55 protein-coding genes (1 of these 55 cut by a window edge) are annotated in these 56096 nt (G+C 63.5%); 38 read left to right on the forward strand and 17 right to left on the reverse strand.

Features of this window, described 5'->3' with window-relative positions; genetic code table 11:
- Positions 1–63 precede the first annotated feature (63 nt).
- From OX462_RS08755 to OX462_RS08855, 21 genes are all read left to right on the forward strand, one after another.
- Positions 64–423, forward strand: a complete 360-nt coding sequence (locus OX462_RS08755; protein ID WP_010399734.1) for an NADH-quinone oxidoreductase subunit A — start codon at positions 64–66, stop codon at positions 421–423.
- 3 nt (positions 424–426) lie between these two features.
- Complete coding sequence (locus OX462_RS08760) at positions 427–903, forward strand: NuoB/complex I 20 kDa subunit family protein (RefSeq protein WP_010399733.1); 477 nt, start codon at positions 427–429, stop codon at positions 901–903.
- A gap of 17 nt (positions 904–920) precedes the next feature.
- Entirely contained in the window at positions 921–1514 is a 594-nt protein-coding gene (locus OX462_RS08765; protein ID WP_070224111.1) for an NADH-quinone oxidoreductase subunit C, read from the forward strand.
- Positions 1514–2767, forward strand: a complete 1254-nt coding sequence (locus OX462_RS08770; protein ID WP_034749992.1) for an NADH-quinone oxidoreductase subunit D — start codon at positions 1514–1516, stop codon at positions 2765–2767. Before OX462_RS08765 ends, OX462_RS08770 begins: the two co-directional genes overlap by 1 nt.
- A 12-nt stretch (positions 2768–2779) precedes the next feature.
- Positions 2780–3259, forward strand: a complete 480-nt coding sequence (nuoE, locus tag OX462_RS08775) for an NADH-quinone oxidoreductase subunit NuoE (RefSeq protein WP_035820520.1) — start codon at positions 2780–2782, stop codon at positions 3257–3259.
- Positions 3256–4551, forward strand: a complete 1296-nt coding sequence (nuoF, locus tag OX462_RS08780) for an NADH-quinone oxidoreductase subunit NuoF (RefSeq protein ID WP_010399729.1) — start codon at positions 3256–3258, stop codon at positions 4549–4551. Before nuoE ends, nuoF begins: the two co-directional genes overlap by 4 nt.
- Before the next feature lie 22 nt (positions 4552–4573).
- Entirely contained in the window at positions 4574–6907 is a 2334-nt protein-coding gene (gene nuoG / locus OX462_RS08785; RefSeq protein ID WP_121670067.1) for an NADH-quinone oxidoreductase subunit NuoG, read from the forward strand.
- Positions 6907–7989: an NADH-quinone oxidoreductase subunit NuoH gene (gene nuoH / locus OX462_RS08790; RefSeq protein WP_070224109.1), complete on the forward strand. Its 1083-nt coding sequence runs from the start codon at positions 6907–6909 to the stop codon at positions 7987–7989. Before nuoG ends, nuoH begins: the two co-directional genes overlap by 1 nt.
- Before the next feature lie 14 nt (positions 7990–8003).
- Entirely contained in the window at positions 8004–8492 is a 489-nt protein-coding gene (gene nuoI, locus OX462_RS08795) for an NADH-quinone oxidoreductase subunit NuoI (protein ID WP_010399726.1), read from the forward strand.
- A gap of 66 nt (positions 8493–8558) precedes the next feature.
- Positions 8559–9191 (forward strand): NADH-quinone oxidoreductase subunit J, encoded by a 633-nt coding sequence (locus tag OX462_RS08800; RefSeq protein ID WP_070224108.1) that lies wholly within the window; start codon positions 8559–8561, stop codon positions 9189–9191.
- Positions 9188–9496, forward strand: a complete 309-nt coding sequence (nuoK, locus tag OX462_RS08805; RefSeq protein WP_010399724.1) for an NADH-quinone oxidoreductase subunit NuoK — start codon at positions 9188–9190, stop codon at positions 9494–9496. The genes OX462_RS08800 and nuoK overlap by 4 nt, the downstream gene beginning before the upstream one ends.
- A gap of 46 nt (positions 9497–9542) precedes the next feature.
- The gene (nuoL, locus tag OX462_RS08810) at positions 9543–11627 is read left to right on the forward strand and encodes an NADH-quinone oxidoreductase subunit L (RefSeq protein WP_070224107.1); all 2085 of its coding nucleotides are present in this window, start codon (positions 9543–9545) and stop codon (positions 11625–11627) included.
- A gap of 29 nt (positions 11628–11656) precedes the next feature.
- Entirely contained in the window at positions 11657–13156 is a 1500-nt protein-coding gene (locus OX462_RS08815) for an NADH-quinone oxidoreductase subunit M (RefSeq protein ID WP_070288755.1), read from the forward strand.
- Positions 13157–13172: 16 nt separating this feature from the next.
- Complete coding sequence (gene nuoN / locus OX462_RS08820) at positions 13173–14675, forward strand: NADH-quinone oxidoreductase subunit NuoN (RefSeq protein ID WP_070311353.1); 1503 nt, start codon at positions 13173–13175, stop codon at positions 14673–14675.
- A 3-nt stretch (positions 14676–14678) separates the two neighbouring features.
- Positions 14679–15002 carry a DUF2818 family protein gene (locus OX462_RS08825; RefSeq protein WP_070288753.1) on the forward strand — a complete coding sequence of 108 codons (324 nt, stop codon included), beginning with the start codon at positions 14679–14681 and terminating at the stop codon, positions 15000–15002.
- 58 nt (positions 15003–15060) lie between these two features.
- On the forward strand, positions 15061–15618 hold the full coding sequence (locus OX462_RS08830; protein ID WP_409028197.1) for an NUDIX domain-containing protein: 558 nt from the start codon (positions 15061–15063) through the stop codon (positions 15616–15618).
- Between the two features lie 8 nt (positions 15619–15626).
- On the forward strand, positions 15627–16322 hold the full coding sequence (locus OX462_RS08835) for a hypothetical protein (RefSeq protein WP_409028198.1): 696 nt from the start codon (positions 15627–15629) through the stop codon (positions 16320–16322).
- A gap of 12 nt (positions 16323–16334) precedes the next feature.
- Positions 16335–17048, forward strand: a complete 714-nt coding sequence (gene ispD, locus OX462_RS08840) for a 2-C-methyl-D-erythritol 4-phosphate cytidylyltransferase (RefSeq protein WP_409028199.1) — start codon at positions 16335–16337, stop codon at positions 17046–17048.
- Between the two features lie 16 nt (positions 17049–17064).
- Positions 17065–17565: a 2-C-methyl-D-erythritol 2,4-cyclodiphosphate synthase gene (gene ispF / locus OX462_RS08845; RefSeq protein WP_409028200.1), complete on the forward strand. Its 501-nt coding sequence runs from the start codon at positions 17065–17067 to the stop codon at positions 17563–17565.
- A gap of 37 nt (positions 17566–17602) precedes the next feature.
- Positions 17603–18766: a PQQ-dependent sugar dehydrogenase gene (locus OX462_RS08850; RefSeq protein ID WP_409028201.1), complete on the forward strand. Its 1164-nt coding sequence runs from the start codon at positions 17603–17605 to the stop codon at positions 18764–18766.
- Between the two features lie 57 nt (positions 18767–18823).
- Positions 18824–19126 carry a hypothetical protein gene (locus OX462_RS08855; protein WP_070288747.1) on the forward strand — a complete coding sequence of 101 codons (303 nt, stop codon included), beginning with the start codon at positions 18824–18826 and terminating at the stop codon, positions 19124–19126.
- Positions 19127–19136: 10 nt separating this feature from the next.
- Here OX462_RS08855 and OX462_RS08860 read toward each other — a convergent pair whose 3' ends face one another.
- Complete coding sequence (locus OX462_RS08860) at positions 19137–20351, reverse strand: MFS transporter (protein ID WP_409028202.1); 1215 nt, start codon at positions 20349–20351, stop codon at positions 19137–19139.
- 90 nt (positions 20352–20441) lie between these two features.
- On the opposite strand from OX462_RS08860, the gene OX462_RS08865 reads away from it, so the two are divergent.
- Positions 20442–21062, forward strand: coding sequence for a TetR/AcrR family transcriptional regulator (locus tag OX462_RS08865; RefSeq protein WP_070224096.1), 621 nt, complete (start codon positions 20442–20444; stop codon positions 21060–21062).
- A gap of 173 nt (positions 21063–21235) precedes the next feature.
- Here OX462_RS08865 and OX462_RS08870 read toward each other — a convergent pair whose 3' ends face one another.
- Positions 21236–21574, reverse strand: a complete 339-nt coding sequence (locus OX462_RS08870) for an MmcQ/YjbR family DNA-binding protein (protein WP_046683867.1) — start codon at positions 21572–21574, stop codon at positions 21236–21238.
- Positions 21575–22089: 515 nt separating this feature from the next.
- Between OX462_RS08870 and OX462_RS08875 the strand changes: the two genes are divergently transcribed.
- Positions 22090–22746: a CCXG family PEP-CTERM protein gene (locus tag OX462_RS08875; RefSeq protein ID WP_070224184.1), complete on the forward strand. Its 657-nt coding sequence runs from the start codon at positions 22090–22092 to the stop codon at positions 22744–22746.
- 58 nt (positions 22747–22804) lie between these two features.
- On the opposite strand, the gene OX462_RS08880 is transcribed toward OX462_RS08875, so the two are convergent.
- The 7 genes from OX462_RS08880 to OX462_RS08910 all read right to left on the reverse strand — a co-directional run bounded on the left by OX462_RS08880 (position 22805) and on the right by OX462_RS08910 (position 30974).
- A protein-coding gene (locus OX462_RS08880; RefSeq protein WP_409028203.1) for an IS3 family transposase occupies positions 22805–24036 on the reverse strand; the annotation gives its coding sequence in 2 pieces (ribosomal slippage) (positions 22805–23668 and positions 23671–24036; 1230 coding nt in all).
- Between the two features lie 114 nt (positions 24037–24150).
- Entirely contained in the window at positions 24151–25131 is a 981-nt protein-coding gene (locus OX462_RS08885) for an FHA domain-containing protein (RefSeq protein WP_409028204.1), read from the reverse strand.
- A complete protein-coding gene (locus OX462_RS08890) occupies positions 25128–26522 on the reverse strand; it encodes a S1 family peptidase (RefSeq protein ID WP_409028205.1) in 1395 nt (464 codons plus the stop codon). The genes OX462_RS08885 and OX462_RS08890 overlap by 4 nt, the downstream gene beginning before the upstream one ends.
- Positions 26523–26590: 68 nt before the next feature.
- Positions 26591–27244, reverse strand: a complete 654-nt coding sequence (gene ribA, locus OX462_RS08895; protein ID WP_070224093.1) for a GTP cyclohydrolase II — start codon at positions 27242–27244, stop codon at positions 26591–26593.
- A gap of 220 nt (positions 27245–27464) precedes the next feature.
- The gene (locus OX462_RS08900; RefSeq protein ID WP_409028206.1) at positions 27465–29702 is read right to left on the reverse strand and encodes a PhoX family protein; all 2238 of its coding nucleotides are present in this window, start codon (positions 29700–29702) and stop codon (positions 27465–27467) included.
- A 156-nt stretch (positions 29703–29858) separates the two neighbouring features.
- On the reverse strand, positions 29859–30245 hold the full coding sequence (locus OX462_RS08905) for a DoxX family protein (protein WP_070224091.1): 387 nt from the start codon (positions 30243–30245) through the stop codon (positions 29859–29861).
- A gap of 27 nt (positions 30246–30272) precedes the next feature.
- The gene (locus tag OX462_RS08910) at positions 30273–30974 is read right to left on the reverse strand and encodes a pirin family protein (protein ID WP_409028207.1); all 702 of its coding nucleotides are present in this window, start codon (positions 30972–30974) and stop codon (positions 30273–30275) included.
- Positions 30975–31140: 166 nt separating this feature from the next.
- Here OX462_RS08910 and OX462_RS08915 point away from each other — a divergent pair, with 166 nt between their 5' ends.
- Complete coding sequence (locus OX462_RS08915; RefSeq protein ID WP_070224088.1) at positions 31141–32067, forward strand: LysR family transcriptional regulator; 927 nt, start codon at positions 31141–31143, stop codon at positions 32065–32067.
- A gap of 154 nt (positions 32068–32221) precedes the next feature.
- Positions 32222–34378, forward strand: a complete 2157-nt coding sequence (locus OX462_RS08920; protein ID WP_070288739.1) for a putative bifunctional diguanylate cyclase/phosphodiesterase — start codon at positions 32222–32224, stop codon at positions 34376–34378.
- A gap of 11 nt (positions 34379–34389) precedes the next feature.
- Here the strand turns inward: OX462_RS08920 and OX462_RS08925 are convergent, their stop codons facing one another.
- Both OX462_RS08925 and OX462_RS08930 read right to left on the reverse strand, forming a co-directional pair.
- On the reverse strand, positions 34390–34923 hold the full coding sequence (locus OX462_RS08925; protein ID WP_121670060.1) for a DUF4256 domain-containing protein: 534 nt from the start codon (positions 34921–34923) through the stop codon (positions 34390–34392).
- 64 nt (positions 34924–34987) lie between these two features.
- Entirely contained in the window at positions 34988–35908 is a 921-nt protein-coding gene (locus tag OX462_RS08930) for a LysR family transcriptional regulator (RefSeq protein ID WP_240453416.1), read from the reverse strand.
- Between the two features lie 86 nt (positions 35909–35994).
- On the opposite strand from OX462_RS08930, the gene OX462_RS08935 reads away from it, so the two are divergent.
- The gene (locus OX462_RS08935) at positions 35995–37218 is read left to right on the forward strand and encodes an MFS transporter (protein ID WP_409028208.1); all 1224 of its coding nucleotides are present in this window, start codon (positions 35995–35997) and stop codon (positions 37216–37218) included.
- Between the two features lie 12 nt (positions 37219–37230).
- Here the strand turns inward: OX462_RS08935 and OX462_RS08940 are convergent, their stop codons facing one another.
- From OX462_RS08940 to OX462_RS08950, 3 genes are read right to left on the reverse strand one after another with little or no spacing between them, the layout of a single operon-like run.
- Positions 37231–37911: a hypothetical protein gene (locus OX462_RS08940; protein ID WP_409028209.1), complete on the reverse strand. Its 681-nt coding sequence runs from the start codon at positions 37909–37911 to the stop codon at positions 37231–37233.
- A gap of 5 nt (positions 37912–37916) precedes the next feature.
- A complete protein-coding gene (locus OX462_RS08945; RefSeq protein ID WP_409028210.1) occupies positions 37917–38696 on the reverse strand; it encodes a MipA/OmpV family protein in 780 nt (259 codons plus the stop codon).
- Positions 38697–38704: 8 nt separating this feature from the next.
- Positions 38705–39283, reverse strand: coding sequence for a porin family protein (locus OX462_RS08950; protein ID WP_070224074.1), 579 nt, complete (start codon positions 39281–39283; stop codon positions 38705–38707).
- Between the two features lie 203 nt (positions 39284–39486).
- Here OX462_RS08950 and OX462_RS08955 point away from each other — a divergent pair, with 203 nt between their 5' ends.
- Together OX462_RS08955 and OX462_RS08960 are read left to right on the forward strand one after the other, a co-directional pair.
- On the forward strand, positions 39487–40164 hold the full coding sequence (locus tag OX462_RS08955) for a response regulator (protein WP_070224073.1): 678 nt from the start codon (positions 39487–39489) through the stop codon (positions 40162–40164).
- A complete protein-coding gene (locus OX462_RS08960) occupies positions 40161–41462 on the forward strand; it encodes an ATP-binding protein (RefSeq protein ID WP_409028211.1) in 1302 nt (433 codons plus the stop codon). The genes OX462_RS08955 and OX462_RS08960 overlap by 4 nt, the downstream gene beginning before the upstream one ends.
- Here the strand turns inward: OX462_RS08960 and OX462_RS08965 are convergent.
- On the reverse strand, positions 41440–42336 hold the full coding sequence (locus tag OX462_RS08965; RefSeq protein WP_409028212.1) for an EamA family transporter: 897 nt from the start codon (positions 42334–42336) through the stop codon (positions 41440–41442). The genes OX462_RS08960 and OX462_RS08965 overlap by 23 nt on opposite strands.
- A gap of 77 nt (positions 42337–42413) precedes the next feature.
- Between OX462_RS08965 and OX462_RS08970 the strand changes: the two genes are divergently transcribed.
- Positions 42414–42902: an Lrp/AsnC family transcriptional regulator gene (locus OX462_RS08970; protein WP_070288813.1), complete on the forward strand. Its 489-nt coding sequence runs from the start codon at positions 42414–42416 to the stop codon at positions 42900–42902.
- 10 nt (positions 42903–42912) lie between these two features.
- Positions 42913–43734: an APH(3') family aminoglycoside O-phosphotransferase gene (locus tag OX462_RS08975; RefSeq protein WP_409028213.1), complete on the forward strand. Its 822-nt coding sequence runs from the start codon at positions 42913–42915 to the stop codon at positions 43732–43734.
- Positions 43735–43747: 13 nt separating this feature from the next.
- Here OX462_RS08975 and OX462_RS08980 read toward each other — a convergent pair whose 3' ends face one another.
- Positions 43748–44275 (reverse strand): hypothetical protein, encoded by a 528-nt coding sequence (locus OX462_RS08980; RefSeq protein ID WP_409028214.1) that lies wholly within the window; start codon positions 44273–44275, stop codon positions 43748–43750.
- Between the two features lie 123 nt (positions 44276–44398).
- On the opposite strand from OX462_RS08980, the gene OX462_RS08985 reads away from it, so the two are divergent.
- Complete coding sequence (locus OX462_RS08985; RefSeq protein ID WP_409028215.1) at positions 44399–44782, forward strand: glutaredoxin; 384 nt, start codon at positions 44399–44401, stop codon at positions 44780–44782.
- Positions 44783–44790: 8 nt separating this feature from the next.
- On the opposite strand, the gene OX462_RS08990 is transcribed toward OX462_RS08985, so the two are convergent.
- A complete protein-coding gene (locus OX462_RS08990; RefSeq protein WP_034749909.1) occupies positions 44791–45027 on the reverse strand; it encodes a DUF3820 family protein in 237 nt (78 codons plus the stop codon).
- A gap of 144 nt (positions 45028–45171) precedes the next feature.
- Between OX462_RS08990 and OX462_RS08995 the strand changes: the two genes are divergently transcribed.
- The 7 genes from OX462_RS08995 to OX462_RS09025 all read left to right on the forward strand — a co-directional run.
- The gene (locus OX462_RS08995; protein WP_409028216.1) at positions 45172–46383 is read left to right on the forward strand and encodes an MFS transporter; all 1212 of its coding nucleotides are present in this window, start codon (positions 45172–45174) and stop codon (positions 46381–46383) included.
- 85 nt (positions 46384–46468) lie between these two features.
- Positions 46469–47686: a YeeE/YedE family protein gene (locus tag OX462_RS09000; RefSeq protein WP_409028217.1), complete on the forward strand. Its 1218-nt coding sequence runs from the start codon at positions 46469–46471 to the stop codon at positions 47684–47686.
- Positions 47687–47754: 68 nt separating this feature from the next.
- Positions 47755–49233, forward strand: coding sequence for a sodium:solute symporter (locus OX462_RS09005; protein WP_409028218.1), 1479 nt, complete (start codon positions 47755–47757; stop codon positions 49231–49233).
- Positions 49234–49308: 75 nt separating this feature from the next.
- The gene (gene sppA, locus OX462_RS09010) at positions 49309–51183 is read left to right on the forward strand and encodes a signal peptide peptidase SppA (protein ID WP_070224056.1); all 1875 of its coding nucleotides are present in this window, start codon (positions 49309–49311) and stop codon (positions 51181–51183) included.
- Positions 51184–51272: 89 nt separating this feature from the next.
- Positions 51273–51806: a GNAT family N-acetyltransferase gene (locus OX462_RS09015; protein WP_409028219.1), complete on the forward strand. Its 534-nt coding sequence runs from the start codon at positions 51273–51275 to the stop codon at positions 51804–51806.
- A gap of 436 nt (positions 51807–52242) precedes the next feature.
- Complete coding sequence (locus tag OX462_RS09020) at positions 52243–53604, forward strand: efflux RND transporter periplasmic adaptor subunit (protein ID WP_070224052.1); 1362 nt, start codon at positions 52243–52245, stop codon at positions 53602–53604.
- Positions 53601–56096, forward strand: partial view of an efflux RND transporter permease subunit gene (locus tag OX462_RS09025; protein WP_409028220.1) — the 5' portion only. It continues 624 nt past the right edge of the window; the window shows 2496 of its 3120 coding nt (coding positions 1–2496); its start codon is at positions 53601–53603; the stop codon falls past the right edge of the window. Before OX462_RS09020 ends, OX462_RS09025 begins: the two co-directional genes overlap by 4 nt.

Here is a 56096-nt window from a genome sequence, read left to right on the forward strand (position 1 = left end):
GATACGCTGCAAATGATCGCAGCGTCCTCATTTAACCGATCGTTCAATATAAGCTTATCAATCGTGAACCTCGAAAATTACTTCCCCGTCCTGCTGTTCATTATTATCGGCCTCGGTGTCGGTATCGCTCCCCAGCTCCTGGGGCGCCTGTTAGGTCCTAACAAGCCTGACGCAGCAAAACTCTCCCCGTACGAATGTGGTTTTGAAGCATTCGAAGACGCGCGCATGAAATTCGATGTGCGCTACTATCTGGTCGCAATCCTGTTTATTTTGTTCGATCTGGAAACGGCATTCTTTTTCCCATGGGGCGTTGCAATGCGCGACCTGGGCTGGGCCGGTTTCGTCACGATGATGGTGTTCATCGCTGAATTCGTGGTCGGATTTTGGTACATTTGGAAGAAAGGTGCCCTTGACTGGGAATAAGCCATGGCTATTGAAGGCGTATTAAGCGAAGGTTTCATCACCACCTCGGCCGACAAGCTGATCAACTGGGCGCGCACCGGGTCTATGTTCCCGATGACGTTCGGTCTGGCCTGCTGTGCGGTCGAAATGATGCATGTGGGCGCAGCCCGCTACGATATGGACCGTTTCGGCGTCGTGTTTCGTCCGTCGCCGCGTCAGTCCGACGTCATGATCGTTGCCGGCACCCTGTGCAACAAGATGGCGCCGGCCCTGCGCAAGGTCTACGACCAGATGGCAGAGCCACGCTGGGTCATCTCGATGGGTTCCTGCGCCAATGGCGGCGGGTACTACCATTACTCCTATTCCGTGGTGCGCGGTTGCGACCGCATCGTGCCCGTCGACGTGTATGTGCCTGGCTGTCCGCCGACCGCTGAAGCCTTGCTGTACGGCATCATGCAGTTGCAGAACAAGATCAAGCGTACCAGCACGATCGCACGCTAACCGGGCCGCTTCAGATTATGACAACACATTTAGAAGTATTGCAAAACGCCCTCGGCACTGCCCTGGGCGATCGCGTTAGCACGACGGTTGCACTGGGCGAAGTCACCTTGCAGGTCAAGGCCGAGGACTACCTCGCCGTGATGCAGACCTTGCGCGATGATCCGAGCCTGCATTTCGAGCAATTGCTCGACCTGTGCGGCGTCGACTACTCGACCTATGGCGACGGCAGCTGGGACGGCCTGCGTTTCGCGGCCGTTTCGCACTTGCTGTCGGTCAAGCACAACTGGCGCGTGCGCGTGCGCGTGTTCGCGCCCGACGACGACATGCCGCTGCTGCCCTCCGTGGTCGGCATCTGGCGCGCCGTCAACTGGTACGAGCGCGAAGCGTTCGACCTGCTGGGCATCCTCTTCGAAGGCCACAACGACTTGCGCCGCCTGCTGACCGACTACGGTTTCATCGGCCATCCGTTCCGCAAGGATTTCCCCGTCTCCGGCTATGTCGAGATGCGTTACGATCCGGAACAAAAGCGCGTGATTTACCAGCCCGTGACGATCGAGCCGCGGGAAAACGTGCCGCGCGTGATCCGCGAAGAACATTACGGGATGAAATAATGGCTGAGATTAAGAACTACACCCTGAACTTTGGGCCGCAGCATCCGGCCGCGCACGGTGTGCTGCGCCTGGTGCTGGAGATGGATGGCGAAGTCATCCAGCGCGCCGACCCGCATATCGGCCTGCTGCACCGCGCCACCGAAAAGCTGGCCGAACAGAAGACCTATCTGCAATCCGTGCCGTACATGGACCGTCTCGACTATGTGTCGATGATGTGCAATGAACATGCGTACGTGATGGCCATCGAAAAGATGCTGGGTCTGGAAGTGCCGCTGCGCGCGCAATACATCCGCGTCATGTTCGACGAGATGACGCGCATCCTGAATCACCTGATGTGGCTCGGCACCCACGCGCTGGACGTTGGCGCCATGGGCCCGTTCCTGTATTGCTTCCGCGACCGCGAAGACTTGTTCGACGCCTACGAGGCAGTCTCGGGCGCGCGCATGCACGCGGCCTACTACCGCCCGGGCGGCGTGTACCGCGACCTGCCGGACGCGATGCCGCAGCACAAGGCGTCGATCATCCGCAACGCCAAGGCCATCGGCAAGCTCAACGAAAACCGCCAGGGTTCGCTGCTGGACTTCATCGAAGACTTCGCGCGCCGCTTCCCGAACTCGGTGGACGAGTACGAAACCCTGCTGACCGACAACCGTATCTGGAAACAGCGTACCGTCGGCATCGGCGTGGTCTCGCCGGAAGATGCGCTGGCCATGGGCTTTACGGGCGCCATGCTGCGCGGCTCGGGCGTGCAGTGGGATTTGCGCAAGAAACAGCCGTACGAAGTGTACGACCTGATGGATTTCGACATTCCTATCGGCACCAACGGCGATTGCTACGACCGCTACCTGGTCCGCGTGGAAGAGCTGCGCCAGTCGAACCGCATCATCAAGCAATGCGTGGAGTGGCTGCGCAACAATGAAGGTCCTGTCATGACCAGCAACCGCAAGGTGGCGCCTCCGGGCCGCGTCGACATGAAGACCAACATGGAATCGCTGATTCACCACTTCAAGCTGTTCACGGAAGGTTTCCACGTGCCGCCGGGCGAGGCCTACAGCGCCGTGGAACATCCGAAGGGCGAGTTCGGCGTGTACCTGGTGTCCGATGGCGCCAACAAGCCGTACCGCATGAAACTGCGCGCGCCAGACTACGCCCACTTGCAGTCGCTCGACGAGATGGCGCGTGGGCACATGCTTGCCGACGCCGTGACCATCATCGGGACGCAAGATATCGTGTTCGGCAGTATTGACCGCTAAGAGGCAAAAAGTATGTTGTTATCAGAGCAATGCTATAAGAAAATTGACCGCGAGCTGGCCAAGTACCCGGCCGACCAGCGTCAGTCGGCCGTCATGGCCGCGCTGGCCCATGCCCAGGATGAACTGGGCTGGCTGGCGCCGGAAACCATGAAGGAACTGGCCGACTACATCGGCATGCCGGCGATTGCCGTGCAGGAAGTGGCCACGTTCTACAATATGTACAACGTCAAGCCCGTGGGCAAGCACAAGATCACCGTGTGCACCAACCTGCCATGCGCCCTGTCGGGCGGCGTGCGCGCTGCAGAGTACCTGAAGCAGAAACTCGGTATCGATTTCCGCGAAACCACCGCAGACGGCCAGTTCACCCTGGTTGAGGGCGAGTGCATGGGTGCTTGCGGCGATGCGCCGGTCTTGCTGGTCAGTAATAAAACCATGTGCAGCTGGATGTCGAACGAGAAAATCGACGCCATGCTGGAGGAACTCAAGAAATGACGTCACTCCACAACCGCCATATCGATCCATTGATCCTGAAGGATCTGGATGGCAAGAACTGGCATTTGCAAGATTATGTGAACCGCGGCGGCTATTCGGCCCTGCGGCGTATCCTGGAAGAGAAAATCACGCCGGAACAGATCATCGCCGACCTCAAGGCCTCGTCCTTGCGCGGCCGTGGCGGCGCGGGTTTCCCTACCGGCTTGAAGTGGAGCTTCATGCCGCGCCAGTTCCCGGGCCAGAAATACCTCGTCTGCAATACAGATGAAGGCGAACCGGGCACTTTCAAGGACCGCGACATCATTCGTTACAATCCCCATGCGCTGATCGAAGGCATGGCCATTGGCGCTTATGCGATGGGCATCACCGTTGGCTACAACTATATCCACGGTGAAATCTTCCAGGAATACCTGCGTTTCGAGGAAGCGCTGGAAGAGGCGCGCGCCGCCGGTTTCCTCGGTGACAAGATCATGGGCAGCGAGTTCTCGTTCCAGTTGCATGCGCACCATGGTTATGGCGCCTACATCTGCGGCGAAGAAACGGCCCTGCTCGAATCGCTGGAAGGCAAGAAAGGCCAGCCGCGCTTCAAGCCGCCTTTCCCCGCCTCGTTCGGCCTGTACGGCAAGCCGACGACGATCAACAACACGGAAACCTTCGCGGCCGTGCCTTTCGTGCTGAACATCGGTCCAGAGAAATACCTGGCCATGGGCAAGCCGAACAATGGCGGTTCGAAGATCTTCTCGATCTCGGGCGACGTGGAAAAACCGGGCAACTACGAAGTACCGCTCGGCACCCCGTTTGCGACCCTGCTGGAACTGGCAGGCGGCATGCGCGGTGGCAAAAAGATCAAGGCCGTGATTCCTGGCGGCTCGTCCGCGCCGGTGATCCGCGGCGACATCATGATGCAGACCGACCTGGACTATGACTCGATCGCGAAAGCCGGTTCGATGTTGGGTTCGGGCGCCGTCATCGTGATGGACGAAACACGCTGCATGGTGAAGGCGCTGGAACGCCTGTCCTACTTCTACTTTGAAGAATCGTGCGGCCAGTGTACGCCTTGCCGTGAAGGCACAGGCTGGATGTACCGCATGGTGCACCGCATCGAGCAGGGGCAGGGTCGTCCAGACGACCTGGACATGCTCAACTCGATCGCCGACAACATCCAGGGCCGCACCATTTGCGCGCTGGGCGATGCGGCTGCCATGCCGGTACGGGCCTTCATTAAGAATTTCCGTGAAGAATTTGAATATCATATCGAGCACAAGCATTGCTTAGTGCCCGCATATATCTAAGCTGCGTCAGGTAACGATCACCATGGTTGAAATCGAAATAGACGGCAAAAAAGTCGAAGTCCCTGCTGGTAGCATGGTGATGGACGCCGCCAACAAATTGGGAACCTACATTCCGCACTTCTGCTATCACAAGAAATTGTCGATCGCAGCGAACTGCCGCATGTGCCTGGTCGAAGTGGAAAAGGCGCCGAAGCCTTTGCCCGCTTGTGCGACCCCGGTCAGTGCCGGCATGATCGTGCGCTCCGCCAGCGATAAAGCTGTGCAGGCGCAAAAGTCGGTCATGGAATTCTTGCTGATTAACCACCCGCTCGATTGCCCTATCTGCGATCAGGGCGGCGAATGCCAGTTGCAAGACTTGGCCGTCGGTTACGGCAAGAGCGAATCGCGCTACAAGGAAGACAAGCGCGTCGTCACGCCGAAGGAAGCCGGTCCGCTGGTTTCCATGCAAGAGATGTCGCGCTGCATCCAGTGCACCCGCTGCGTACGCTTTGGCCAGGAAGTGGCCGGCGTGATGGAGCTGGGCATGATCGGCCGCGGCGAGCACTCGGAAATCGTGTCGTTTGTCGGCCAGACGGTCGACTCCGAACTGTCGGGCAATATGATCGACCTGTGCCCGGTCGGCGCACTGACCTCGAAGCCGTTCCGCTACAGCGCCCGTACGTGGGAACTGTCGCGCCGCAAATCGGTCAGCCCGCATGACGGCCTCGGCTCGAACCTGATCGTGCAAGTGAAAGCTGGCAAGGTCAAGCGCGTACTGCCGCTGGAAAACGAAGCCGTCAACGAGTGCTGGATCTCGGACAAGGACCGTTTCTCGTACGAAGCGCTGGACAGCGCCGAACGCCTGACGTCCCCGATGCTGAAACAAGGCAACGAGTGGAAAGAAGTCGATTGGCAGACCGCGCTGGAATACGTGGCGCACGGTTTGAAAAATATCAAGCACGAGCATGGCGCTGACGCCATCGCCGCGCTGGCCACCCCGCATTCGACCGTCGAAGAGCTGGTCCTGCTGCAAAAAGTCGTCCACGGCCTCGGTTCCGAGCACGTCGACTTCCGCCTGCGCCAGACCGACTTCGCGCTCGACGCCGGCGTGAAACCTTGGCTGGGCATGCCGATCAACGAATTTGGCCAGATCAAGCGCGCCTTCGTCATCGGCTCGTTCCTGCGCAAGGATCACCCATTGCTGGCCACGCGTTTGCGCGCGTCCGTCAAGGGCGGCGCCAAGCTGTCGATCCTGCACGCCTCCGACGATGATCAACTGATCACCATCGCCAACAAGATGATCGTCGCGCCAAGCGATTGGCTGGCGGCCTTGTCGGAAGTGGTCGTCGCTGTTGCTAAAGCGAAAGAAATCACCGCGCCAGCCGGTTTTGAAGCAGTTGTTGCTTCGGACGTGGCCGTCGCCATCGCCGCCAGCCTGATGGCCGGCGACCACGGTGCCGTGCTGCTGGGTAACGCGGCAACGCAACACCCCCAAGCGTCGCAACTGCATGCTGCCGCGCAATGGATCGCCGAACAGACGGGCGCCAAGCTCGGTTACCTGACGGAAGCGGCCAACACGGTAGGCGCGCACCTGGTCGCCAAGCCGCGCGCCAACGTGCAAGCCGCCTTTGCTGCTCCGAAAAAAGCCTACGTGCTGCTGCACGCCGAGCCGGAACTCGATGCCGCCAATCCGCAAGCGGCCCGCGCCGCCCTCGATGGCGCCGACATGGTCGTGGCGATGTCTGCCTTCAAGCACGGCATGGATTACGCCGACGTGCTGCTGCCGATTTCCCCGTTCGCTGAAACCTCGGGCACCTTCGTCAACTGCGAAGGCCGCGCGCAAAGCTTCAACGGCACCGTCAAGCCGCTGGCGGAAACCCGTCCAGCCTGGAAAGTGCTGCGCGTCCTGGGCAACATCCTGGGCCTGGCCGGTTTCGACTATGACACCTCCGAAGCGATCCGCGACGAAGCGTTCGGCGCCGGCGTGACCGATCTGTCGGCACAGCTGAACAATATCGCCAAGAACGCACCGGAAGCGGCAAGCTACGCACCGGCTTCGCCAGCGCTGCAACGCATCGCCGACGTGCCGATCTACTTCGCCGACGCGCTGGTCCGCCGTTCCGAACCGCTGCTGCGCACGGTCGACGGCGCCGCGCCGCAAGCCCATCTGTCGCCGGCATTGGCCGAGAAGCTGGGCATCAAGGCGGGCGACAAGGTCAAAGTGGCGCAAGGCTCCGGCAGCGCCATCCTGGTGGCGGCACTTCATGCCGGCCTGCCAGCCAATGTGGTCAAAGTGTCGGCGGCGCATGCCTCGACGGCCAGCCTGGGCGGCATGTTCGGTGACATCACAGTTGAAACAGCAGAGGGGAAAATCTGATGGCTCTGCCTGAATTTGTAAACGTCATCAACAGCAGCGGCCAGGATCTGCTGGGCGGCTCGTGGCCGTTCTTCTGGACCCTGATCAAGATCCTGTGCGTGCTGTTGCCGCTGATGGGCCTGGTTGCCTACCTGACCTTGTGGGAACGCAAGCTGATCGGCTGGATCCAGATCCGCGTCGGCCCGAACCGCGTCGGCCCCTTGGGCTTGCTGCAGCCGATCGCCGATGCGCTGAAACTCTTGTTCAAAGAGATCATCATCCCGTCCAAGGCCGCCAAAGGCCTGTTCGTGATCGGCCCGATCATGACCATCATGCCGGCCCTGGCCGCTTGGTCGGTCGTGCCCTTCGGCCCGCAAGCCGTGCTGGCCAACGTCAACGCCGGCTTGCTGATGCTGCTGGCGATTACCTCGATGGAAGTCTACGGCATCATCATCGCCGGCTGGGCTTCGAACTCGAAGTACTCGTTCATGGGCGCCATGCGCGCTTCGGCACAGATGATTTCGTATGAAATCCCGATGGGCTTCGTGATGGTCATCGTGCTGATGGTCTCGGGCAGCCTGAACTTCATCGACATCGTCGGCGGCCAGCAGATAGGCTTCTTCGCCGACAAGGGCGTCAATTTCATGTCGTGGAACTGGCTGCCGCTGCTGCCGATGTTCGTCATCTACCTGGTGTCTGGCCTGGCTGAAGCCAACCGTCACCCGTTCGACGTCGTCGAAGGCGAGTCGGAAATCGTGGCCGGCCACATGGTCGAGTACTCGGGCATGGCCTACGCCATGTTCATGCTGGCCGAATACGCCAACATGATCCTGATCGGCGCCCTGGCTTCGATCATGTTCCTCGGTGGCTGGTCCGCACCATTTGCTTTCCTTGAGTTCTGGGGTGGTTTCGGCGGCTTCTTCTGGCTGTTCGCCAAGACCTTCTTCATCGTGTCGGTGTTCATCTGGGTACGCGGTACGTTCCCACGCTACCGTTATGACCAGATCATGCGCCTCGGCTGGAAAGTGTTTATCCCGTTGACGCTGGTCTACCTGGTCTTCGTCGCTGCCTGGATGCAGACATCCTGGAATATTTGGAAGTAAGAGAGTGCATACGAATGGATAAGGTAAAAGATTTCTTCAGCAGCCTCTTGTTAGGCGAGCTGATCAAGGGCATGGCGCTGACAGGCAAGTACATGTTTTCGCGCAAGATCACGGTGCAATTCCCGGAAGAGAAGACACCGATCTCGCCGCGTTTCCGTGGTTTGCACGCGCTGCGCCGCTACCCGAACGGCGAGGAACGTTGCATCGCCTGCAAACTGTGCGAAGCGGTTTGCCCGGCGATGGCCATCACGATCGAATCGGAACAGCGTGACGACGGTTCGCGCCGTACCACGCGTTACGATATCGACTTGACCAAGTGCATCTTCTGCGGTTTCTGCGAAGAGTCCTGCCCGGTCGATTCGATCGTCGAGACGCAAATCCTGGAATACCACGGCGAGAAACGCGGGGATTTGTATTACACGAAAGAGATGTTGCTGGCCGTAGGTGATCGTTATGAAAATGACATTGCCGCTGCGCGCGCCGCCGACGCACCTTATCGCTGATGGATGCGCCGCAGCCCCAAAGCTGCGGCGCGCCCCTCGTTCATCTGTACGTCTATTGGGTTTTTTATGGACTTTAAAACAATTTTGTTTTACGCCTTCGCGCTGATCTTGATTCTGGCAGCGACGCGCGTCATCACGGCCCGTAATCCGGTCCACGCAGTACTGTTCCTGGTACTGTCCTTCTTCTCGGCAGCGGGCATCTGGATGCTGCTGCAAGCTGAATTCCTGGCCATCGTGCTGGTGTTGGTGTATGTCGGCGCCGTGATGGTGCTGTTCCTGTTCGTGGTCATGATGCTCGATATCAATATCGACCGCATGCGCGAAGGCTTCTGGGGCTACTTGCCACTGTCGGTGACGGTGGGCGTGATCATCGTGCTGGAAATGGCCGCCGTCCTGTGGCACGGTTTCCGCAACTTTGCGCCTAGCGTCGCACCGGTGAACGTCAACCTGGGCGGCACCAAGGAACTGGGCCTGCTGATCTACACGAAATACGTGTTCGCCTTCGAGATCGCCGCCGTCGTGCTGCTGGTGGCCATCGTTGCCGCAGTCGCACTGACCCTGCGCAAACGCAAGGACACCAAGCATTTTGCTCCAGGCGATGCCGTGCGCGTCAAGCGCAACGACCGCCTGAAGATCATCAAGATGGACGCGGTCGTCGAGCGTCCTGCGGCTGAGCCGGAAGTTAAGGAGGCACCATGACATTATCGCTCACACATTTTCTGGTCCTGGGCGCGATCCTGTTCGCAATCTCGATCGTCGGTATTTTCCTGAACCGCAAGAACATCATCGTATTGCTGATGGCAATCGAATTGATGCTGCTGGCGGTGAATATGAATTTCATCGCGTTTTCCCATTTCATGGGCGACGCGGCCGGTCAGATCTTCGTTTTCTTCATCCTGACGGTTGCCGCCGCTGAGTCGGCTATCGGTCTGGCTATTCTGGTGGTGATGTTCCGTAATCTGGATACCATCAACGTCGAAGACCTGGACAGCCTCAAAGGCTGATGTTTTTCAGACTCGATCTCTCGAATAATAACGATTAAGGTTCATCATGGCGGGGCAACTCCTCAACCCTAACCTCCTTCTTGCCGTACCGCTGGCGCCGCTGGCCGGTGCCGCGATTGCAGGCTTGCTTGGCACCCAGTTCCTGGGTAATTTGGTCGGACGCAAGACGTCGCATACCGCGACGATCCTGGGCGTACTGATTGCGTTCATCCTGTCCGTGCAGACACTGCTGGCAGTGATGGATGGCGCGACATTCAATGGCACGATCTATAACTGGATGACGATCGGCACCCTGAAGATGGAAGTGGGCTTCCAGATCGATTCGCTGTCGGCGATGATGATGTGCGTGGTCACCTTCGTTTCCCTGATGGTGCATATCTACACGATCGGCTACATGAAGGACGACGAAGGCTACAACCGCTTCTTCGCCTACATCTCGCTGTTCACGTTCTCGATGTTGATGCTGGTCATGGCCAACAACTTCCTGCAGCTGTTCTTCGGTTGGGAAGCCGTGGGCCTGGTCTCTTATCTGCTGATCGGTTTCTGGTACCAGCGTCCGACGGCCATCGTGGCCAACATGAAGGCTTTCCTCGTCAACCGCGTGGGCGACTTCGGCTTCATCCTCGGTATCGGCCTGCTGCTGGCATTCGCCGGCACCATGAACTACCAGGAAGTGTTCGCCAAGAAAGACGAACTGGCACTGCTGACGATGCCGGGCACCGACTGGGCCCTGCTGACCGTGGCCTGCATCTGCCTGTTCATCGGCGCGATGGGCAAGTCGGCGCAGTTCCCGCTGCACGTGTGGCTGCCTGACTCGATGGAAGGTCCTACCCCGATCTCGGCACTGATTCACGCCGCGACGATGGTGACGGCCGGTATCTTCATGGTCTCGCGCATGTCGCCGCTGTTCGAACTGTCCGACACGGCACTGTCCTTCATCCTGGTGATCGGTTCCATCACGGCGCTGTTCATGGGCTTTTTGGGCATCATCCAGAACGACATCAAGCGCGTCGTCGCTTACTCGACCCTGTCGCAGCTCGGTTACATGACCGTGGCGCTCGGTTCGTCCGCGTACTCCGTGGCCGTGTTCCATCTGATGACGCACGCATTCTTCAAGGCACTGCTGTTCCTGGGCGCCGGTTCCGTCATCATCGGCATGCACCATGACCAGGACATCCGCAACATGGGCGGCCTGCGCAAGTACATGCCGATCACCTGGATCACCTCACTGGTCGGTTCGCTGGCCCTGATCGGCACGCCGCTGTTCTCCGGTTTCTACTCGAAAGACAGCATCATCGAAGCCGTCGAAGCGACGCACATCTGGGGCGCTGGCTTTGCCCAGTTCGCCGTGCTGGCTGGCGTGTTCGTCACCGCCTTCTACTCGTTCCGCATGTATTTCCTCGTCTTCCACGGCAAGGAACGTTTCGGCCAGGCACATGCGCACGGTCATGACGACCATCACGCGCCTGCTGCCAAGCATGATTCGGACGCGCACGATGAAGAAGACGAAGACGACCACGCGCACCACGGCCTGGAACCTGGCCAGAAGCCGCATGAATCGCCGTTCGTCGTCTGGTTCCCGCTGGTGATGCTGGCGATCCCTTCCTTGATCATCGGTTACCTGACGATCGGCCCGATGCTGCATGGCGATTTCTTCAAGGGCGTGATCTTTGTCGGCGAAAACCATCCGGCAATGGAAGAGTTGTCGCATGAATTCCACGGCGCAATGGCGATGGCGATCCACGGCCTGTCGACGGCACCGTTCTGGCTGGCATTGTCCGGCGTGGTGGCAGCCTACTACTGCTACATGGTCAACCCGCGCGTACCGGCCTGGTTCTTTGCCAAGTTCCACGCGATCCACACCCTGCTGGACAACAAGTACTACATGGACAAGTTCAATGAAGTCGTGTTCGCCGGCGGTGCCCGCTTGCTGGGTAATGGCCTGTGGAACTTCGGTGACAAGAAGCTGATCGACGGTTTCGTCGTCAATGGCAGCGCCAAGGTTGTCGCCTGGCTGTCCTCGCTGTCGCGAGTGTTGCAGACCGGCTACATCTATCACTATGCATTCGTGATGATCCTGGGCGTGCTGGGCTTCCTGATCTATTTCCTGCCATTCTGGCCCGCTAAGTAAGCTGACCTGATAAAAGAATACTGAGAACCATGATGCAGTCTACGATTTCTACACTACCTCCTTACCTGAGTCTGTCGATCTGGGTGCCGATCATTTGCGGCGTCCTGATCCTGGCTCTTGGCCGTGACAGCAAAGCGGGCTTTACCCGCTGGCTGTCGCTGGCTGGCGCCGTGCTCAGCATGCTGTGCACCTTGCCGCTGATCCAGCATTTCGACAACGCCGCGCACGGCATGCAATTCGTCGAAAAAGCGCCGTGGATAGCAACCTTCAATATCTGGTACTCGCTGGGTATCGACGGCCTGTCGCTGTGGTTCGTGCCGCTGACGGCCTTCATCACGGTCATCGTCGTCATTTCGGCTTGGCAAGTGATCGAGAAGCGCATCGCCCAGTACATGGGCTCGTTTTTGATCCTGTCGGGCCTGATGATCGGCGTGTTCTGCGCGCTGGACGGCTTGCTGTTCTACTTCTTCTTTGAAGCAACCCTGATCCCGATGTTCATCATCATCGGTATCTGGGGCGGTTCGAACCGCGTGTACGCGTCGTTCAAGTTCTTCCTGTACACCTTCTTCGGTTCGCTGCTGACCCTGGTTGCCATCATCTACCTGCGCAATGTGTCGGGCACCTTCGACATCCTGGCCTGGCATGCGTTCAAGCTGTCGATGAACGAGCAGATCTTCATCTTCCTGGCGTTCCTGATGGCGTTTGCCGTGAAAGTGCCGATGTTCCCGGTCCACACGTGGTTGCCGGACGTCCACGTGGAAGCGCCGACGGGCGGTTCCGCCGTGCTGGCCGCCATCATGCTGAAACTGGGTGCCTACGGCTTCCTGCGTTTTTCGCTGCCGATCACGCCGGACGCCAGCCACTACCTGTCGGGCTTCATGATCGCCTTGTCGCTGATCGCCGTCATCTACATCGGTCTGGTTGCCCTGGTGCAGACCGATATGAAAAAACTGGTCGCCTATTCGTCGATCGCGCACATGGGCTTCGTCACCCTGGGCTTCTTCATGTTCAACGACATTTCGGTGCAGGGCGGTATCGTGCAGATGGTCTCGCACGGCTTCATCTCCGGCGCGATGTTCCTGTGCATCGGCGTACTGTATGACCGCATGCATACCCGCAACATCGCCGACTACGGCGGCGTCGTGAACCGCATGCCGAAATTTGCCGCCTTCTTCGTGCTGTTCTCGATGGCCAACTGCGGTCTGCCAGCGACGTCCGGCTTCGTCGGCGAGTTCATGGTGATCCTGGGCGCGGTGCAATACAACTTCTGGATCGGCTTGCTGGCTGCGACGGCATTGATCTGGGGCGCGGCGTACTCGCTGTGGATGGCCAAGCGCGTGGTGTTCGGCAAGATCAAGAACAAGCATGTGGCCGAACTGACCGATATCAACAAACGTGAATTCTTCATGCTTGCTGTGCTGGCCATCGCCGTGCTCGTGATGGGTCTGTACCCAGCCCCGTTCACCGACACGATGCAAACTTCGGTTGCCGACCTGCTGCAGCATGTCGCCATCAGCAAGTTGCCTTAAATAGAAGACCGATAACATGACTAATGCACCTAATCTGGTACCGCTGTACGCGGAAATCTTTCTGCTGATCGCCACGTCGGCGCTCTTGCTGATCGATATGTTCTTGCCTGCGGCGAAGCGTTCGATCACCTATGCGCTGTCGCTGCTGACCCTGGCCGGCTGCGCCTTGCTGACCGTGGGCGACTTCAACGCGGGCACCACCGTCTACACGTTCCACAATATGTTCGTGTCGGACCCGATGTCGCAGCTGCTGAAACTGTTCTCGTACGGCGCCGTGGCGCTGACCCTGATCTACTCGCGCGCCTATGCCACCGACCGCAGCATGCTGTCGGGCAACCTGGGCGGCGAGTTCTACGTGCTGGCCCTGTTTGCACTGCTGGGCCAGATGATCATGATCTCGGCCAACAACTTCCTGATCATCTACCTGGGTCTGGAACTGATGTCGCTGTCGCTGTACGCGCTGATCGCTCTGCGCCGTGACAATGCCAAGGCCACGGAAGCTGCCATGAAATACTTCATCCTGGGCGCGCTGGCTTCCGGTTTCATGTTGTACGGTATCTCGATGCTGTACGGCGCATCCGGCACGCTGGACCTGGGCGAATTGCGCGTGGCGCTGGAAAACAGCAAGACCAACGGCACCATCATGGTCTTCGGCCTGGTGTTCCTGGTAGCCGGCCTGGCCTTCAAACTGGGCGTCGTGCCATTCCACATGTGGGTGCCTGACGTGTATCAAGGTTCGCCGACGGCCGTGACCCTGCTGCTGGGCGCGGCGCCGAAACTGGCCGCCTTCGCCATCACCCTGCGCTTGCTGGCCGAAGGCTTGCTGCCGATGGCGCATGACTGGCAGCAGATGCTGCTGGTGCTGGCCGTGATGTCGCTGGCCATCGGTAACTTCACCGCCATCGCGCAAACGAATTTGAAGCGCATGTTGGCGTACTCGACCATCGCGCAAATGGGCTTCGTCCTGCTGGGCTTGCTGTCCGGTACCGTCGACGCGCCGAACAACACGCTGAACGCGGCTGGCGCAGCCACCGCCTATGGCGCCTCGATGTATTACGTCATCACCTACGTGTTCACCACCCTGGGTACGTTTGGCGTGATCATGTTGTTGGCACGTAATGGTTTCGAAGCAGAAGAACTGGCCGACTTCAAGGGCCTGGGCAAACGCAGCCCGATCTTCGCGCTGGTGATGACCCTGTTCATGTTCTCGCTGGCCGGCGTGCCGCCGCTGATGGGCTTCATGGCCAAGTACTCGGTGCTCGCATCGGTATTGGCGACGGGCCAGCTGTGGCTGACCATCGCCGCCGTGCTGTTCTCGCTGATCGGCGCCTTCTACTACCTGCGCGTCGTGAAAATGATGTGGTTCGACGAGCCGACCGACAGCAACGCGCTGGTCGTGCATGGCGACATGCGCGTCGTGCTGGCACTGAACGGCGTGTTCGTTCTGGCCCTCGGTGTGATGCCTAACAGCATCCTGGCTGCCTGCGCGACCGCCATCACCAAGACCCTGGCGTCCTGACCGATGGATGTCACCGCCTCGAGCTGGCTGGTGATCGCCCTGGGCATCCTGGGCGCCAACCTGCCTTTCCTGAACGAGAAACTGTTTGCCGCCGTGCCGCTGAAAAAGGCGGCGCAAGCGGAGCAGGGCTGGCGCAAGCCGCTGGCGCTGCGCCTGCTGGAGATGGTGATTCTGTACTTCATCGTCGGCGCCGTGGCGTTCGCCCTCGAAGCGCGCATCGGCAACGGTTTCCCGCAGACGTGGGAGTTCTATGCCATCACGGGATGCCTGTTCCTGGTGCTGGCTTTCCCAGGTTTCGTGACTCGTTATCTGCGTAAACGCCGCTAGGCACCATCCTCCGAAAGCGGCGCCTCTGGCGCCGTTTTTTATTGAATAAAGGAATTCCATGGATACGAATCTGATTGAAACCAAGGTCGACGGCGAGCTCGTCTACCAGGGCGGCTTCCTGCGCGTGCAGCGCGACCGCGTTGCACTGCCGGACGGCAAGATCACGGCGCGCGAATTCGTCCTGCATCCGGGCGCCGTCGTGATCCTGCCGCTGCTCGACGACGGCACGGTGCTGATGGAACGCCAGTACCGCTATCCGCTGGACCGGGTCTTCATCGAATTTCCTGCTGGTAAAATCGATGCGGGCGAGTCGCACCTGGCCTGCGCCCAGCGCGAACTGCTGGAAGAGACGGGCTGCACGGCCAGCGACTGGCAATTCGTGTCCACCATCCACAACGCCATCGCCTATTCCGACGAGCACCTGGAACTGTTTCTGGCGCGCGGACTCGTGGCCGGCGAACGCCAGCTCGACGAAGGCGAATTCCTGGAAACGTTTACGGCCACCGTGCCGCAGCTGCTCGACTGGGTCAGGGATGGCACGATCACGGACGTGAAGACCGTCATCGGCATCTTCTGGCTCGACAAGATTACCAGCGGCGCCTGGCAAGCGGCCTGATTCCGCACATGCGCGCGGCTCTCCTCCTGCTGCTGGCCGGCGGCGCCCTGGACGCGCAGGCGGCAGCGCGCACGCCGTTCCAGGTGCGCTGCGAAGACACGATCAGCAAGACGGTGTCCGTGCTGACGGTGCAGCAGAACGGCTACAGCATCGACACGCATCTGCCGTACAAGGCCCTGACGGTGATGAAGGGCACGGCGCGCGCGAACACCTGGGTGCTGGGCCTGACGAAGACGGATTCGCGCGTGGCCATCGCGCTGGCCGGTCCCATGCTGCAAGACCCGGCCAGCGGCTATGAATGCGTGGCGCCGCAGATTACCGTGAGCCTGACATATGCGCCCGTAGTGATCTATATCGGCCGCGAATTTGCCCCCGGCACGTGCGCGTATGATGAGATACTCGCGCACGAGCTGCGGCACATGAAAACCTATATGGAACACTTGCCGCGCGTGGAAAAGACCGTGCGCGCCGCGCTGGCCAGACGCTTCGAGGCGCGGCCCCTGTACGCGCCCAGCGGCACGGCCAAGGCGGCGCTGGCGCGCGAAATCGATACGGGCTGGTTGCCGTATATCAAGGCGGAAATGCGCAAGGTGGAAACCTTGCAGGCCGCCATCGATTCGCCGCAAGAATATGCGCGCCTGGGCAAGGCGTGCAAGGGCGAAATCCAGAACATCCTGTCGGGCAAGACAGCGCCCGCCAACTAGACAAGGAGTGGCATGACCGCAGCATCGAACACCGTCCGTTATTTTGCCCTGATCCCTGCCGCCGGCGTGGGTGCGCGCATGGAAGCGGGCAGTCCCAAGCAATATTTGGCCATCGCCGGCAAACCCATGCTGCGCCACGCGCTCGACGCCTTTCTCGCCAGCCCCCTGATCGCGCACACCTATGTCGTCGTCAGCGCCGAGGATGGCCAGATCGACGCCGTCGTGCCGGAGCAGGGCGCGGGGCATGGCGTCACCGTGCTGCGCTGCGGCGGCGCCACGCGCATGGACAGCATCCTGAATGGCTTGCACGCCGTGCACGGCAGCATCGATGCCCATGACCAGGTGCTGGTGCACGACGCGGCCCGGCCCGGCCTGACGCCGGCGCTGATCGAAAAGCTGATCATGGAAGTGGGCGACCACCCGGCCGGCGGCTTGCTGGCCTTGCCCGTGGTCGATACCGTCAAGCGGGCCGGCCCCGCCAATGTGTCGGCGCAGACGGTGCCGCGCGATCATCTTTGGCTGGCGCAGACGCCGCAAATGTTCAGCTATGCCTTGCTGCACCGGGCACTATCCGAAGCGCCCGATCCGCTGGCGATCACGGACGACGCCAGCGCCGTCGAAGCGCTGGGCCTGGCACCGAAACTGGTCGAAGGCCACCCGCGCAACCTGAAGGTGACCCTGCCGCGCGACATCCACACGGCCGAGCTGTATTTGGCCCATCCTTGACTCCAGAAAGACCTGCATGCACACAACGACTCCCGACCTCCCTTTCCGCATCGGCCAGGGCTATGACTGCCACGCGCTGGTGGAGCACCGCGACCTGATCATCGGCGGCGTGAAAATTCCCCATCACGTCGGTTTGCTCGGCCACTCCGACGCGGACGTGCTGCTGCACGCGATTACGGACGCCATCTTCGGCGCCGCCGCGCTGGGCGACATCGGCCGCCACTTCCCCGACACGGACGCGCAATTCAAGGGCGCCGATTCGCGCACCCTGCTGCGCGAAGCCGTGCGCCGCGTGCAAGCGACCGGTTATATCATCGGCAATATCGACGCCACCATCATCGCCCAGCGCCCGAAAATGGCGCCGCACATCGCCGCCATGTGCGCGAACGTGGCCGAAGACCTCGGTGTGACCGTGGGCCAGGTCAATATCAAGGCCAAGACGAATGAAAAACTGGGCTACCTTGGGCGGGAAGAGGGCATCGCGGCAGAAGCCGTGGCCCTGCTGCTGCGCGCCTGAGACGCCAACCATTGATCGATTAACGACAGGAGTCGCCATGTTCCAGTTACGCCGTACCGGTATCGCGCTTGCACTGGCATTGACTGCCGCGCCAGCGGCCTGGGCCGAACTGCAAGCCACGGGCGAGCCGCCCGCCGCCAGACAAGGCTGGAAGGCCGAGACCGTCGCGCAGGGCGTGCGCCAGCCGTGGGGCATCGCCTGGCTGGGCGAGGGCCGCGCGCTCGTTACCAGCAAGCAGGGGACCTTGCATCTGCTTACTGGCAAGACATTCGAGGACGTGGCGCTGGAAGGCATGCCCAAGGTGTTTACGGGCGGGCAGGGCGGCTTGCTCGATATCGTGCTGCATCCGCAGGATGCGGGCAAGCCGAACCCGCGCGTCTACATGACGGTGTCGACGGGCACGAATGACGCGAACCGCACGACCCTCGTGCGCGGCGTGTTCGACGGCAAGAAGGTGACGGGCATCGAGACCCTGTTCAAGGTGGCGGCCGACAAGAGCGGCGGCCAGCATTTCGGTTCGCGCCTGTTGTGGCTGCCGGACGGCACTTTGCTGATGAGCGTGGCCGATGGCGGCAATCCGCCGCTGCGCATCGGTGACCGCCTGGCGCGCGAGCAGGCGCAAAACCTCGCCACGCACCAGGGCTCCATCCTGCGCCTGACGCAAGACGGTAAACCGGCGCCCGGCAATCCGCTGGCCGCCAAGGGGGCCTTGCCGGAAATCTGGTCGTACGGCCACCGCAACGTGCAGGGCCTGGCACTCGACCCTGTTTCCGGCCGCGTGTGGGCCACGGAACACGGTCCGTATGGCGGCGACGAGCTGAACCTGGTGGTGGCGGGCGGCAACTATGGCTGGCCCCTGCAAAGCTACGGCGCCGACTACAAGACGCATGAACCCGTCGGCAAGCATGAGGTGCCCGGCATGCTCAATCCGAGCGTGGCCTGGGTGCCGTCGCCGGCCCCGTCGGGGCTGGCCGTCTATACGGGCGACAAGATCGCCGCCTGGCGCGGCAGCATCTTCAGCGGCGGCCTGGCGGCCAAGGATATCCGCCGCATCGCCGTCGATGCGAACGGCAAGGTGACGGGCCAGGACCGCCTGGACATCGGCGCGCGCGTGCGCGACGTGCGCCAGGGACCGGATGGCTACCTGTATGCGCTGACGGACGAAGACAATGGCCGACTGCTGCGCATCGTGCCGCGGTAATACGCCAGGCGCCATCTTCGCTTAAGATGGCGCCTTTATTTCATTCAAGGTGGCGGCATGGCCCGTGATACTTATGCATACCGGCATGTTGCCGTCGAATCGCGCGCGATTCATGGCCGCGTGGAAATCCGCCCCGTGCCGGGCCAGGCCTTCTCTCCCGAACTGGCCGTGCAGTGCTCGCGCCGCCTGGTCGACCTGCAGCGCTATCCGCTGGGCAGCCGCTTTTTACTCTTTGCCAAGCTGACGGACCGCCTGGGCGGCACGCCCTTCCTGTATGCCTATCACGGCGATGCGGACGTGCCCATGACGCCGTCCGAAGTGACGAAATTCCTCGGCGAATTCCGCCGCGGCCGCATCTGAAGCCACGGCCCTACGACGCTGGGCAGGCCGCGCCGGCCTTGGCGCTGGCCTGCGGTTTGCCGAACAGCGCGATCGTCAAGGCGCAGCCGAGGGCGAACAGGCCGCCCACCACCATCGCGCTCGACACGCCCAGCCGGTCGACGGCCATGCCGCCGAGCAAGGCGCCCGATGCCAGCGACACTTGCACTATAGCAACGAACAGCGCGCTGCTGCCCTCCATCAAGTGGGGCGCCGCCTTGAACATCCACGTTTGCACGGCGATCGGCATGGCGCCGAAACCGAAGCCCCAGACGGCCACCAGCAGCATGGCCGTCACGGAATGGCTGCCGAACGCGGCCAGGGCCAGGGTGGACAGGCCCAGCACGGCGCCCGTGACCATCAGCGCGGCCCGTTCGTAGCGGCCGGCGCCCCAGCCCCCCACGAGGTTGCCGATGAAGCCGGAAGCGCCGTAGACGAGCAGCATGGCGCTGACCGTGCCGGCCGCCAGGTGCGAGATTTGCGTGAGGAAGGGCGCGATATACGTGTAGGCGGCGAACTGGCCCGTGAAGAGCATGGCCGTGGCGATCAGGCCCAGCCTGGCCTTGCGGATGCCGAAAATCATCGGCAGCTGGCGCAGGCGGATGGCCTGCGTCGGCGGCAGCTTGGGCAGCAGCAAGAGCTGGCCGATGAAGACCAGCACGGCAATGGCGCTGGCCGCGCCGAAGGCGACCCTCCAGCCCACCAGCTCGCCCACGAGCGCGCCGGCCGGCACGCCCGCCACCGTGCCCAGCGAGACGCCGGCGAAGATGATGGACATGGCGCGCGACGCATGTTGCGGCGCCACCAGGCGCGGGCCGATGGCGCTGCCGATGGCCCAGAAACCGCCCACGCCCACGCCCAGCATGGCGCGGCCCAGCAGTATCCACGCATACGAGGGCGCCAGCGCCACGAGCAGGTTCGAGACGACGAGCAGGGCGGTGAGCGCCAGCAACACGATGCGGCGGTCCAGCCGGCCCGAGCCGACGGTGACGAAGATGGCGGCGAACGCGGCAACGATGCCGGGCGTGGTGATCATCAGCCCCGCCTGGCCCTTGCTGATGGCCAGTTCGGCGGCCATCGCGGGCAGCAGGCCGACGGGCAGGAATTCGGAAGTGACGAGGGCGAAGGCGCCGATGCCGACCGATAAGACGGCCAGCCACGGCGCCACGGTGGTATCGTCGGCAGAGGTGTTGGAAGGTGTGTGCATAGGGTTCCTGAAAAGCCGGGAGGTTTTTAACCGGTCGGTATATAATCGGGGCAGGCAGACAGTGTTGTCAATAATTTTTTACCGAACGGTATGAAACAAGATAAAAAAGAGGAAGTCGTCAAGGCGAAAACGGGGCGGCCACGCACGTTCGACGCGGACGAGGCGCTCGATTGCGCCATGAAAGTGTTCTGGGAAAAGGGCTATGAGGGCAGTTCCCTGCCGGAATTGACGAAGGCCATGGGCATGAACCGGCCCAGCCTGTATGCCGTCTTCGGCAACAAGGAGCAATTGTTCCACAAGGCGCTCGAGCGCTACAGCGACACGCGCATGCGGTTTTTCGATGCGGCGCTGGAACAGCCGACGGCGCGCCAGGTGGTGGAAGCCCTGCTGACGCAGTATGTCGACGCGCAAACCATGCCGGACGGCCCGCACGGCTGCATGGGCGTCAATGCGGCGCTGGCCTGCAGCGACGATGCCTTGCCGATCCGCGATGAATTGTTCGCGCGCCGGCTGCGCGGTGAAATCAAATTGCGCGACCGCCTGCGGCGCGCGAAGGAGGAGGGGGATTTGCCGCCCGATTCCTGCCCGGAGCAGCAGGCGCGCTTTGTCGTGACCTTGTCGCAGGGCATGGCCATCCAGGCGGCCGCCGGCGTCTCGCGCGAGCAATTGCAGCAAATGGTGGGCTTGCTGCTGCGCAATTGGCCGATGTAACTAAGCAATCCTCGGGAAATTAGTGTGAATTTATGACGAACAGAACCGGATGCTATGCAAGGCGCTCGCTGCGACGCAGTGCGGGCACTGCTAGCAGTGAGCAAGCCTCGTCGGCCACCTTGCAGAGCGCCGATTATGGCAGTCAGAAATCACAATAATTTATTGGGGGTTACTTAGCCCGTCGGGGCGATGGTCTTGGCCAGGTCGCTCGGTGCCTTGCGCCGCCAGGCGGCTGTCAGGGCGGCGGCCAGCATGTCCAGCTCCGCGTCCGCCAGGCATACCGTGATGCCGGCCAGGCGTTCGCCCCACCAGAGTTTCTCGCAGCCGGATGGCGTGATGACGGTGGCGATATGCGCCGCTTCCGCATCGAGCAGCACGTTGATGTGCTCGTCATCGGGCAGGGTGGCAAAGATCTTCCCGCCCACGCGGAAGGCTGGACGGTCGTGGTGTTCTTCCTCGCTCGTGTCGGGAAACGACAGTGCCAGATAGCGTAGTTCTTCCAGGTCGACCATTCCTCTTTCCCCCTCATCGGACAGATAGCAGCGTGACTACATTTTGCCATGCTGTTTCGCCCCGTGGTGCAGCGGCATGCGAAAAGAAATGCGCGCGATGCGACACTGACGGCCTGATCTGTGGTGCCGCCGCGACATGCCGCGCGCCGCAGATGGCCGTCGCGCCAGAGTGGAAGCTGGCGCTTTTCTGCTGCCGGGCAGGTGATTGCCAGAAAAATATCTTTCATGGTCAAAAGAAAAATACTTTTCTTCTGGGGAATTTACGCTAGAATAGCTCCATCGTCTTACCTGACCCGTCAATTGTCTGGCCTTGTCCCGGGAACCCGAACCCTTTCCAGGACGCTTGCAGTGCCGCCATGGCACGCCGCAAGTCCGCACTGTCACGCGGAAGTTCACGCCCCCGACCGCTCATCCTTGCAATTCCTGGCGCTATGCCGACACGCCTCAATGCAGCGTGTATTCAGCTCCAGTGCCCCTTGCTGCGCCCACTGAATACTTACTTACTGGATACCATCATGAAAAACTTGCCTAAAATCGCCCTGTCCCTGATCGTTGTCGGTGCGTTTGCCCACGCGAACGCCAGCACCATCACCGTGTCCACCGGCTATTCGAACGCTGGCGCGCAAAGCTCCGCCGCCGCCTATGAATCCGCCGTGAACGCGGCCGTGGCCACGCCAGGCGCCGGCTATGGCTCGACGACGATTGCCAGCTACGATAACGTCAACAACAGCGGCCTGTTCGGCAGCGGCTCGAACATCGCCTTCAAATCCGTCATCAACTTTGGCGTCAGCGCGGCCGATGCGGGCGCCTGGAGCTTCCGCAGCGGCGTCGACTTCGGCAAGGGCGGCGCCCTGTTCCTCGATGGCGTGGCGCTGGACTTCAAGAGCAATGACATGTGGTGGGCAGGCAACTACAACAATGGCAGCCAGTTCCTCAGCGGTTCGAGCGCCTTGTCGGCGGGTAACCATACCCTGAGCATCTATGGCCTGGAAGGTTGCTGCGATGGCGGCCAGCAAGCGCAGTTCAAGGCGGGCAACAACAATTTCGTCAGCTTCGGCGCCAACGATGGCTTGATCTCGGCCGTCCCTGAGCCAACCACCTACGCCATGCTGCTGGTCGGCCTGGGCTTGCTGGGCTTTACGGCGCGCCGCAAGCAGGAAGCCAAGTTCTAAACAGCGATACGCTGCGCGCCTCGCGGCGCTGTCCAGTCCTAAAATAGGTTGACAGTATTTATTGCTGTACAAACGCCCGATGCACCGCATCGGGCGTTTTGTACTTCAAGGCCGTATGTGGTCGTTCCTGGTTGTATATCCGCACCGATTGCGCCACCATTTTGCTCGCCTGTTTCAGGTCTGCAGGTCGATTCAGCAAGAACTCGCCTTTCAGAATGCCGTTGATACGTTCGGCCAGCGCATTCTGATAGCAGTCGTAGCCGTCGGTCATGGAGCAAGTCAGTCCATGACGACGATGAATTTCTTGATAGTAAGTCGAGCAGTACTGGATGCCCCTGTCTGAATGATGGATCAGCGGCGTCTTGCGCTGTCGTGCTCGCAGGGCCATCTTCAAGGCCTCGCTGACCTCTTCGGTTTGCAGGCTTGCGTGCACGTGATAGCCCACGATCTTGCGCGAATACGCATCCGTTACCAAGCTCAGATAGACGAATTTTCCGGCGGTCGGGAGATACGTGATATCGGCTACCCACACCTGCTCCGGCCGCGTGGCGAGCACTTGTCCCGGCCCCTCCTTGAGTAAATTGGGATGGCGCCGGAAGCGGTGATGGCTATTCGTGGTCTTATGATAGGCCCGCTGTGGTTGCACCAGCAGCCGCTCCTGGCGCAAGATATCAAAGAGTCCATCGCGTCCCAATTTGATTTTTGCACCGGAAAAGGCTGCGCCGAGCATGCTGTGCAGCTTGCGCGTGCCGATGCGTGGCTGGCGCAGGCGTATCGGCTGCACCAGCTTGACGACAGTTTGCGCCCTGTCCAGGCAATGTCGCTCGCGCTGACGGCGCTGGTAATACGCTTGGCGGCTGATGCCGACACAGCGGCAGGCCCGTTCGACGCTTAATCCTTCGACTTGCTTGCGCGCGATGACCTGCCCAAAGGCTTTTTTACCGGCACCCCGTATTCGTCACGCAGGACGTCGAGAACCGCCTCGAACAGCGCGGATTTCTGTTTTTCTTCCTTGAGCTGACGCTCCAGCTCCTTGATGCGCTGCTCTGGCGTCAGTGGCCTGACTGGTGTGTCTGTCATGGTCGCTCTCCGTTCGCTTCGGCCCCTGGGATGCGTCCAATCCTGCAGGCCGTGTTTGCGACACCATACCAAAACTGTCGACCGACCCTGTATTCCGTAGCGCGTTTGCGCCTGCTTGTACGTCATCTCGCCTTTTTCAACCTGCTCGACAACGCTCAATTTAAAAGCCAGGCTGTAATCTCGCTGACTGCGTCGAAACCCTTGTTCCATCGGACACTCCTTCTCTGTGACGAAAAAGTGTCAACTTATTCCAGGACGGGTCACGCACTTAAAAAAAGCCCGCCGGTCTGTCAGGACACGGCGGGCTTTTTGCATGGCGGCGCGTTAATCGCCGCTGTCTTCATCTTCGTCGGCGCCCTTGGCCGCCTTGCCCCGTTCGGCGTCGACGGCGCGCTGCAGGCTGGCCGCGTCGCGGAAGAAGGCATCCGTCGTGTGATCCGGGCTCAGGCGCAAGGCCGGCGGGTAGATCGCCGACATGTACGCCTCGTCGGCCAGGCGGCCGCTGATCTGCAGGTTACTCAGCAAAATCAGGCTCGAGCCAAGGATGGCCAGCACGACGGCGACGAGGCCGAAGCGGCGCGGATGCTGGGGCTTGATCGTGCACAGATGGTAGTAGATCATGGCGCAGACGATGACGATGAACATATGCCGTCCGTAGCGCGTCAGCGCTTCCAGCGAGAACGCATACGCCGCCACCTTGCTGCCCAGTTCCCACACTTCCATGGCCAGCAAGCCGCAACCGATGATAAACAGGTGGCGGCCGAAGCGCGCCACATGGCCGAACAGACGGTTCGCCACGGCCCAGATCGACGACCACACGAGGCCGCCGGCCAGCGCGGTGGCGATGATCATCAGGTAGGAAATCGGATCGAAGGCGTCCGCATCGCTGAGCCAGTTGCTGAAGGCGGCCGAAGCGCCGATCATGGCCAGGCCGGCGACGGCCGGGCGCAAGCCTTCCCAGTCGTGCCTGGTCGTGTCGCCCAGTTCGGGCGCCACCGGATGGTCGCTGGCGCGCACGCGCAGGCGCGTGTGGCCCAGGCGCACGATGCTGTTGCCGTTCAGGGCCACTTGCGCTTGCCGCTGTCCCCGGTGGATCACGCCGTTATAGCTGCCCAGGTCGCGCAGCAGCAGGCCGCCTGCGCCATCGTCCTCGACAATGGCGTGCTCGGCCGCCGTATGCGGATCGTCGAGGATGAAGTCGTTGTCATAGCCGCGGCCGATGCGGATCGGCAGGGACTCCATCCGCTGGCGCCGCTGCACTTCGCCATTCTCGGCGAGGATTTCAAGGTAATAGGGCGGCTTCATGGCTTGCGGCCGCTTTCCCGCGACAGCGCTTCGAGGAAGGTGCGCGTGACGCGCATGCCGTTGGCGTAGGACACGCCGCGCGCGTCGATGCGGCTTTGCAGGCTCATCAGTGGCTCATCGGTGCTGGCGGCCAGCAGGGCAAAGTCGTACAGGCCCGTAAACTTGCGGTAGGCGCGCACGCACAGCACGGCGCGCAGGGGCAGGGTGGTGTTCTTGACGAACTGTTCCGTGCATTGCGGGCCTGTCAGGTGCGCGCTCTTGTAGCTGCCAAAACTTTCGTTCTTGAACGAGGCGCTGGCCAGCTCGGAAAAGCGCAGCGGACCCAGTTCGCTGCTGCGCAGGAATTCGTGGCGCATCGACACTTGCCCCGTCTGCAGGGCGCCGGAAATGAAGATGGCCGACTCCATGGCGCAACTGGTGTTGTCGAGCAAGTAGGGCTTGTCGGACTTGACGTTGGAACGCCCCCAGCAGCGCATCTGGTCGGACTCGCGCACGGGCACGCGGTACGGGCCCATGGCTTTCAGGCTCAACGGCGTGTCGAGCAGGCGCGCCAGCATGACTTCCTGGTGCGCCAGCAGTTGCGCCGTCACCAGCGGCTTGAAGTCTTTCGGCGGCTTGCCTTGCTGCGCCACCTTGGCCAGCAATTGCTGGGCATAGCGGGCCGGCACGAGAAAACTGACGAGTTCGCCGTCGAGGCGTTTTGACACGTTCACGCCCGCGACGTCGCCATTCGCAGTGACGCTGGGGCCGCCGCTCATGCCGGAATTGATCGGTCCCGTAAACATCAGCTGGTCGTAGAAGCTGCGCGTGACGACGCCGTTGTACGAACCTTCCGAAATGGCGAAACCCAGGTCCAGCGGATTGCCCATCGAATACAGGTACTGGCCCTGCGTCAGCGGTGCCAGCGCTTCCGGCATCTTGAAAAAGCCCGTGCCGTGGCGGTTCACGCGCAGCACGGCCAGGTCGTGCAGCACGTCGACGGCCAGCAATTCCACATTGCCCCGCTGGCCGCTCGTGTCGACCCATTCGCCCACATAGGTGTCCGGGTCGAGGGCGAATTGCGACACGACGTGATAGTTGCTCACCACCAGGTCGCCCGTGCCGATCAAAAAGCCCGAGCCGACGGACGACTGCGTGCGGCCGTTTTTCAGCAGCACGCGCACTTGCAAAATATCGGCGCGCGCGGCCGTGTACAGTTTTTGCGCGGCCGACGAGGGCGGCGGCAGGGCCGCATGTTCGGCGGCGGGCGCGGCGGTGGCCGGCGGCGGCTTGGCGGGGGGAGTCGAAGCGGTGGTGGCCGCGGCTGGCGCCGGCGCCGGGGCCGGGGCCGCGTGGGCGCCTGCGCCAGCGCACAGGCTGGCCAGCAAGCAGGCGTAGTCAGAGAATTTCATGCATCCTTTGTGCGTGAGCAGGAGCGAAACGGGGGGCGCTGCCGCGCCGGCGGCTAGCCGGTTGGTAATTACAGGGCGCCGTCTTCCAGCGCCGGCGCCGTTTCCGGCGTCATCATGTGGCCCAGTTTGCTTTGCTTGGTATTCAGGTAGTGCTGGTTGAACGCATTGCGGTTGACCAGCAGCGGCACCCGTTCGGCCACCGTGATGCCCAGCGCTTCCATTGCCGCGATCTTGCGCGGGTTGTTCGTCATCAAACGCAGGCTGTGGATGCCGAATTGCGCAAACATGGGTTTGCACAAGGTGTAGTTGCGCGCGTCGGCCTTGAAGCCCAGCTGTTCATTCGCCTGCACCGTGTCGGCGCCTGCTTCTTGCAGGCGGTAGGCGCGGATTTTATTGATCAGGCCAATGCCGCGCCCTTCCTGGCGCAGGTACAGCAAAATGCCGCGGCCTTCCTCGGCGATGCGTTTCAAGGCGCCCTCGAGCTGGGCGCCGCAGTCGCAGCGCTGCGAAAACAGCACGTCGCCCGTCAGGCACTCGGAATGCACGCGCGCCAGCACCGGTTCGCCGTTGCCGATATCGCCCAGCACCATGGCCAGGTGTTCCTTGCCCGTGGCGTGTTCGACAAAGGCGTGCAGGGTGAACTGGGCCCACGGCGTCGGCAGTGCGCAGGAAGTCGTGTAATCCAATTCGCCTGTCGCCAGGAGGTCTGCGCCGCTTTGCATGGTTGTGCTCATATAAGTAATTGTCAAAAATAAAAGGCGCGCGACACCACTCCGGTGCCGGCGCGCCTTGCCATCATACCAAAAAGCAGGGAAACGTTTTCCCCGGTTGCCATTCGGTCGTTGCAATGTCTGGTGATGAACCTTACTTAGGGGCACTTCCTCCTTTTACAAGGTCGATGTCTGGCTATGCCTGGCGGATGCCGCCGCCAGGCACGTCACATCAACTGCCGATGCGGCCGCCGTCGTTCTTGGTGATCACGATGGTGGCCGAGCGGGGACGCTTGCCGGCGCCGTAACCGGCGTTGGCCGGCCACTGGCTCGTGTATTTGGACGGATCGCCGATATTCGCCAGCGCGGTGTTTTCGCCCGGATGCTGGATATTGATGAACATGGTCTTGCCGTCGGGCGTTTCGCTGATGCCCGTGATTTCCGAGCCGACCGGCCCCACCAGGAAGCGCTTGAGCGTGTCGGCCGTGGGTTTCTTGCCGATGAAGGTGTCGACCGCCAGGTTGCCGCCGGCCGCCGTGGCGTAGTTCAGGGTGGACTTGGCGCCGTCGCCCACCTTGCCGGGGATGGCCGCGAGCATCATGCAGTTGGTCACATCCGTGTACGCGCCATCGTCCGTCTGGATCCAGCAGATGCCCGTGTAGGGGCTGAAGGCCAGGCCGTCCGGGCTCGAGAAATCCTGGTCGGCCGTCAGGTTCGACAGGTTGATCTTGCTGGCGTCGGCGCCGCTCTCGGCGCCAAACAGGTAGACGTCCCACGTAAAGCTGGTGGCCGCCGCCGCGCCCGTGCCTTCCTTGAAGCGGATGATGTGGCCGTTCGGATTGCCGTTCTGCGCGCTGCTGCCCTTCATGTCCGTGTAGGCGCGCGGGTTGGCGCTGTCGGGCGCCAGCTGCGACGAGCCGCTCGGATTGACGGTGCGGTTCGAGTTGTTGGTCAGCGTGTAATAGATTTCGCCATTGGCCGGGTTGACCGAGCACCATTCCGGACGGTCCATCTTCGTCGCGCCCACGGCGTCGGCCGCCAGGCGGGCATTGACCAGCACGTCGGCCAGGTCGGCGAACTTGTAGGCGCCGTACGTCTGGATCTGCGCGTTCGACAGGGACAACTCGATCCACTGGCCCGTGCCGTCGGCGGCCAGCTTGGCCACGTACAGCTTGCCCGAATCGAGGTATTTGTCGCCGGTGGCGATACGGTCCGCAGGCGTCGCATCCGCGGCGGCCCAGACGGCCGTCGTGACGAATTTGTAGATGTATTCGTTGCGCGAATCGTCGCCCATGTAGACGGCCAGCTGCTGGCCCACGGTCGGCACGCTGAAGGCGGCGCTTTCGTGCGCGTAGCGGCCCAGCGCCGTGCGCTTGCGGATCGCCTTGGTCTTGTCGTACGGGTCCATTTCGACGATGTAGCCCATGCCGTTCAATTCATTGCGGTAATCGTCGCTGCCGTCGGCTGATGCGCCGATCTTGCTCAGGTTCCAGCGCGCGTATTTGTCGTCGCTGCCGCCCGTTTCCCAGCCGTGGCGCGAGGCGCCGCCCTGGCTGCGGCCATAGCGGTTCAGCGACACCACGGACTTGTCGCCGCGTGCCGCATTGTCGGTGGCCGAGCGCGTGAAGTAGCCGGCCCAGTTTTCTTCGCCGGAGAGGTAGCTGCCCCATGGCGACTTGCCCGTGCCGCAGTTGTTGATGGTGCCGCGCGTCTTGGTGCCGGTCGGCGAATACTTGGTCACCACGAGGGCATTGCCGCGCACGGGGCCGGCAAGCTCGATGTCCGTCAGCGGCGTGACGCGGCGGTTGAAGGCGGAATCGTTGACGGTGGCCCAGGCGCTGCCAGTCTTCCTGACTTCCACCACGCTCAGGCCGTGGACGGCCACTTCCTTGTCGACTTCGGCGGCGGGGCGCGGCAGCGTGGTGGTGCCGCCATTCACGTGCAGGAAGTGCGAGGACAGTTTTTCGTCCGTGGTCGCTTCGTGGTTCATCGCCAGCAAGCCCCGTTCGGCGCCGGAGGCCAGCGGCGCGCCGGCGGCGGACAGGCCGTAGTATTCCATGCCGTCGTGGTGGTCGCCGGCGCGGTTGTCGAAATCGGTATCGCTGCCGTCATTCTTGTAGGCTGGCGTGGCCGCGCGCAGCGAGTCGCCCAGCGCATACAGGGCGGTGGCCGTGTAGCCGGCCGGCACGGACACGACGTCGGCCAGGCTTTTCGGCACGGCCGTGAAGGCCAGCAGTTTTTCGGGCGTGGGCGTCGGCGTGACGGCCGCCGCATCGCTGCCGCCGCCACAGGCGGACAGACCCATCGAACCCATGACGGCGGTAGCGGCCGTGACGGCGCCGCCGCGCAGCCAGTTGCGGCGGCTCAGGCGGGCGTTCAGGATGCTGTTGAAATGGTTGTCGTGGGACGCGTTGCTGTCGATGTCGTTCAGATCGGTGGCGCGGATGGCCAGATCGTTGGGCTTGTTCATGGGCTGCGATGTCCTGTGGTTGCGTGATTTAAAGGCAACCGCATGATAGTCAGCGTATGTGACAGCGCCATGTCAGCTTGATGACAAAACGGTGACAGGCTGCCGGCCGGACCGGACGCGTCGATGACGGGGCCCTCCGGTCAGGCAGCCTTGGCCTCACTTGGCCTGGCGAAAGCCGCGCTCCACCAGCAAGAGCATGCCGCCGAAGATGGACAGGTTCTTCAGGAAGTTCGTCAGCTGGTCCTGGAAGTGGGCCGCATCGGCGCTCCAGAAGGCGTGGAAGATCACGGTGGTCGGGATCAGGAACAGCGCCAGGGCCAGCGCCGCCCAGCGCGCCTGCCACCCTGTGATCAGCAGCAGGCCGCCGCCCACTTCCAGCACAATCACGCCCACAAGCAAGATATTGGCGATCGGCAAACCCTGGCTGGCCATGTAGCCGGCCACCCCCGCAAAGCCGCCGATTTTCAGCAAGCCCGAGACAAAGAACAGCACGCCAAGGGCGGCACGGCCGAGGGGCAGCAATACGTTGGTTCTGTTTTCCATGATTTTCTCTTTCTTTGTATTTATCAATTATTTCGGTAAATCGAAGACCAGGAACTCTGCGTCCTCTGCTTGCGTGAGGATCACGGCCGCTTCCTGCGTCAGTTTCAGCGCATCGCCCGCTTTCAAGGGCGTGCCGTTGACGACCAGGCTGCCGCGGATCAGGTGCACGTAGGCGAGGCGGCCTTCGTCCAGCGCATGTTCGGCCTGCTCGCCTTCCTGCAGGATGCTGGCGTAGATGGCCGCATTCTGGTGGATCAGCACGGAACCCTGGCGGCCGTCGGACGAGGCGATCAAACGCAGCTTGCCCCGTTTGCTTTCCGGCGTGAAGTGTTTCTCTTCATAGCTAGGGGGAATGCCCGTCACGTTCGGCTGGATCCAGATCTGCAGGAAGTGCAAGCCATCCGTGTTTGAATGATTGAACTCGCTGTGGCGCACGCCGCTGCCGGCGCTCATGCGCTGCACATCGCCGTAGTGCAGCACGGAACCGGTGCCCATGCTGTCCTTGTGTTCGAGCGCGCCGTCGAGGACATACGAAATGATTTCCATGTCGCGGTGGCCGTGCGTGCCGAAACCCTGGCCTGGCGTGACCCGGTCTTCATTGATCACCAGCAGGGGGCCAAAACCCATGTGCAGCGGATCGTGGTAGCTGCCGAAGGAAAAGCTGTGGTGGGAATTGAGCCAGCCGTGGTTGGCGGCGCCGCGTTCTTCGCTATGACGAATCTGTAACATGGTGAACTCCGTTTCTAAAGGTTAATGTGCGATAATTTCGAAGGACCGTTGCCTGGCGCTATGCCTTGGCTTCTCTCTGCCCTTCGCTGTACGATGAACAAAGTATAGGCGCCTCAGAAGAGAAAGAAAAACGGAAAATCTTGCGACCTATGATCGAAAAAATCGAATGTTAAGACTGAGCCTGGAAGCGCTGCAAATCGTCGACGCCATCGACCGCCGTGGATCGTTCTCGTCGGCCGGCAAGGAGTTGCATAAAGTCCCGTCCACCATTTCCTATACGGTGGCCAAGCTCGAGGACGACCTGGGCGTGCAGGTGTTCCAGCGCAATGGCCCGAAAGTCATGCTGACGGCGGCTGGCCAGGAATTGCTGAAAGAGGGCAGGTATTTGCTGAAGGCGGCGCAGGACCTCGAGCACCGCGTGCGCAGGGTGGCGTCCGGCTGGGAAACGGAATTATCCATCGGTATCGATTCCATGTTTTCCGCCGTGGCCCTGGCCGACGACGTGCGCGCCTTTTACGACGTGGCGCAGCAGACGCGCTTGCGCCTGTCGCAAGACACCCTGTCGGGCACCTGGGAAGCGTTGCTGGACCGGCGCGCCGATTTGCTGGTGGGCGCGCCAGGCGACGGGCCGGCGGGCGGCGGCTATATCGCGCAGCCGATCGGCATGCTCGACTTCGTCTTTACCGTGGCGCCCACGCATCCGCTGGCGCAGGTGGCCGAACCCTTGTCGCGCGGCCATTTGCAGCAGCACCGGGCCGTGGTGGTGGCCGATTCGGCGCGCCAGATGGCGCCGCGCACGGTGGGGCTGCTGCTGGGGCAAGATGCCTTGAGCGTGCCGAACATGCAGGTCAAGTTCGATTACCAGGTGCTGGGGCTGGGCTTTGGCTTCCTGCCGGGGCCGTGTGCGCGCGCCGCCATCGCGCGTGGCTTGCTGGTGGAAAAGGCCGTGGAAGAGCCGAAACCGTCGGAAACGTTTTACCTGGCCTGGAGAGTGGGCGAGGATGGCGCCGCGCTGCGCTGGTGGATGGCGCGCATGCGCGAACCCGATGTGTTTGCCCGCCTGGCGCAGCATCTGCCGGGCCATTCGGCGTAGGTCTTAAAATGTTGACATACGCCAACACTTTTAAGTTACCATATTCACAGTATTTCCCGCCCGACCTCCACGCCCCACAGTGGGATTTTGATGATTACACACACCGCAGCGCCTCTGATCCCTTCCCCTGACCTGGTCCAAGAGTGGGGTTGCCATGCTTGAGGCGAAGGTCGCGCTGTGCCTGCGCCTGGCCCAGGATGCCCGTGAACAGGCGGGGCCGCAGCAGGCCGCCACCCTGGCGCGGCTGGAGGAAGAGCTGGAGCGGCTGCGCGGCGCCAGCCGGCCCGTGGTGCGCGTGGCGCCCCCTGACGCCTTGCTGGAAATCGATCCCGACGGCTTTTTGATCGGCTGGAACCATGGTGCCGAACAGATGTTCGGTTATTCCGAACTGGAAGCACTGGGCCAGCACATCCTGTTTTTGTATCCGGAAGACGACGCGGAAGCGAGCGTGCTGGAACTGCATTTCACGCAGGGCGACGTGGCCACCGATGTGCGCCGGCGAAAGAAGTCGGGCATGGTGACATGGCTGCGCATGCACCGCCATGTGATCCACGACCAGGCGGGCAAGGGCTGCGGCATGGCCGTGCGCCTGTCGGCCATGAGCGAGCCGCTGTCCGACGTCGACAAGGTCCGGTTGCACGCCCGCATCATCGAAGACAGCGAGCAAGCCGTGCTGATCACGGATGCGGAAGAGCGCATCGTCTCGATCAACAGCTCGTTTTCCCGCATCACCGGCTATTCGCCGGCCGAAGCCATCGGCCGCACGCCGGACTTGCTGCGCTCGGGCGTGCACGACCCGGATTTCCGCGCCAAGGTGCGCGCCGCCATGCGCGGTCACGGTTCCTGGCGCGGCGAAATCATCGGCAAGCGCAAGAATGGCGAACTGTTCCCGCAAGACGTCACCATCAGCGTCGTGCGCGACGAATTCGGCGAAATCAGCCATGTATTTTCCCTGTTTTCCGATATCTCGGTGCACAAGGATGCCGAGGCGCGCATGCAGCGCATGGCCAACTACGACAGCCTGACGGGATTGCCCAACCGCTGCCTGCTGAACCAATTGGTCGACCAGGGGCTGGCCGAAGCGAAACGGCAAGGCACGCATGGCGCGCTGATGGTCATCGACATCAGCCGCATCGGTTCCATCAGCGACACGCTGGGCCATGAAGTGGGCGACCAGCTGGTGATCGCCATCGGCCAGCTGTTCCGCGGCGCCCTGCGCGATGCCGATATCCTGGCGCGGGTCGACAACAGCAAATTCGTCGTGGCCCTGCTGCACATCGAAAAGCGCGAACACGCGGCCAACGTGGCGCAAAAGCTGCTCAACCTGCTCGAGGCGCCGATCAATATCGACGCGCACGCGCTGCACGTGGGCGCCAGCATCGGCATCACCGTGTATCCGGAAGACGGCCTGGAAGCGCCGGCCCTGTTCCGCTTTGCCGACGTGGCCGTGGCCAAGGCGGGGCAGACCATCGAATCGACCTTCCTGTTCTACCGCGAAGACATGAACCGCAGGGCCAAGGAGCATCTGCGCCTGGAAAGCGAAATGCGGCTGGCGCTCGGCGACAAGGAGCTGGAATTGCATTACCAGCCGAAAGTGAGCCTGGCCAGCGGACGCATCGTGGGCGCGGAAGCCTTGCTGCGCTGGAAGCATCCGATGCGCGGCATGGTTTCGCCCGGCGTCTTCATCCCCGTCGCCGAGGAAACCAGTCTGATTCTGGAGCTGGGCACCTGGGTGCTGGACGAGGCGTGCCGCCAGATCCGCAGCTGGGAAGACCGTGGCCTGCACATGCCGGCCATTGCCGTCAACCTGTCGGCGCGCCAGTTCGATGAACAGTTGCCGGCGCGCATAGCGGCCGTACTCGAGCGCTACCAGGTGCGGCCCGACCAGATCATGCTGGAAATCACGGAAAGCCTGCTGATGCGCGGCGCCGACAAGGTCATCGGCATCATGAACCAGCTGGTGGCCATGGGACTGGCGCTGGCGCTCGATGACTTCGGCACCGGCTATTCCAGCCTCGCCTACCTGAAGAAATTCCCCATCAGCACATTGAAAATCGACCGCTCGTTCGTCATCGGCTTGCCCTTCGAGGAAAACGATTGCGCCATCGCCCGCGCCATCGTCACCATGGCGCAGCAGCTGCGCCAGGAAATCGTCGCCGAAGGGGTGGAAACGGCCGAACAGATGCGCTTCCTGCGCGAACTCGGCTGCGACCAGCTGCAAGGCTATCTGTTCAGCCCGGCCGTGCCGGCGGCCGAATTCGAGCTGATGCTCGATGAAGGCCGGCAGTTGCGCCTGGAAGAGGCGGTCTGAACCGGCGTCGCTCAGACGCGCAGCAGTCCGCGAAAGCCCCGGCTCGCATAATACGATTCGGCGCCGTTGTGATAGACGAAGACCTGGTCATAGCGGCGGTCGCCAAACAGGGCGCCGCCCAACGCCCGGATGCTGTCCGGCGTGGCGATCCAGCTCGAGGTCTTGCGGTCGAACGGTTCCAGCTCTTGCAGCTGCCGGTACTGCGCCTGCGTCAGCAAGGCGATGCCCATCGCCTGCGCCATGGCGAGCGCGCTGCCGGCCGGCTTGTTGGCCTTGCGCGCAGCCAGGGCCGCCGCGTCGAAACACAGGCTGCGCCGGCCGATCGGGCTTTCTGTTGAGCAATCGCAAAACGTGACGGCGTCCGTCTCGCCGGCGTGCCCGATGACGTCCGGTTCGCCGCCCGTGTCTTCCATTTTCTGCAATGCCACCAGGCTGGCGGGAGCGGCGTTCAAGCGCGCCAGCACGCTGTCCCAGGTCCATCCCGGATGGCGGTGCATGTGCCGGCTGAAGCGGGTTTGCAAGGTGCGGATCAAGTCATCATGCATGGCGCGGCTCCCTGGAAGTTCAGCGATATGGCCGATTATAAGACGCGATGCCGGCGGGCGGCGCTCATCCCAGCTGCACTTTTTCCAGCAGATAATCGAGCATCACGCGCACCCTGGCCGGCACTTGCAGGCCCGGTCCCACGAAGACGGCGTGCACGAGTTCCTTGTCGCCCGGATTGTAGTCCTGCAGCACTGGCATGAGTCGGCCTTGCTCGATGTCGCGCTGCACGTGCTGGCGCGAAAAGCGCCCGAGACCCATGCCCGCCAGCACCAGCTGGCGCATGCTTTCGCCATCGCTGACGCAGGTATTGCCCTGCGGCGCCACCTGCAAGGTGCCGCCGCTCCCGTCGAGGAAGGGCCACGTTTCGTTCTGGCAGCGGAAGTTGAAGGCCAATAAATTGTGTTCAGATAATTCCTGCGGCGTGCGCGGCAGGCCGTGCCGCGCCGCGTAGGCTGGCGAGGCGACGACGACCATCGTGTCTTCGCCCAGTTTGCGCGCCACCAGGTTCGATGCCTTCAGCGTGCCCGTGCGGATGGCGATGTCGGTGCGGTCTTCCAGCAGGTCGACGATGGCGTCGCTGACGACCACGTCGAGCACGATGTCGGGATAGCGCTGCGCGAACTCGGGCAGGATGGGCAGCAGGTGGCGCACGCCGAACGGCACGAAACAGTTGATGCGCAGGCGTCCGCGCGGCGCGGCGCCCTGCGATGCTTCGCGCTCGGCGCCATCGATATCGTCGAGGATGCGCTTGCACTGCACGAAGAAGGCGTCGCCCTCGGGCGTCGTGTGCAGCTGGCGTGTGCTGCGCTGGAGCAAACGTGCGCCGAGCCGCGCTTCCAGGCGATTGACGAGCTTGCTGACGGCCGACGGCGTCAGGGCCAGGCGGCGCGCGGCGGCGGAAAAGGCGCCCGTTTCCACCACGGCCACGAACACGGCCATCTCGAACGCGCGGTTGATGTCTTGCCTGGCCATTATTGAATCCATTTCACAGGTGTTTCCATTATTAGAGTCTATATCAAAAGTATTTATCTCGATACACTGGCCCGCTTGAACCATTTGTTGGAGCCATCATGACCACCGCACACCCTGTTTCCCCTTCAGCCAGCACGATGCCGCCCGGCGTGCTGGCGCTGGCCGTCGGCGCCTTTGCCATCGGCGTCACCGAATTCATCGTCGTCGGCATCTTGCCCGCCATTGCGAAGGATTTGCACATTTCCATCGAATCGGCCGGCTCGCTGGTGAGCCTGTACGCGCTGGCGCTGGCCATCGGCACGCCGCTGCTCGTGTTATTGATGTCGCGCCTGCCGCGCAAGGCGGCCTTGCTGGGGCTGATGAGCGTGTTCCTGGCCGGTAACCTGCTGGCCGCCTTTTCCCACACGTTTGAATTGCTGCTGGCGGGACGGGTCATCACGGCCGTGGCGCACGGCACCTTCTTTGCCATCGGCGCCACCGTGGCCGCCAGCCTGGTGAACAAGGCGCAGGCGGGCAGGGCGATTTCCGTGATGTTTGCCGGCCTGACGCTGGCCATGGTGATCGGCGTGCCGTTCGGCAGCTTCCTCGGTAATCTGATGGGCTGGCGCCTGCCGTTCTTTGCCGTGGTGGTCCTGGCTGCGCTGGGTTTGGCCGCCATGGCGCGCTGGCTGCCGGCCGGTTTGCAGCAGGGCAAGGGCGGCAAGGCCATGACGCAGCTGGCGGCGCTCGGCAGCGGCCCCATCCTGACGATGATGGCGGTGACCACCTTCGGCTTCGGCAGCAGCTTTGCCGCGTTCACGTTCATTACGCCCATCCTGACGGATGTGACGGGCTTTTCCGCCACCATGGCCAGCGCCCTGCTGATCGTGTTCGGCGTCGCCACCTTTGCCGGCAACCTGGCGGGCGGCTACCTGACGAGCCACCTGGGCTGGCAAAAAGCGCTGCGATTGATGCTGCTGTTGCTGGCCGTGACGCAAGTGGGCGTGGCGCTGGCCATCACGTCCCAGTGGCTGATGACGGTGATGCTGTTCGTCTGGGGCGTGTTCGCCTTCGGCCTGTCGCCCGCCTTGCAGGCCGGCATGCTGGCGACGGCCGAGCGCTACACGCCGCAGGCCGTCGATTTCGCTTCCGGCCTGAACATTTCCGCGTTCAACCTCGGCATTTCCTTCGGTTCCATGCTCGGTGCGCTGATGGTGTCGCGCCAGCTGATGGCGTCGTCGCCATGGGCCGGAGTGGCCGCAGCGCTGCTGGCCCTGCTGCCGCTCGCCTGGCTGGCGCGCAGGAACCTGGCCGCCCACGTGGCGGGGGCGGCCGCGCACTGAGCGCGGTCCGCCTTATTCCAGCAGGGCGGCGATCGCCAGCGGCGTGCCGCCGGTGAGTACCTGGCCCCCGTCCGGATGCGCATGGAAACGGAAGGCGTAGACGCGAAAGCCGCTGGCGGCGTCGCCAGGAAAGGCGGGGCCGTCCTGCGCCGCCAGCGGGAACGCCGCGCCATCGCCGCCCTGATAGCGCACTTGCGCCGCATCCGTCCTCGCATACGCAAACTGCACGCCGGCGCAGCGCTTGCCGCCAGCGCTGCCGGCGTAGCGCGTATAGGCGAGGAATTGTTCGCAGGCGGCGCGCAGGTCGGCCGCCGCATACACGCCATCGGGCCGCGTGACGATGGAGACCCAGGCGCTTGACGAGATCTGCCCCGGCTTGCGGTTCCAGGTCAGCTCCGCGTTGTCGTCATAGGCAGCCTTGGAAAACGGGAAAACGGCGCGCCCCAAAGCATCGAGCGGCAGCGCCAGCTGCGCGTCCTTGCCGTGCAAGGTCAGGCGCAAGCCATCCGTGGACACGCTGGCGTCGCGCGGACGCAAGCGCAGATGCTGCTGCAGCAATTGCTTGGGCTTGCCGTATTTCTCGAACCAGATCATGTGGCGGTAGGCGTCGCGATACGCGGTCCAGTCGCTGCCTTCCTGTGCGCCGGCGAAAGCGGGCAGCAATGCCAGGCCGAGAAGCAGGGATTTGCGCATGCCGCTTAAAACCGGTAACCGAGGCCGGTGGACCAGCTGATGACGTTGCGCCGTTCGATCACGGGACTGCCGGTCGGCCCGCTGCCCAGCCGCGTGCCCGTGACGGCGCTGTTGAGCAGCCACTTGCTGCTCAGCGCCCAGTTCCAGTTGACGCCTGCCTCGATGGCGGTGACGCCGCCGGCCGGGCGGTAGTCGCGCGCGCCGCCGGCAGCAACGCTGACGGCGTAGCGCTCCTCCATCACGGCGCCGCTGGCCAGCGACACGCCGGCCGACAGGGTCACCGTATGATGGGCCGCCAGCGAGGGCAGGGTCTTTTGCACGGCGAGCTGCGCGCGCCAGCCGTGCGCGCTCGTGTCGTACACCAGGTTCGACGTGATGCGCGCCGCGTCGCCTAGGTAATAGCCATAAAAGCCGCCCACGTCGGGCGAGCCCTTGATGCGCCGCGTGCCGCGCAGGCGCCAGCCATCTTCCGGATCGCGCGCGTTGCTGGCGGCCAGCAGCGGGCCGTATTCAATGCCCGGCGTAGCCGACAGGTGCATGCCCGCCACGCCGCTGGCCGAGACGAACACGCCATTGCTCCACTGGACCTGCAGCAGCGGCCGCAGGACGGCGGCGCGCGGCGCGCCATCGTCCGTCGCGGAGCTGCCCGTGACGGCCGCGCCCACGTACATGTCCCGGCTCCCGTCGGGCATCATCTGCGCGCCGGCGCCGCCGGCCAGCAGCAGCGCCGGCAGCAACAGCCGTGGGGGAAAACGGGAAGAAAAACGGGGAGCGAACTTGTGCATGCCATCCTTTAAAAACCGAAACGGACACCGAGCGCGATGCGGTTCATCGTGCTGTCGAGTCCTTCGTATCTGACTGTCGGGGCGTGCTCCCATTCGAGCTGCAGCGCCACGTCCTTGTTGATCTGGTAAGCCGCTCCCACGCTCGCGTACAGGCCCGTCTTGCCGGCCGATTCACCGGGCGGCGCATTCCTGCCGTCGATGGAGAATTTGACGCGGCTGCGCGCCATGCCCGCCTTGGCGAACAGCGACCAGTCCTCGTCCAGACGCCAGGTGCCGCGCGCCGCCAGGTAGGCGGCGCTGGCGCGCACCCTGAGCCGGTAGCCGGGGTCGAGGTCGAAGCTGGTCGCGCCGCCGCTGGCGCGGTAGCCGCCCTCCAGCGCCCAGGCCGGCGTCAGTTCATAGCCGGCGAAGACGCCGAATGGCAGCGCCTTGCCGCTGGCGTCGCGCTGGCTTGTCGCGCCGCCAGCCGCATACTGGATCTTGCCGTCGCTGGCTGGGCTGATGTTGGCGCCCACGTACAGGCCTTCGGCGTGGACGAGCGAGGTGGCGGCGACGGCGAGCAGGGTGCTGCATGCAAATTTTTTCATGTTCTGATTCCGGTTGAGGTAAGAGCCATGAATGTTAGGCAAACAGCGTCCCGGAATCCGCCCGTGTTTGTCTTCGAATTGTCCTCAATTTGTAGGCCGCATTTGTATAGAAAGTGTAGCAATGTGTACCGGATTGTCGAATTTGCCACAGGCGCGCCGCGCTCCACTACAATACGCCACAAAAATGGCGGCGCGGAGGAGCGATGCAAGGTGTCATGCTGGTGGAGGACGATGCGCGGCTGGCCGCGCTGGTCAAGGAATACCTGGAGCAATACGACTATGCGGTCGATGTGGTCACGCGCGGCGACCAGGCCCTGGCGCGTTTTCGCGATACCCAGCCCGAGCTGGTAATACTCGACCTGACCCTGCCCGGCGTCGACGGCCTGGTGGTGTGCCGCCAGCTGCGCCAGCTCAGCGCCGTGCCCATCCTGATACTGACGGCGCGCGAAGACACCTTTGACGAAGTCTCGGGCCTGGAGCAGGGCGCCGACGACTACGTGAACAAGCCGATCCAGCCGCGCGTGCTGCTGGCCCGTTTGCGCGCGCTGCAGCGGCGCGGCAGCGCGGCGGCCGGCAGCGATATCGTCATCGGCCAGCTGCGCGTGTCGCGCGAGAACCGCGCCGTGCACTGGCGCGGTCAGGAAATCGCCATGAACAGCGCCGAATTCAAGCTGTTCGCCATCCTGGCCGATGCCGCGGGCAAGGTCATGTCGCGCAACGACATCCTCGTCAAGATGCGCGGCATCGAATTCGATGGCCTCGACCGCAGCATCGACAACTGCATCTCGCGCCTGCGCCGCAAGTTCGACGACACCGCCGCCGAGCGCATCAAGACGGTGTGGGGCGAAGGCTACCTGCTCACGCCCTCGGCCTGGGAATGAGCCGCCTGTTCTGGCGTTTCGCGCTGCTGGTGCTGCTGGCTATCGCGCTGGGCAGCGGCGTCATTTACTTCACCTTCAGCCGCCTGTTCGGCGATCCGCTCGAGCACATCGCGCGCGACCAGGCGGCCGGCCAGATCTTCCTGCTGGAGCAGTACATCGACCAGGCGCCCGCCGACGAATGGCTGCCGCGCCTGAACAAGGTGCGCGAAGTGTCGGACGTCACGCTGGAACTGCAGCCGCTGGCCACAGTATTGGCGGCGCTGCCGGCCGCCCGGCGCGCGCCGCTGCTGCAAGGCGCTGTCGTGATGGACGTGGGCGGCAAGGGCTTTTACCGGCGCGTCGATGTCACGGGCGCGCGCTATGCCGGCAGCGATGACGACGTGCTCCACGCGCAGAAGCTGCCCATCGACGTGGGCCAGGCGCTGCGCATGGAAGCGATCCGCTTTGCCGTCATCGCGCTATTCCTGCTGCTGCCGCTGGGCTGGTGGACGCGCGCGCACGGCCGCAGCCTGGCGGCGCTGTCGCGCATGGCCGACGATTTCGGACGGGGCGACCTGGCCGCGCGGGCGCGGGTCAGCCCCGCATCGAGCATCGCGCCGCTGGCGGGCCGCATCAACGACATGGCCGGGCGCATCGGTTCGCTGCTGGAGGCGCGCAAGCATTTGCTGCTGTCGGTCTCGCACGAGCTGCGCACGCCGATCGCGCGGCTGGAATTCGGCCTGGAACTGCTGGCCGCGCGGCATGCGGACGGCCAGCCCGACCTGCAGCGGCGCGTCGACGCCATGGGCGCCGATGTCGATGAACTGAAAACCCTCGTCAATGAGCTGTTGGGCCTGATGCAGCTCGATCATGCGCAGGCGCTGCCGCGCCAGTCCTTCGCGCTGGCGCCCCTGCTGCACGCCTGCCTGGCGGCGGCCTTGCCGCGCCAGGTGGACGCCGGCATCGCCACCGACCTGGGCGAGCTGCGCGGCGACCCCCGCCTGCTGGCGCGCGCCGTCGGCAACCTGCTGGGCAATGCGGCCAAATATGCCGTGGCGCGCGTGGCGCTGTCGGCCTTCCGCGATGGCGAGGCGCTGCGCATCGTTATCGAGGACGATGGTCCCGGCATTCCCGCTGACCAGCGCGAACGGGTGTTCGCCCCGTTCTACCGCCTGGAGCGCGAGCAGGACCATGCGGCCGCAGGCCACGGCCTGGGGCTGGCCATCGCCGCCAGGGCTGTCGCGCTGCACGGCGGCGCCATCGCCGTCGACGATTCGCCGCTGGGCGGCGCGCGCTTCACGATTTGTATTCGGGCCTGAGCGCTGCCGCGCCGCGTCTCTGCCGCTGCGCCATGTACGAGCTGCCCATCGACGCGGCCATGATCATGGCAATCGCCAGCCACTGCCCGGCACCGAGCCGCTCGTCGAGCAGGATGTAGGCCAGCATGGCGGCCACGGCCGGTTCCATGCTGCTCATGATGCCGAACGCTTGCGGCGTCAGCCGCTTCAGGGCCACCATTTCCAGCGAAATCGGGATGGCGCTGGAAATGAGGGCCACGCCCAGGCCGATGCCCAGCACGGCGGGCGAGAGCAGGGCGGCGCCGCTATGCGCCACGCCCACGGGCACGACCACCAGCGCGGCCATGGCCAGGCCCAGCGAGACGGAATGGCCCGCATGCAGATGGCTGGCGCGCTTGCCGAAGACGATGTACGAGGCCCAGCAGACGGCCGCGCCCAGGGCGAACAGCACGCCCGTGGGATCGAGATTGCTGATGTCGTGGCCCAGCGGCAGCAGCAGCGCCAGTCCCGCCACGGCCAGGGCCACCCAGACGAAGTCGAGCGCGCGGCGCGAGGCCAGCAGCGCCACGGCCAGCGGGCCGGAAAACTCGATGGCCACGGCGATGCCGAACGGGATCGTGCGCAAGGCCATGTAGAAGCACAGGTTGGTCAAGCCCAGCGCCGCGCCGTACAGGGCCACCGTGCGCAGGTCGGCGCGGCTCAGCTGCCAGCGCCACGGGCGCCAGAACAGCAACAGCAGCAGCGCGGAAAAGCCCACACGCACGGCCGTCGTGCCTTGCGCACCGACCAGCGGGAACAGGCTGTGCTTGGCCCATGAGGTGCCCAGCCCCAGCGCGGTGACGGAACCGAGGATGGCGAGCAGGGGAATGAACGAGGAATAGCGGCGTAATGGCATGGTGATAAAAGGCTTGATATCGGAATGGTGAAAGTTTATTGTGTCTGCTCCGATATTTGCACTGCATTTTGACCTTCATGACGCAACTTTCGCTCACGCCTTCGCCCGACCTCGATGCCTTCGACCTGGCGATACTCGACATCCTGCAGCGCGATAACACGACTTCGCAGCGTGAAATCGCCCAGGCCGTGCATTTGTCGGCGCCGGCCGTGCAGCGGCGCATCCGCCGCCTGCGCGAGAGCGGGGTGATCCGTCATGAAGTGGCCGTGCTCGACGCGAGCCGCCTGGGCCGTCCCTTGATCTTGACGGTGGAAGTGCATTTGCACGACGAGCACCCGCAGCGCACGGCCGGCATGCGCGCGCGCATCATGGCCGAGCCTGCCATCCAGCAGTGCTACGGCATCACGGGCGAGGCCGATTACCTGCTGATCATTACCGCCAGCAGCATGGCCGAATACGAGGCACTGACGGAACGCCTGTTCGGCGGCGACGACAATATCCGGCGCTACCGTACCTCGGTGGCGCTGACCTGCCTCAAGATGGGCTTGCACGTGCCGCTGGCATAGGATCGGACGGATGACGATCTCCAACAAGAAGCAAGCGGCCGTGACGGCAGCCATGCCCGCCAGCCTGCGCGCCGCCGTGGCCGGCTATCGATGGACGCGCGACAGCATCGGCGAATCGGACGCTGCCGTCTATAGGCTGCAGGGCAGGGACGGCGCGCCGGACCTGTTTTTGAAGCATGGCAAGGGTGTTGCCGCCGCCGAGCTCGCCGATGAACTGGCGCGGCTGCGCTGGCTGGCGCCATACCTGCCCGTGCCGGTCGTGCTCCAGTTCGCCCAGGCGGCAGACCCGCAGCAGGCATGGCTGCTGACGGCGGCGCTGCCGGGCAAGACGGCGCACGAATTACTGGAAGCCGATCCCGAGATTGGCCTCGCCGTGGCCGACGCGCTGGCAGCCTTCCTGCGCCGCCTGCACGCGCTGCCCGTCGATGCCTGCCCGTTCGACGCCGGCCCTGCCGCGCGGCTGGTCCAGGCGCGCCAGCGCATCGATGCGGGCCTCGTCGACGCCGACGATTTCGATGCCGGGCGCCAAGGCTGGACGGCGGAACAGGTGTGGGCGGCGCTGCAGGATTGCAAGCCGCTCACGCCCGACCTCGTCGTCACGCATGGCGACTTCTCGCTGGAAAATATCCTCCTGCACGAAGAACAGGTCTTCGGCTGCCTCGACGTGGGACGGGCGGGCATTGCCGACCGTTATCAGGACCTGGCCATCGCCTGGCGTGCTCTCGGTCAGTTGGATCCCGCGCTACAGCAAAGGTTTGTTGAGCAATATGGGCTCCTTGATATCGATCAAGGCAAGCTGGCATTCCATTTGCTGCTCGACGAACTGTTTTGAAGGCTGCCAGCCATCAAGGCTCTTCGCGCTCGGCATCGCGTTCGCGGCAGCTCAAGGACGCATAATGGCCCTTGGGCATCCTGGTCTTGATGGCAACCTCGCTCAGTGCATGCCGGATGTCGACGGGGTCGGTCAAGGTGCAGCGCTGGGCGATGGCGAACTCCTGCAGCTTCCGCGTGCTGCCCTGCACCTTGAGCGTCACGCCCGCCCCCGGGCTGACGCAGCAGCCGATGTATTGCGTGATGTATTCTTCCTCGATCAGCACCAGTGCATGCCCCATGAAGCTGGCCGGCTTTTGCAGCAGGTAATAATCGGTGTAGTCGAAGCGCTGGTCCGGGTGCTTGCCGACGTAGCCTTCGCGCATGTAGGCGGCGATGGCCTTGCCGGAGGTGCCCACCCTGTCCGTCGTGCCCTTTTTCAGGTGCAGCGCCTGGATCAGACCGCTTTCAAGCCCGGGATCGGCAGCGGCCAGGGCGCTGGAGGCGCAGGCGGCGAGAAAAAGCGAGCCGATCAGGCGGCGGGTGCGGCGCCACTCAGCCATGGGAGGGATTGCTTGCATATATTGACGTGTAGGGGAGAAGAAGCGCAGTGTAGCCCACGCCAGTCCGTGTGCGTGGCACAATGCGTGATCGGCACGCCACGTGCCACTGACCCCAGGACTTTCATGACCCGTGCCATCCTCGACGAAGCCCAGATCCATTCCGCCGCCCGGCCCTTGATCGGCAGCAAGCACCAGGACATCGTGCGCGAGGTGCAGGCTGCCATCGCCGCGCATCAGGTGGTGGTGGTCGGCATGGCGCTCAATCCGTTTCCGCGCAAGGCGCGCAAGATCCTCGACGTGCTGGGCACGCCCTACCAGTACCTGCAATACGGCAGCTATCTGAACCAGTGGCACCGCCGCAATGCCTTGAAAATGTGGACGGGCTGGCCCACGTTTCCCATGATTTTCGTCAATGGCGTGCTCATCGGCGGCGCCAGCGAGCTGCAAAAGCTCGTGGAAAATGGCGAGTTCAGCGCCATGCTGGCGAAGAAGCTGCGCCAGTTCTGACCTGTTCCTTACTCGCCCGGCCGCCACGGCGACTTGCGCGTGCGCAAGGGGTCGAGCAAGCTGCGTAAATCGTTGTGGTCGAGTTCGTACATCAACGCGATTAAACTGCCCAGTTCGCCCGAGGGAAAGCCCTCGCGCGCGAACCAGCCCAGGTAGTGTCCCGGCAAATCGGCCAGCAAGCGTCCCTGATATTTCCCGTATGGCATTTCGCGCGTGACCAGCAGCGCCAGTTTTTCTGAATTCATGGTGGTGACCCCGTGTTGATGCGGCCAGTGTAGCAGACCATTGCATTGTTGAGTTGAGCGCAATTATCTTCTGCCTGATCAGGTATTTTTCGGAACAAAGAAACCCCCGATACTGCATGCCAACATCATTGATCGGAGTTTGCCATGCCCATTGCCTTGCTCGCGCTGACCCTCAGCGCCTTTGCCATCGGAACCACCGAGTTTGTCATCGTGGGACTGTTGCCCACCATCGCCGCTGACCTGGGCGTCAATCTGCCCTCGGCCGGCCTGCTGGTCAGCCTGTACGCGTTGGGCGTCGCCATCGGCGCACCCGTGCTGACTGCCCTGACGGGCAAGATACCGCGCAAAACCCTGCTGCTGTCGCTGATGGTCTTGTTCACCCTGGGCAATTTGCTCGCCTGGAAATCACCGGGCTATGAAACCCTCGTCGTCGCCCGCATCCTGACGGGGCTGGCGCATGGCGTGTTCTTTTCCATCGGCTCGACCATCGCCACGTCATTGGTGCCGAAGGACAAGGCGGCCAGCGCGATTGCCATCATGTTTACGGGCTTGACCGTGGCCCTGGTGACGGGCGTGCCGCTGGGCACCTTCATCGGCCAGCATTTCGGCTGGCGCGAAACCTTCCTCGCCGTCTCGGCCCTGGGTCTGGTGGCGTTCATCGGCAGCCTGTTGTACGTGCCGTCGACCATCAAGCACAGCAAGCCCGCCTCGCTGCTGCAGCAAGTGCAGGTGCTGGGCCAGCCCCGGCTGCTGCTGGTGTACGCCATGACGGCCGTCGGCTATGGCGGTTCCTTCATCGCCTTTACCTATCTGGCGCCGATCCTGCAGCAAGTGTCGGGTTTCAGCGCCGGCGCCGTGGGTGCGGTGATGCTCGTGTATGGCGTGTCCGTGGCGTTCGGCAATATCTGGGGCGGCAAGCTGGCCGACAGCAAGGGTCCAGTGCGCGCCCTGAAACTGATCTTCTTGCTGCTGTCCGCCGTCTTGCTGCTGCTGACCTTCACGGCGCCGCATCCCGTGCTCGTCGTCATCACCGTGCTGCTGTGGGGTGCCGTGGCCTTCGGTAACGTGGCCGGTTTGCAAGTGTACGTCGTGCAGCAAGCGGAACACTTCACGCCCCGCGCCGTCGACGTGGCTTCCGGCCTGAATATCGCCGCCTTTAATCTTGGCATCGCCGGCGGCGCCTGGGGCGGCGGCCTGATCGTGGAACACCTGGGCCTCGTGCACACGGGCTGGATCGGCGCGCTGGTCGTGCTGGGCGCCTTCGGCTTGACGGCCCTGAGCGGCCGGATGGACCGTTTGAATCCCATCCCCGTGCGCAGCGGCGGCGAGAAATCGATGCATGCGGTGGGGCATTAAGCCTGCTTGATCTGCAAGCAAGTTGCTGGCACGGGCGAGAGCAGGGTTTACAATGGTGTTTCCCTTTCTCTCGCCCATATTCCCCATGTCCGATACCGCAATGTCACCGCTGCGCCTGCGCGCCGCCATCAACCCGAAACCGCTGGGCGTCGCCCTGTTGCTCATCGTGCTAGGCGCCTGGTACCTGGCGCTGACGGTGGGCGCCACCCAGTCCGCGCTGTACGTGGTGGGCGCCTTGCTCGGCATCACCCTGTATCACGCGGCCTTCGGTTTTACATCGGCCTGGCGCGTCTTCATTGCCGACGGCCGCGGCGACGGCTTGCGCGCGCAAATGCTGATGCTGGCCGTGGGCGTGGCGCTGTTCTTTCCCGCGCTGTCGGCCGGCACCCTGTTCGGCACGCCCGTGGCGGGCCTGGTGTCTCCCGCCGGCACGTCGGTGATCTTCGGCGCCTTCATCTTCGGCATCGGCATGCAGCTGGGCGGCGGCTGCGCCTCCGGCACCTTATATACAGTCGGCGGGGGCAGCACGCGCATGCTCATCACCCTGGCCGCCTTCATCGTCGGCTCCGTGATCGGCACGGCGCACATGCCGTTCTGGACGGCGCTGCCGCAATTGAAACCCATTTCCCTCGTCACGACCCTGGGCCTGGTACCCGCGCTGGCGCTGAACTGGCTCGTCTTCGCGCTGATCGCCGGCATCACGGTGCTGGTGGAAAAGCGCCGCCATGGCAAGCTCGTCGCGACACCGCTGCGCCCGTCGCAGGCGTCGCCGTGGCTGCACGGTCCCTGGCCGCTGGTGGCGGGCGCCATCGCGCTCGTCGTACTCAATTTCATCACCCTGGCGCTGTCGGGCCGGCCGTGGGGCGTGACGTCCGCGTTCGCCCTGTGGGGCGCGAAAGCGGCATCCGCGATCGGCATCGATACTGCCAGCTGGGCCTACTGGTCGACCAAGGCCAACGCGGCCGCGCTGGCCGCGCCATTGACGCAGGACAAGACTTCCGTGATGGATATCGGCATCGTGCTGGGCGCCATGCTGGCGGCGGCCCTGGCTGGCCGCTACGCGCCCGTGTGGCGCATTCCGCGCCGTTCGATCATCGCCGCCGTCGCCGGCGGCTTGCTGCTCGGCTACGGCGCGCGTCTGGCCTACGGCTGCAATATCGGCGCGTATTTCAGCGGAATCGTCTCGGGCAGCCTGCACGGCTGGCTGTGGCTGGTCTGCGCTTTCCTGGGCAACGTCATCGGCACGCGTTTGCGTCCGTGGTTCGGCCTGGAAGTGGAGAAAGTCAAACCTAGCGGCTGCTGAGGCCGGCGTCAACAGGGGCTTTGCTGTATATTTCTGCCCCTGTTCACCTTGCCGCCAGCGTATCGCCCATGTCCCCCCTCATCCTGTTTGCCGTCGTCCTCGCGTATTTCCTGATCCTGCTGGGCGTGGCATGGCGCACCTCGCGCCACGCCACCAACGACAGTTTTTTCATCGGCAACAAGGACAGCAACTGGATGCTGGTGGCCTTCGGCATGGTCGGCACCACGCTTACGGGCGTGACCTTCATCAGCGTGCCCGGCGCCGTGGGCAGCAACGGTTTCGGCTACATCCAGCTGATGATCGGCTATGTGCTCGGCTACCTGGCCATCACCTTCATCTTGCTGCCGCTGTACTACCGGCTGCAGCTCACTTCCATTTACCGCTACCTGGAAGTGCGCCTGGGCCGGCGCTCCTACCAGAGCGGGGCGGCGTTTTTCATCGTCTCGCGCCTGCTGGGCGCCACGGCGCGGCTGTATCTGGTGGTCAATATCCTGCAGGCAACGATACTCGACAGCCTGGGCGTGCCGTTCTGGCTGACGTCGTGCATCGTGCTGCTGCTGATCCTGCTGTACACGTACGAGGGCGGCGTGAAGACCATCGTCTGGACCGATACCCTGCAAACGGCGTGCATGCTGGCCGGCCTCGTCATCTGCAGCGTGTTTTTGCTGCGCGCGATGGACCTGTCCCTCATCGACAGCCTCGAGCGCATGCGCGCGCAAGGCCTCACGCGCATCTTCAACGTCGACCCGGACAGCCCCGCCTATGTGTGGAAGCATATTCTTGCCGGCATGTTCATCACGATTGCCATGACGGGCATGGACCAGGAAATGATGCAAAAGAACATTTCCGTGCGCACCTTGCGCGATTCGCAAAAGAACATGCTGAGCCTGACCGTGGTGCTGACCGGCGTGCTACTGCTGTTCCTCTTCCTCGGCGGCTTGCTGCACCTGTACGCGCCGCTGGCCGGCGTGACGGCGACAGGCGACAAACTGTTTCCCGCCGTCGTGCTGGGGCACTTCCCCGCCGTGGTGCAGCTGATTTTCTTCATCGCCCTCATTTCCGCCCTGTTTCCCAGCGTGGATGGGGCATTGACGGCGCTCACGTCCACCTTTTGCATCGATATTTTGGGCGTGCAGCGCAGGCAGGATTTGAGCGCGGCCGCGCAGATGCGCTGGCGCCGCCGTGTGCACCTGGGGTTCGCCGCCCTGTTCCTGATCCTGATCATGGCCTTCAAATGGCTGGATGACCCCAGCATGATAGGCGTGATCCTGAAGCTGGCCAGCTATACCTATGGTCCGCTGCTGGGTCTGTTCGCCTTCGGCCTGCTGAGCCGGCGCGGCGTACGCGACCGCTGGGTGCCGCTGGTGGCCGTGGCCGGGCCGCTGCTGTGCGCGCTGATCGAAGGGGAGCAGGCGCGGCTGTTCGAGCATTACCGCATCGGCCTGGAACTGCTGATCCTGAACGGCGCCCTGGTACTCGCTGGCCTGTTCCTCATTTCCACGCCGCCAGGGCAGGGCGGCCAGGACCCGCAATACTTGTCAAAATAAGACGAATCCCAAGGCGATCGCGGCCATTTTCAGCTATATTGATTTCCTTTAGGTACATAACCTCACGGAGCATCGATGTCACTCAACCCCTTCCCGCCGCTACGCCGCGGCTTTGGCGCATTCTGGCGCGCGCTGGACGCCACCCGCCGCGCGGTCATCAACCTGATTTTCCTGCTGATCGTCATCGCCATCCTGATCGCCATCTTTGGCGGCGGCGCCAAGCCCCTGGCGGACAAGACCACCCTGGTACTCGACTTGCAAGGCCCGCTGGTCGAGGAAACCCCGGGCGGCGTGCGCGAAGCCGTGCTGGCCAATGTCAGCGGCGAAGTCAAGAAAAGCGTGCAGCTGCGCGACGTGCTGGCCGTGCTCGACACGGCCGGCAAGGACAAGAACATCGGTTCCATGGTGATCCTGCTCGACGAACTGCAGGGCGGCGGCCTGGCGTCGCTGCGCGAAGTGGCGGCCGGCGTGGAGCGTTTCCGTGCCACGGGCAAGAAAGTGACGGCCTGGGGTTCGAGCTACAACCAGCGCCAGTACCTGGTGGCGGCCAAGGCCGACGAGGTATTTCTGCACCCGATGGGCGGCGTCATGCTGGAAGGCTTTGGCCGCTACCGCAATTACTACCGCGACGCGCTCGACAAGGTGGGCGTGACGGTCAACCTGCTGAAGGTCGGTACGTATAAAAGCGCGGCCGAGCCTTTCATCGCCAACGGCCCGTCCGAAGCGGCGGCTGAAGCGGACCGTTACCTGAACAACGGCCTGTGGACCACCTACACGACGGATGTGGAAAAGGCGCGCAAGCTGCCGGCCGGCGCCATCATGCAAACGATCGACAACCTGCCAGCCTTGATGACGGCTGCCGGTGGCGACATTGCCAAGCTGTCGCTCAATGGAAAACTGGTCGACGGCCTGAAAACGCGCGATGAGCTGCGTCAGTTCATGATGGCGCGCGGCGCCAAGAACACGGAAGGCACGAACTTCCGCCAGGTGAACTACACCGACTACCTGGCGCGTCTGCGCCCCGTGCACATCGGCGACGCCGTCGGCGTGGTCATCGCCTCGGGCGAGATCGGCGACGGTATCGCGCCGCCGGGCGCCATCGGCGGCTTGTCGACCTCGCGCCTGATCCGCCAGGCGCGCGAAGACAAGTCGATCAAGGCCGTCGTGCTGCGCGTCGATTCGCCGGGCGGCAGCGCCTTCGGCTCGGAACTGATCCGCCGCGAACTGGAACTGACGCGCGCCGCCGGCAAGCCGGTGGTCGTCTCGATGGGCAACGTGGCCGCTTCGGGCGGCTACTGGATCAGCACCTCGTCGGACGAAGTGATCGCCGACGCGGCCACCATCACGGGTTCCATCGGCGTGTTCGCGATTCTGCCGACGGCCGACAAGGTGGTGGAAAAGCTGGGCATCCACACGGCCGGTTCGCCGACCACCTGGCTGGCCGACGCGGGCAACCCCTTGCGTCCGCTCGATCCCCGCTTCGCCGAAGTGATCCAGGGTTCGATCAACCACGTGTATGGCGACTTCCTGAACCTGGCGGCCAAGGCGCGCAAGACGACGCCGGAAAAGATCGATGCAGTGGCGCAGGGCCGCGTCTGGACGGGCTTGCAGGCGAAAGAGCGCAACCTGGTCGACCGCATCGGCAGCTATGGCGATGCGCTGGCCTCGGCCGCCAAGCGCGCCAATCTGGGCGCCGACTACCGCGTGACCTACCTGGAACAGGAAACGTCGAACGTCGATCGCCTGATCGGCATGTTCGGTTCCAAGGCCATGGCCTCGCTGGGGCTGGGCGAACACGTGAAACTGGGCCTGGCCGGCACGGGCTTGCCGGCCGACGCGGCGCTGGGCATGGCGCAGGACCTCTCCTGGCTGTCGGGCATCACGCGCGAGCGCAAACCGTTCATGGCGCTTACGCACTGCCTGTGCGAGGTGCCTTTGGGCGGCAAGTAAGGTCAGGCCTTACACGGCAATATAGATGACATCCCCAAGCCGGCTTCGCCCGGCTTGTTTTCCTTGAGGAGCAGACTATGGCAAGCGACATGAGTGCACCCACGGGTATCACCATCCGCCCTTGCATCAAGGGCGATGAACAGGCGCTGGCGCTGGTGGGACAGGCCACCTTCCTGGAAGCGTTCGCCGGCATCCTCGATGGCGCCGACGTCATCGCCCATTGCCAGCGCCAGCATGACGCGCAGCTGTACCGCGACTGGCTGGCGCTGCCGGCCATACGTTTATGGCTGGCCGAGGCCATGCCCGGCGGCGCACCCGTCGGTTATCTGGTGCTCAGTCCTGCCAGCCTGCCGGTGGCGGACCCGCGTCCGGACGACGTGGAAATCAAGCGCATCTACCTGCTGCACCGCTTCCAGGGCCAGCGCGTGGGCCAGCGCCTGATGCAGGCGGCGCTGAGCCAAGCGCGCGCCGGCGGGGCAGGGCGCGTGCTGCTGGGCGTGTATGCGGAAAACCACGACGCGCTGGCGTTCTATGCGCGCTGCGGCTTTGCCCAGGTGGGCCGGCGCACCTTCCGCGTGGGCCGCACCGACTACCAGGATGTCATCCTCGGCATGACCTTGTAAATTCAGGTAAAGAATCGCCGCCGTCTGTGACCACTTGATCCCCGCGCGGCGCCGGGTCAAGGCGGCTGGCGGGAGATTTGTAGCGAGTTTGTATCTGCATGCGAGTCGCCCGCGTCTGGCGCACGCCGGGCGATGACGCCCCGCAAGCCTGATTTTTCCACCGTTACCCCACAGGGTCGGCCCGCCTGCCGGCCCGCCTGGTCCTCCCATGCCTGCCAGGCTGTGTGTAATTGTTTCAAGTAGAAATGAAACAGTTACATGACTATGCTAGAGTCGTTTCACGCTGGAGAGCGATGTTTTTTCAGCTGATTTTCAGCTCTTGACTCCCCGGCTGAGTACCGAAACAACCCCGAAAAACGGTCGTCCGGCCTGAGTGTGTTCCACCTCGGCCGGCGCCACAGAATCGCCGTGCCAGCGGCCACTACAAGGATAAGCGATGGATTCGCAGACAACACCCCATACCCCGCGGCGCAGCCGCCGTTCGAAAATCGTCGGCACGGTCATCGCGCTGGCCGTGATGGCGGCGCTGGGGGGCGGTGCCTGGTATCTGACCCATTCCGGCGCCAGCGCCCAGGGCGGTGCCGGCGGTCCCGGTGGCCCGGGCGGACCCGGCGGGCCTGGCGGACGCCGCGGCGCTCCCTCGACCACCGTCGGCGTGGCCACGGCCGTCAAGTCCGACCTGCCCGTGGTGCTCGATGCGCTGGGCACGGTGACGGCCGCATCCACCGTGACGGTGCGCCCGCAAGTGTCGGGCATTTTGAAGGAATTGAAATTCAAGGAAGGCGGCATGGTCAAGGCGGGCCAGGTGGTGGCGCAGATCGATCCGGCCCAGTTCGAGATGGCGCTGATGCAGGCCACGGGCCAGCGCCAGCGCGATGAAGCGCAGCTGGAAAACGCGCGCCTGACCCTGAAACGCTATCAAACCCTGCTGGGCCAGGATTCCATCGCGCGCCAGGACGTCGACACGCAGGCCGCATTGGTCAAGCAGCTGGAAGGCACTGTCATGACGGACCGCGCGTCCGAAGGCACGGCCAGGCTGAACCTCGGCTACACCAAGGTGGTATCGCCGATCAGCGGCCGTGCGGGCCTGAAGGTGGTCGATATCGGCAACCTGGTGAGCACCAGCGACACGGGCGGCGTGGTGGTGGTGACGCAGCTCTCGCCCATCGACGTGGAATTCTCCGTGCCGCAGGATAAGGTGCAGACCATCCAGGAGCGCCTGAATGGCGGCTCGGCCCTGGCGGCGCTGGCGCTGGACCGCACGCGCACGCATACGCTGGACAAGGGCAGCTTGACGGCGCTCGACAACCAGGTCGACGTGCAGACGGGCACCGTGCGCGCCAAGGCCCGCTACACGAACGACAAGATGGCCTTGTTCCCCAGCCAGTTCGTCAACGTGCGTCTGGAACTGGGCAACATCACGGGCGCCGTGCTGGTGCCCGTCACGGCTTTGCGTCACAGTAACAACGGCGACTTCGTGTATGTGCTCAAGGCCGACAAGACCGTCACCGTGCGCATGGTCACGCGGGGCCAGGCCACCACCGACATGGTGGAAATCCGCGCCGGCCTGGAAGCGGGAGAGCAAGTCATTACGGAAGGCGCCGACCGCCTGAAGGAAGGCGCGAAGGTCATGCTGGCGGGCGACAAGCCGGCCATGGGCGGCGCAGGTGCTGCCGGCGCGAACGGCGAACGCCGCCACCGCCGCCAGCATGCTGAGGGCGCGGCCAGCGCTTCGGCCACCGCCTCCGCTCCCGCCAGTGCGCCGGCGACCGCTCCGGCGAAGGGCGCAGCGCAATGAGTCCATCGACGCCGTTCATCCAGCGCCCCGTCGCCACGGCGCTGCTGATGCTGGCCATCGTGCTGGCGGGGCTGGTCGGCTTCAAGTTCCTGCCGCTGGCCGCCTTGCCGCAGGTGGACTTCCCCACCATCCAGGTGCAGACCCTGTACCCGGGCGCCAGTCCCGAAGTCATGGGACAGACGGTGACGGCGCCGCTGGAGCGCCAGTTCGGGCAGATGTCGGGTCTACAGCGCATGAGTTCCACCAGCGCGGCCGGCGTTTCCCTCATCACCCTGCAATTTACCCTGGGCCAGACCCTGGACGTGGCCGAGCAGGAAGTGCAGGCGGCCATCAACGCGGGCGGCTCGCTGCTGCCGACCGACTTGCCGGCGCCGCCCGTGTACGCGAAGATCAACCCGGCCGACGCGCCCGTGCTGACCCTGGCGATTACGTCGGACACGATGCCGCTGACGCAGGTGCAGAACATCGTCAACACGCGTCTGGCGCTGAAGATCAGCCAGGTCAACGGCGTGGGCCTCGTCTCGCTGTCGGGCGGCCAGCGTCCCGCCGTGCGCATCCAGGGCGACACCAAATTGCTGGCCTCGTACGGCCTGGGCCTCGACAGCCTGCGCACGGCCATCGCGGCGGCCAACGTCAACAGCGCCAAGGGCAGTTTCGACGGACCCACGCGCTCGTTTACCATCAACGCCAACGATCAATTGGTGACGGCGGAAGACTACAAGCGCCTGATCATCACGTATAAAAACGGCGCGCCCGTGCGCCTGGCTGACGTGGCGAACGTCGTCGACAGCGCGGAAAACACGCGCCTCGGTGCCTGGTCGGGCAAGCAGCCGGCCATCATTCTGAACGTGCAGCGCCAGCCCGGCGCCAACGTCATCAAGACGGTGGACGCCATCAAGGCCCTGCTGCCCGACCTGCAGGCCAGCCTGCCGGCGGCCATGAAGCTCGACGTGCTGAGCGACCGCACGACGGGCATCCGCGCCTCCGTCGAGCACGTGGAAATGGAACTGCTGTTGTCCGTGCTGCTGGTGGTGCTGGTGATCTTCGCCTTTTTACACAGCCTGCGCGCCACGGTGATCGCCAGCCTGTCCGTGCCGATTTCGCTGATCGGCGCCTGCGGCGTCATGTATTTGCTCGGCTACAGCCTGAACAACCTCTCCTTGATGGCGCTGACCATCGCCACGGGTTTTGTCGTCGATGACGCCATCGTCATGATCGAAAACATCGCCCGCTACATCGAGGAGGGCGAAACGCCGATGGCCGCCGCATTGAAGGGCGCGTCGCAGATCGGCTTTACCATCATCTCGCTGACGGTGTCCCTGATCGCCGTGCTGATTCCCCTGCTGTTCATGGGCGACGTGGTGGGCCGGCTGTTCCGCGAATTTGCCATGACCCTGGCCATCACGATCTTGATTTCCGCCTTGGTGTCGCTGACCCTGGTGCCGATGATGTCGGCGCGCTGGCTGAAAAGCCACGCCGATGAAAAAATCAGCGCCACGGGCCAGCGCATCCAGGCTTTCCTCGACAAGGTCATCCATCAGTACGACCTTGCGCTCGTGTGGGTGCTGAAACGCCAGGGACTGACCCTGCTCGTGGCCCTGGCCACCTTGCTGCTGACCGTCGTCCTGTATATCACCATCCCGAAAGGCCTGTTCCCCACGCAGGACACGGGCCAGCTGCAGGCGCGCATCGAAACCTCGCAAGCCGTCTCGTACGCGCGCATGGCCGCCTTGCAGCAGGCCGCCGCCAGCGCGCTGCTGGAAGACCCCGCTGTCGATACCTTGAGTTCCCTCGTCGGCGTCGATGCGGCCAACAACACCATGCTGCACACGGGCAGCATGCTGATCAACCTGAAGCGTCCGCGCAGCGGCAGCCAGGACGAGATCATGGAACGCCTGCGCAACCGCGTGGCCAAGGTGGCCGGCGTGACCCTGTATCTGCAGCCGACGCAGGATCTGACCATCGATGCGGAATCGGGGCCGACGCAGTACCGCGTCTCGCTCGAAGGGGCCGATACGGCCACCGTCACCGAATGGGCCGGCAAGCTGGCCGCCCGCATGCGCGAGCAATCGCAGCTGCGCAACGTCGTCACGGATGCGGGCGCCACGGGCGCCGCCGTGACGGTCGCCATCGACCGCGACAGCGCCGCGCGCATGTCCGTCACCACGGCCACCGTCGACGACGCCTTGTATAACGCCTTCGGCCAGCGCATCATTTCGACGATTTTCACGGAAACCAACCAGTACCGCGTGATCCTCGAAGCGCAGCCGGGCATCGTCACGACGCCGTCCGACCTGTCGGACCTGCAGGTGCGCACGGGTTCCGGCAAGTCGACGCCGCTGTCCGCCTTTGCCAGCGTCAGCGAAAAACAGGCGCCGCTGCAGATCACGCACGTGGCGCAGTATCCGGCCACGACGCTCGGCTTTGATACGACGCAGGGCGTGGCGCTGGGCAGCGCCGTCGACGCCATCCGCCAGGCGGCGAAAGACATC

Origin of the sequence: Janthinobacterium aestuarii, from assembly GCF_046113285.1 — a bacterium.
GTDB lineage: Bacteria > Pseudomonadota > Gammaproteobacteria > Burkholderiales > Burkholderiaceae_D > Janthinobacterium.

Excerpts from the sequence above, each read along its gene's own strand:
- OX462_RS08940 (WP_409028209.1), bottom strand. The coding sequence starts at position 37,911 with ATGCGCAAATCCCTGCTTCTCGGCCTGGCATTGCTGCCCGCTTTCGCC.
- nuoK (WP_010399724.1), top strand. The coding sequence starts at position 9,188 with ATGACATTATCGCTCACACATTTTCTGGTCCTGGGCGCGATCCTGTTC.
- OX462_RS08860 (WP_409028202.1), bottom strand. The coding sequence starts at position 20,351 with ATGCACACACCTTCCAACACCTCTGCCGACGATACCACCGTGGCGCCG.
- sppA (WP_070224056.1), top strand. The coding sequence starts at position 49,309 with ATGTCACTCAACCCCTTCCCGCCGCTACGCCGCGGCTTTGGCGCATTC.
- OX462_RS08760 (WP_010399733.1), top strand. The coding sequence starts at position 427 with ATGGCTATTGAAGGCGTATTAAGCGAAGGTTTCATCACCACCTCGGCC.
- OX462_RS08770 (WP_034749992.1), top strand. The coding sequence starts at position 1,514 with ATGGCTGAGATTAAGAACTACACCCTGAACTTTGGGCCGCAGCATCCG.
- OX462_RS08900 (WP_409028206.1), bottom strand. The coding sequence starts at position 29,702 with ATGAACAAGCCCAACGATCTGGCCATCCGCGCCACCGATCTGAACGAC.
- OX462_RS08970 (WP_070288813.1), top strand. The coding sequence starts at position 42,414 with ATGACGCAACTTTCGCTCACGCCTTCGCCCGACCTCGATGCCTTCGAC.
- nuoL (WP_070224107.1), top strand. The coding sequence starts at position 9,543 with ATGGCGGGGCAACTCCTCAACCCTAACCTCCTTCTTGCCGTACCGCTG.
- OX462_RS08855 (WP_070288747.1), top strand. The coding sequence starts at position 18,824 with ATGGCCCGTGATACTTATGCATACCGGCATGTTGCCGTCGAATCGCGC.
- OX462_RS08915 (WP_070224088.1), top strand. The coding sequence starts at position 31,141 with ATGTTAAGACTGAGCCTGGAAGCGCTGCAAATCGTCGACGCCATCGAC.
- ispF (WP_409028200.1), top strand. The coding sequence starts at position 17,065 with ATGCACACAACGACTCCCGACCTCCCTTTCCGCATCGGCCAGGGCTAT.
- nuoF (WP_010399729.1), top strand. The coding sequence starts at position 3,256 with ATGACGTCACTCCACAACCGCCATATCGATCCATTGATCCTGAAGGAT.
- OX462_RS08910 (WP_409028207.1), bottom strand. The coding sequence starts at position 30,974 with ATGTTACAGATTCGTCATAGCGAAGAACGCGGCGCCGCCAACCACGGC.
- OX462_RS08835 (WP_409028198.1), top strand. The coding sequence starts at position 15,627 with ATGCGCGCGGCTCTCCTCCTGCTGCTGGCCGGCGGCGCCCTGGACGCG.
- OX462_RS08945 (WP_409028210.1), bottom strand. The coding sequence starts at position 38,696 with ATGCACAAGTTCGCTCCCCGTTTTTCTTCCCGTTTTCCCCCACGGCTG.
- ispD (WP_409028199.1), top strand. The coding sequence starts at position 16,335 with ATGACCGCAGCATCGAACACCGTCCGTTATTTTGCCCTGATCCCTGCC.
- OX462_RS09005 (WP_409028218.1), top strand. The coding sequence starts at position 47,755 with ATGTCCCCCCTCATCCTGTTTGCCGTCGTCCTCGCGTATTTCCTGATC.
- OX462_RS08885 (WP_409028204.1), bottom strand. The coding sequence starts at position 25,131 with ATGAAGCCGCCCTATTACCTTGAAATCCTCGCCGAGAATGGCGAAGTG.
- OX462_RS08875 (WP_070224184.1), top strand. The coding sequence starts at position 22,090 with ATGAAAAACTTGCCTAAAATCGCCCTGTCCCTGATCGTTGTCGGTGCG.
- OX462_RS08965 (WP_409028212.1), bottom strand. The coding sequence starts at position 42,336 with ATGCCATTACGCCGCTATTCCTCGTTCATTCCCCTGCTCGCCATCCTC.
- OX462_RS08950 (WP_070224074.1), bottom strand. The coding sequence starts at position 39,283 with ATGAAAAAATTTGCATGCAGCACCCTGCTCGCCGTCGCCGCCACCTCG.
- nuoH (WP_070224109.1), top strand. The coding sequence starts at position 6,907 with ATGGCTCTGCCTGAATTTGTAAACGTCATCAACAGCAGCGGCCAGGAT.
- OX462_RS08960 (WP_409028211.1), top strand. The coding sequence starts at position 40,161 with ATGAGCCGCCTGTTCTGGCGTTTCGCGCTGCTGGTGCTGCTGGCTATC.
- OX462_RS09020 (WP_070224052.1), top strand. The coding sequence starts at position 52,243 with ATGGATTCGCAGACAACACCCCATACCCCGCGGCGCAGCCGCCGTTCG.
- OX462_RS08955 (WP_070224073.1), top strand. The coding sequence starts at position 39,487 with ATGCAAGGTGTCATGCTGGTGGAGGACGATGCGCGGCTGGCCGCGCTG.
- OX462_RS08935 (WP_409028208.1), top strand. The coding sequence starts at position 35,995 with ATGACCACCGCACACCCTGTTTCCCCTTCAGCCAGCACGATGCCGCCC.
- OX462_RS08850 (WP_409028201.1), top strand. The coding sequence starts at position 17,603 with ATGTTCCAGTTACGCCGTACCGGTATCGCGCTTGCACTGGCATTGACT.
- OX462_RS09015 (WP_409028219.1), top strand. The coding sequence starts at position 51,273 with ATGAGTGCACCCACGGGTATCACCATCCGCCCTTGCATCAAGGGCGAT.
- nuoN (WP_070311353.1), top strand. The coding sequence starts at position 13,173 with ATGACTAATGCACCTAATCTGGTACCGCTGTACGCGGAAATCTTTCTG.
- OX462_RS08990 (WP_034749909.1), bottom strand. The coding sequence starts at position 45,027 with ATGAATTCAGAAAAACTGGCGCTGCTGGTCACGCGCGAAATGCCATAC.
- OX462_RS08920 (WP_070288739.1), top strand. The coding sequence starts at position 32,222 with ATGCTTGAGGCGAAGGTCGCGCTGTGCCTGCGCCTGGCCCAGGATGCC.
- OX462_RS08870 (WP_046683867.1), bottom strand. The coding sequence starts at position 21,574 with ATGGTCGACCTGGAAGAACTACGCTATCTGGCACTGTCGTTTCCCGAC.
- OX462_RS09000 (WP_409028217.1), top strand. The coding sequence starts at position 46,469 with ATGTCCGATACCGCAATGTCACCGCTGCGCCTGCGCGCCGCCATCAAC.
- nuoI (WP_010399726.1), top strand. The coding sequence starts at position 8,004 with ATGGATAAGGTAAAAGATTTCTTCAGCAGCCTCTTGTTAGGCGAGCTG.
- OX462_RS08865 (WP_070224096.1), top strand. The coding sequence starts at position 20,442 with ATGAAACAAGATAAAAAAGAGGAAGTCGTCAAGGCGAAAACGGGGCGG.
- OX462_RS08825 (WP_070288753.1), top strand. The coding sequence starts at position 14,679 with ATGGATGTCACCGCCTCGAGCTGGCTGGTGATCGCCCTGGGCATCCTG.
- OX462_RS08815 (WP_070288755.1), top strand. The coding sequence starts at position 11,657 with ATGATGCAGTCTACGATTTCTACACTACCTCCTTACCTGAGTCTGTCG.
- OX462_RS08800 (WP_070224108.1), top strand. The coding sequence starts at position 8,559 with ATGGACTTTAAAACAATTTTGTTTTACGCCTTCGCGCTGATCTTGATT.
- OX462_RS08765 (WP_070224111.1), top strand. The coding sequence starts at position 921 with ATGACAACACATTTAGAAGTATTGCAAAACGCCCTCGGCACTGCCCTG.
- ribA (WP_070224093.1), bottom strand. The coding sequence starts at position 27,244 with ATGCAAAGCGGCGCAGACCTCCTGGCGACAGGCGAATTGGATTACACG.
- OX462_RS08995 (WP_409028216.1), top strand. The coding sequence starts at position 45,172 with ATGCCCATTGCCTTGCTCGCGCTGACCCTCAGCGCCTTTGCCATCGGA.
- OX462_RS08925 (WP_121670060.1), bottom strand. The coding sequence starts at position 34,923 with ATGCATGATGACTTGATCCGCACCTTGCAAACCCGCTTCAGCCGGCAC.
- nuoG (WP_121670067.1), top strand. The coding sequence starts at position 4,574 with ATGGTTGAAATCGAAATAGACGGCAAAAAAGTCGAAGTCCCTGCTGGT.
- OX462_RS08890 (WP_409028205.1), bottom strand. The coding sequence starts at position 26,522 with ATGAAATTCTCTGACTACGCCTGCTTGCTGGCCAGCCTGTGCGCTGGC.
- OX462_RS08975 (WP_409028213.1), top strand. The coding sequence starts at position 42,913 with ATGACGATCTCCAACAAGAAGCAAGCGGCCGTGACGGCAGCCATGCCC.
- OX462_RS08830 (WP_409028197.1), top strand. The coding sequence starts at position 15,061 with ATGGATACGAATCTGATTGAAACCAAGGTCGACGGCGAGCTCGTCTAC.
- nuoE (WP_035820520.1), top strand. The coding sequence starts at position 2,780 with ATGTTGTTATCAGAGCAATGCTATAAGAAAATTGACCGCGAGCTGGCC.
- OX462_RS08905 (WP_070224091.1), bottom strand. The coding sequence starts at position 30,245 with ATGGAAAACAGAACCAACGTATTGCTGCCCCTCGGCCGTGCCGCCCTT.
- OX462_RS08930 (WP_240453416.1), bottom strand. The coding sequence starts at position 35,908 with ATGGATTCAATAATGGCCAGGCAAGACATCAACCGCGCGTTCGAGATG.
- OX462_RS08985 (WP_409028215.1), top strand. The coding sequence starts at position 44,399 with ATGACCCGTGCCATCCTCGACGAAGCCCAGATCCATTCCGCCGCCCGG.
- OX462_RS08980 (WP_409028214.1), bottom strand. The coding sequence starts at position 44,275 with ATGGCTGAGTGGCGCCGCACCCGCCGCCTGATCGGCTCGCTTTTTCTC.